Origin of the sequence: Parafilimonas sp., assembly GCF_047606085.1 — a bacterium.
In the GTDB taxonomy this organism is placed as follows: Bacteria; Bacteroidota; Bacteroidia; order Chitinophagales; family Chitinophagaceae; genus Parafilimonas.
Map to the genome: position 1 here is coordinate 1 of NZ_JASGEX010000192.1, position 42551 is coordinate 42551.

General features: G+C 40.8%; 45 protein-coding genes. 8 read left to right on the forward strand and 37 right to left on the reverse strand.

Annotation, left to right across the window (positions count from 1 at the left end; all coding sequences use genetic code 11):
* Positions 1 to 91: 91 nt before the first annotated feature.
* The 6 genes from QM629_RS17050 to dnaE form a co-directional block, all read right to left on the reverse strand.
* Entirely contained in the window at positions 92 to 1306 is a 1215-nt protein-coding gene (locus tag QM629_RS17050) for a type I restriction-modification system subunit M (protein ID WP_415161098.1), read from the reverse strand.
* Between the two features lie 119 nt (positions 1307 to 1425).
* Complete coding sequence (locus tag QM629_RS17055; RefSeq protein ID WP_415161099.1) at positions 1426 to 3159, reverse strand: hypothetical protein; 1734 nt, start codon at positions 3157 to 3159, stop codon at positions 1426 to 1428.
* A gap of 105 nt (positions 3160 to 3264) precedes the next feature.
* Entirely contained in the window at positions 3265 to 5148 is a 1884-nt protein-coding gene (locus QM629_RS17060) for a restriction endonuclease subunit S (RefSeq protein ID WP_415161100.1), read from the reverse strand.
* A gap of 201 nt (positions 5149 to 5349) precedes the next feature.
* Entirely contained in the window at positions 5350 to 6801 is a 1452-nt protein-coding gene (locus QM629_RS17065) for an ATP-binding protein (RefSeq protein ID WP_415161101.1), read from the reverse strand.
* A 160-nt stretch (positions 6802 to 6961) separates the two neighbouring features.
* On the reverse strand, positions 6962 to 9862 hold the full coding sequence (locus QM629_RS17070; RefSeq protein ID WP_415161102.1) for a DEAD/DEAH box helicase family protein: 2901 nt from the start codon (positions 9860 to 9862) through the stop codon (positions 6962 to 6964).
* Between the two features lie 91 nt (positions 9863 to 9953).
* On the reverse strand, positions 9954 to 13631 hold the full coding sequence (gene dnaE, locus QM629_RS17075; RefSeq protein ID WP_415161103.1) for a DNA polymerase III subunit alpha: 3678 nt from the start codon (positions 13629 to 13631) through the stop codon (positions 9954 to 9956).
* 194 nt (positions 13632 to 13825) lie between these two features.
* Here dnaE and QM629_RS17080 point away from each other — a divergent pair, with 194 nt between their 5' ends.
* Positions 13826 to 14497 carry a C40 family peptidase gene (locus QM629_RS17080; protein WP_415161104.1) on the forward strand — a complete coding sequence of 224 codons (672 nt, stop codon included), beginning with the start codon at positions 13826 to 13828 and terminating at the stop codon, positions 14495 to 14497.
* On the opposite strand, the gene QM629_RS17085 is transcribed toward QM629_RS17080, so the two are convergent.
* From QM629_RS17085 to rpsJ, 24 genes are all read right to left on the reverse strand, one after another.
* The gene (locus tag QM629_RS17085) at positions 14494 to 14778 is read right to left on the reverse strand and encodes a hypothetical protein (protein ID WP_415161105.1); all 285 of its coding nucleotides are present in this window, start codon (positions 14776 to 14778) and stop codon (positions 14494 to 14496) included. The two genes, QM629_RS17080 and QM629_RS17085, sit on opposite strands and share 4 nt — an antisense overlap.
* A gap of 287 nt (positions 14779 to 15065) precedes the next feature.
* The gene (locus tag QM629_RS17090) at positions 15066 to 15377 is read right to left on the reverse strand and encodes a DUF1360 domain-containing protein (RefSeq protein WP_415161106.1); all 312 of its coding nucleotides are present in this window, start codon (positions 15375 to 15377) and stop codon (positions 15066 to 15068) included.
* 418 nt (positions 15378 to 15795) lie between these two features.
* Complete coding sequence (gene secY / locus QM629_RS17095; protein WP_415161107.1) at positions 15796 to 17145, reverse strand: preprotein translocase subunit SecY; 1350 nt, start codon at positions 17143 to 17145, stop codon at positions 15796 to 15798.
* A 61-nt stretch (positions 17146 to 17206) separates the two neighbouring features.
* Entirely contained in the window at positions 17207 to 17656 is a 450-nt protein-coding gene (gene rplO / locus QM629_RS17100; protein WP_415161108.1) for a 50S ribosomal protein L15, read from the reverse strand.
* A 155-nt stretch (positions 17657 to 17811) separates the two neighbouring features.
* The gene (gene rpmD, locus QM629_RS17105) at positions 17812 to 17994 is read right to left on the reverse strand and encodes a 50S ribosomal protein L30 (protein ID WP_415161109.1); all 183 of its coding nucleotides are present in this window, start codon (positions 17992 to 17994) and stop codon (positions 17812 to 17814) included.
* Between the two features lie 76 nt (positions 17995 to 18070).
* Complete coding sequence (rpsE, locus tag QM629_RS17110) at positions 18071 to 18592, reverse strand: 30S ribosomal protein S5 (RefSeq protein ID WP_415161110.1); 522 nt, start codon at positions 18590 to 18592, stop codon at positions 18071 to 18073.
* A 93-nt stretch (positions 18593 to 18685) separates the two neighbouring features.
* Positions 18686 to 19039 (reverse strand): 50S ribosomal protein L18, encoded by a 354-nt coding sequence (gene rplR, locus QM629_RS17115; RefSeq protein WP_415161111.1) that lies wholly within the window; start codon positions 19037 to 19039, stop codon positions 18686 to 18688.
* A 72-nt stretch (positions 19040 to 19111) separates the two neighbouring features.
* A complete protein-coding gene (gene rplF / locus QM629_RS17120; protein WP_415161112.1) occupies positions 19112 to 19666 on the reverse strand; it encodes a 50S ribosomal protein L6 in 555 nt (184 codons plus the stop codon).
* Between the two features lie 96 nt (positions 19667 to 19762).
* Entirely contained in the window at positions 19763 to 20161 is a 399-nt protein-coding gene (gene rpsH, locus QM629_RS17125; RefSeq protein WP_415161113.1) for a 30S ribosomal protein S8, read from the reverse strand.
* Positions 20162 to 20267: 106 nt separating this feature from the next.
* On the reverse strand, positions 20268 to 20537 hold the full coding sequence (gene rpsN / locus QM629_RS17130; protein ID WP_415161114.1) for a 30S ribosomal protein S14: 270 nt from the start codon (positions 20535 to 20537) through the stop codon (positions 20268 to 20270).
* Positions 20538 to 20551: 14 nt separating this feature from the next.
* Positions 20552 to 21118: a 50S ribosomal protein L5 gene (gene rplE, locus QM629_RS17135; protein WP_415161115.1), complete on the reverse strand. Its 567-nt coding sequence runs from the start codon at positions 21116 to 21118 to the stop codon at positions 20552 to 20554.
* Positions 21118 to 21477, reverse strand: a complete 360-nt coding sequence (gene rplX / locus QM629_RS17140) for a 50S ribosomal protein L24 (RefSeq protein ID WP_415161116.1) — start codon at positions 21475 to 21477, stop codon at positions 21118 to 21120. The genes rplE and rplX overlap by 1 nt, the downstream gene beginning before the upstream one ends.
* 102 nt (positions 21478 to 21579) lie before the next feature.
* Positions 21580 to 21948 carry a 50S ribosomal protein L14 gene (rplN, locus tag QM629_RS17145; protein ID WP_090653725.1) on the reverse strand — a complete coding sequence of 123 codons (369 nt, stop codon included), beginning with the start codon at positions 21946 to 21948 and terminating at the stop codon, positions 21580 to 21582.
* Positions 21949 to 22031: 83 nt separating this feature from the next.
* Complete coding sequence (gene rpsQ, locus QM629_RS17150; protein WP_415161117.1) at positions 22032 to 22307, reverse strand: 30S ribosomal protein S17; 276 nt, start codon at positions 22305 to 22307, stop codon at positions 22032 to 22034.
* A 5-nt stretch (positions 22308 to 22312) separates the two neighbouring features.
* Complete coding sequence (gene rpmC, locus QM629_RS17155; protein WP_415161118.1) at positions 22313 to 22522, reverse strand: 50S ribosomal protein L29; 210 nt, start codon at positions 22520 to 22522, stop codon at positions 22313 to 22315.
* An 88-nt stretch (positions 22523 to 22610) separates the two neighbouring features.
* The gene (rplP, locus tag QM629_RS17160; protein ID WP_415161119.1) at positions 22611 to 23024 is read right to left on the reverse strand and encodes a 50S ribosomal protein L16; all 414 of its coding nucleotides are present in this window, start codon (positions 23022 to 23024) and stop codon (positions 22611 to 22613) included.
* 120 nt (positions 23025 to 23144) lie between these two features.
* A complete protein-coding gene (gene rpsC, locus QM629_RS17165) occupies positions 23145 to 23942 on the reverse strand; it encodes a 30S ribosomal protein S3 (protein ID WP_415161120.1) in 798 nt (265 codons plus the stop codon).
* Between the two features lie 21 nt (positions 23943 to 23963).
* Positions 23964 to 24308, reverse strand: a complete 345-nt coding sequence (gene rplV, locus QM629_RS17170; protein WP_415161121.1) for a 50S ribosomal protein L22 — start codon at positions 24306 to 24308, stop codon at positions 23964 to 23966.
* 83 nt (positions 24309 to 24391) lie between these two features.
* Positions 24392 to 24658: a 30S ribosomal protein S19 gene (gene rpsS / locus QM629_RS17175; RefSeq protein WP_090653737.1), complete on the reverse strand. Its 267-nt coding sequence runs from the start codon at positions 24656 to 24658 to the stop codon at positions 24392 to 24394.
* A 68-nt stretch (positions 24659 to 24726) separates the two neighbouring features.
* The gene (gene rplB / locus QM629_RS17180) at positions 24727 to 25566 is read right to left on the reverse strand and encodes a 50S ribosomal protein L2 (protein WP_415161122.1); all 840 of its coding nucleotides are present in this window, start codon (positions 25564 to 25566) and stop codon (positions 24727 to 24729) included.
* Positions 25567 to 25722: 156 nt separating this feature from the next.
* The gene (gene rplW, locus QM629_RS17185; protein ID WP_415161123.1) at positions 25723 to 26022 is read right to left on the reverse strand and encodes a 50S ribosomal protein L23; all 300 of its coding nucleotides are present in this window, start codon (positions 26020 to 26022) and stop codon (positions 25723 to 25725) included.
* Between the two features lie 26 nt (positions 26023 to 26048).
* A complete protein-coding gene (gene rplD / locus QM629_RS17190; RefSeq protein ID WP_415161124.1) occupies positions 26049 to 26693 on the reverse strand; it encodes a 50S ribosomal protein L4 in 645 nt (214 codons plus the stop codon).
* Between the two features lie 14 nt (positions 26694 to 26707).
* Positions 26708 to 27325, reverse strand: a complete 618-nt coding sequence (gene rplC / locus QM629_RS17195; RefSeq protein WP_415161125.1) for a 50S ribosomal protein L3 — start codon at positions 27323 to 27325, stop codon at positions 26708 to 26710.
* Positions 27326 to 27658: 333 nt separating this feature from the next.
* A complete protein-coding gene (rpsJ, locus tag QM629_RS17200) occupies positions 27659 to 27964 on the reverse strand; it encodes a 30S ribosomal protein S10 (RefSeq protein ID WP_090655123.1) in 306 nt (101 codons plus the stop codon).
* A gap of 250 nt (positions 27965 to 28214) precedes the next feature.
* On the opposite strand from rpsJ, the gene QM629_RS17205 reads away from it, so the two are divergent.
* Genes QM629_RS17205 through QM629_RS17220 form a run of 4 tightly spaced genes read left to right on the forward strand, consistent with a single transcriptional unit; the run spans position 28215 to position 31487 of the window.
* Positions 28215 to 28811, forward strand: a complete 597-nt coding sequence (locus QM629_RS17205) for a Crp/Fnr family transcriptional regulator (protein ID WP_415161126.1) — start codon at positions 28215 to 28217, stop codon at positions 28809 to 28811.
* A 57-nt stretch (positions 28812 to 28868) separates the two neighbouring features.
* The gene (locus QM629_RS17210; protein WP_415161127.1) at positions 28869 to 29831 is read left to right on the forward strand and encodes a zinc-binding dehydrogenase; all 963 of its coding nucleotides are present in this window, start codon (positions 28869 to 28871) and stop codon (positions 29829 to 29831) included.
* Between the two features lie 40 nt (positions 29832 to 29871).
* On the forward strand, positions 29872 to 30729 hold the full coding sequence (locus tag QM629_RS17215) for a helix-turn-helix domain-containing protein (protein ID WP_415161128.1): 858 nt from the start codon (positions 29872 to 29874) through the stop codon (positions 30727 to 30729).
* Positions 30730 to 30788: 59 nt separating this feature from the next.
* Entirely contained in the window at positions 30789 to 31487 is a 699-nt protein-coding gene (locus QM629_RS17220) for an SIP domain-containing protein (RefSeq protein ID WP_415161129.1), read from the forward strand.
* A gap of 27 nt (positions 31488 to 31514) precedes the next feature.
* On the opposite strand, the gene QM629_RS17225 is transcribed toward QM629_RS17220, so the two are convergent.
* The 7 genes from QM629_RS17225 to QM629_RS17255 all read right to left on the reverse strand — a co-directional run bounded on the left by QM629_RS17225 (position 31515) and on the right by QM629_RS17255 (position 37608).
* A complete protein-coding gene (locus QM629_RS17225) occupies positions 31515 to 32252 on the reverse strand; it encodes a DUF6089 family protein (protein WP_415161130.1) in 738 nt (245 codons plus the stop codon).
* Between the two features lie 87 nt (positions 32253 to 32339).
* Positions 32340 to 33464, reverse strand: a complete 1125-nt coding sequence (locus QM629_RS17230; protein WP_415161131.1) for a BT_3928 family protein — start codon at positions 33462 to 33464, stop codon at positions 32340 to 32342.
* Between the two features lie 19 nt (positions 33465 to 33483).
* Positions 33484 to 34035 carry a DUF1599 domain-containing protein gene (locus QM629_RS17235; RefSeq protein WP_415161132.1) on the reverse strand — a complete coding sequence of 184 codons (552 nt, stop codon included), beginning with the start codon at positions 34033 to 34035 and terminating at the stop codon, positions 33484 to 33486.
* 31 nt (positions 34036 to 34066) lie between these two features.
* Entirely contained in the window at positions 34067 to 34573 is a 507-nt protein-coding gene (locus QM629_RS17240) for a DinB family protein (protein ID WP_415161133.1), read from the reverse strand.
* Positions 34574 to 34673: 100 nt separating this feature from the next.
* Positions 34674 to 35975 (reverse strand): radical SAM protein, encoded by a 1302-nt coding sequence (locus tag QM629_RS17245; RefSeq protein WP_415161134.1) that lies wholly within the window; start codon positions 35973 to 35975, stop codon positions 34674 to 34676.
* 21 nt (positions 35976 to 35996) lie between these two features.
* The gene (locus tag QM629_RS17250) at positions 35997 to 36563 is read right to left on the reverse strand and encodes a hypothetical protein (RefSeq protein ID WP_415161135.1); all 567 of its coding nucleotides are present in this window, start codon (positions 36561 to 36563) and stop codon (positions 35997 to 35999) included.
* The gene (locus QM629_RS17255; protein ID WP_415161136.1) at positions 36550 to 37608 is read right to left on the reverse strand and encodes an agmatinase family protein; all 1059 of its coding nucleotides are present in this window, start codon (positions 37606 to 37608) and stop codon (positions 36550 to 36552) included. The genes QM629_RS17250 and QM629_RS17255 overlap by 14 nt, the downstream gene beginning before the upstream one ends.
* 202 nt (positions 37609 to 37810) lie before the next feature.
* Here QM629_RS17255 and QM629_RS17260 point away from each other — a divergent pair, with 202 nt between their 5' ends.
* The 3 genes from QM629_RS17260 to QM629_RS17270 all read left to right on the forward strand — a co-directional run bounded on the left by QM629_RS17260 (position 37811) and on the right by QM629_RS17270 (position 42328).
* A complete protein-coding gene (locus QM629_RS17260) occupies positions 37811 to 41488 on the forward strand; it encodes a TraB/GumN family protein (RefSeq protein WP_415161137.1) in 3678 nt (1225 codons plus the stop codon).
* Positions 41489 to 41527: 39 nt separating this feature from the next.
* Positions 41528 to 41965, forward strand: a complete 438-nt coding sequence (locus tag QM629_RS17265; protein WP_415161138.1) for a type I restriction enzyme HsdR N-terminal domain-containing protein — start codon at positions 41528 to 41530, stop codon at positions 41963 to 41965.
* A gap of 192 nt (positions 41966 to 42157) precedes the next feature.
* The gene (locus tag QM629_RS17270) at positions 42158 to 42328 is read left to right on the forward strand and encodes a hypothetical protein (RefSeq protein WP_415161139.1); all 171 of its coding nucleotides are present in this window, start codon (positions 42158 to 42160) and stop codon (positions 42326 to 42328) included.
* Positions 42329 to 42551 lie beyond the last annotated feature (223 nt).

Here is a 42551-nt window from a genome sequence, read left to right on the forward strand (position 1 = left end):
GATCAACAAGGAGGAAACGGTAAGGCATTTAAGGTTTTAATTCTTTCAACACTTCACAACCTGAACATAACAGACCGCCGCTGTACAGCGTTTACCCTGCTGCCGTTCTCCTCGGATTTTTTTTAAGTGTATGATGGATGTTGGTCCTGTAATCATATACCCACACTTCCTTTGTCCATGAGTCTTTGCTGCCGGGCTTACCATCAAAGAACAACACGTTTGCTTTTACACCGTTGGCATAAAATATTCCAGTGGGTAAACGTAGTATGGTATGCAGGTCTGTTGTTTCCAACAGCTTTTTACGCACCGTTTCTCCGGCGCCGCCTTCAAACAACACATTATCCGGCAAAACAACGGCGGCATGACCTGTTGTTTTCAACATGCTTTTTATATGCTGTACAAAATTGAGTTGCTTGTTACTGGTGGTTACCCAAAAATCCTGTCGGTTATAGGTGAGGTCTTCTTTTTCCTGTTCGCCTGCTTCATTGGTAAAGGTCATGCTGCTTTTTTTACCAAAGGGCGGATTGGCTAATACATAATCATACCTTGTTTCGCTGGCTGCAATCAATGAATCGTTAGGCGAAATCATTACCTGCTCACTGTCCATATCGCCAATATTGTGCAGGAACATATTCATGAGCGCCAGCCTGCGGGTATTGGCAACAATTTCATTGCCTGAAAATGTATGGAACTTTAAAAATTGTTTTTGCTCCCTATCCAAATCGCAGTTTTCTGTTATCCAGTCATAAGCTGCTAAAAAGAAACCACCTGTGCCGCAAGCCGGGTCTGCAATGGTTTTCATGGGCTGTGGGCGCAAACATTCTACCATGCATTTTATCAATGCCCTTGGTGTAAAGTACTGGCCGGCGCCGCTTTTTGTATCTTCGGCATTTTTCTCCAGTAAGCCTTCATAAATATCGCCTTTGTCTTTTACACCCATCAGTACCCACTGTTCTGCATTGATCAGTGCAATGAGTTTATACAGCTTGGCCGGGTCTGTTATTTTATTCTGGCTCTTAGTGAATATTTGCCCGAGCATGCCTTTTTCTTTTCCCAGTTCCCGCAGCAGGTTATTGTAATGCACTTCAAGTTCGTCACCGCTTTTATTGGTAAGCGTTTGCCAGTTATATGCCGAAGGAATAGGCATGACACGGTTATGCGGCGGCCTGCTGTATTCATCTGCTATTTTTAAAAACAGCAAATAGGTTAGCTGCTCTAAATAATCTCCATAACCTACGCCGTCTTCACGAAGTGTGTTGCAAAATGCCCATACTTTGGAAACGATGGAAGAAGTGTTGTTTCTCATTTGAGGTAACTATATTTAGTTAATTGTGATTATGATCATTGTTTGTAAGCTTTTTAATGCAATTTTCTTTTATGTAAATCATTATTCAAATTATCACACAGACACTTATGCTATTTTAATCAATTTTTGCTAATTCTTCCATTTGAGGAGAATTCTAAAATTTTATTATAACGAAGCAAAACAGAATGGTTCTTATTAAAATAAGATTCAATTATCTCCGTCGAAGGCAAACTCATTCTTGTATATTCATCTTTCATTTCTTCGTATGATTTAAAGGTCGATTTAACTAATCTGCAATTTTTGTAATATTCTTCTATCAAATCTGAAAATTTCATATTACCTGACCTTAAAATTTCTGCCGATCGAATCAATGTATCAATATTTAAAACAACAAGTGGCTTTACATTTTTGATATACAAATTTTTTTGCTCTAGTAAATTTAATTCTGACTGAAACCATAGATTAAATAATTGGTTTAATCCCGGACAATCATAAACTATGTCATGTACAACTAATATCGGATAAATTATTACGTGATTGGGATTATACGCTTTATCAAAAACATTGATTTGCCCTAATACTTTTTCTATATTTTTAATGATTTGATTAATGCCTACGCCTTTACCATTTTCAATTAAAAATTTTTTTTTCAATTCAATTTCCAACTTTTCAAAAAGAGGATTTTCCTTAATTGATGCATTTATAAAAATGTCTTTATTCTCTATTAAGAATATCTGTTTCCCATTTCTTATATAATAGTCAGGAGCTCCTTTAAGTTCATAAGAGTTTTGAATATCTTCCCCGGAATATTGTATATATCTATTTTTTAAGCAATACTTAATTACTTTATAAAAGAGAAATTTTTCAGAAAAATTTGTAGTATAAAAGCTTCTAAATTCTTTAATACGATTTTTTTCATCTATTTCCTCATTAATTTTAGAAAATTCAAAATATAAGCTTTTATAAAGTCTATCAGTAAAGAAAAGCGGATGGGTTATCCGATAAGTGTCTTCGTCAATTTTTACTAATGGCTTACCTCTTACTACTCTAAAATCCACATCATCTTCTTTAGCATATTGTTGAACAGATAAATTTCCAAAAATTTTTTTATGTGTTTCATACTCACTATTTTTTTCAATATTTATCTCAATAAATCCTTTCTTTTCTTTAGTTACGATTTGCTGTATAAATGGAAACACCCTCTGGTAATATTCTGTAGTTGACACAATTCCATATTTCTTTAAGAAATAATCTTTATGCGTTTGCATTAAAGGTTCATTTTCTAAATAATCGAATAAAAACATAGCTTTTACCGATTGACAAAAAAATTCTCTCGAATAATTATAGTTAATTAGATCTGAAGCAGAAAATCCCATGGTTAATAGCAATAAGCTTAACTTAATTGCAGGGTAGGTTTCATTTATATAATTTTCACTTCTAAGGTGTAAAGAGGTGAAAGATTCATTTAATAATAAGTATATTTTAAATAAGTCAATTTCTAATTGCTTTTTAGACTTTTCTAATTTGGTTTCATTTTTTTCAAAACCATGTTGTAGAAGTTTGAGGCTAGAAATGGCACATAAGATACCAACTTTTTTTGCTTCATTACTGTAATGTCTATAAATTCTTTTGCTTAAATCTTTAAGAAATCCCTCATTTTCTTCACTAAACCATAACTGTGAAATAGCTTGCAAAGAATTTTCTGAATGATCAATTAACTCATAAGCCAAAAAAGAAGAAGCAGCTTTTAAAATAAGAGATTTTGGAATACCAATTGTAAGCTCCTCAATTTTATCATTTAAATCTGGATAAATTGCCGAGTATTCAGCTAAAAGTGTAACATCAACGCTCATATTAATTTCCCCTTTAAACGCTTTCTTTAAAAACTTTGTCTTAATGCTTCTGCCTGTTGCAGGCTTTGATTTATGCTTCCTTTCATTTTAGCGGCTACGTTGTTATTAGTCTATAGTTTTGCCAAATCCTTTTGGCACAAATCTTACTTCTTTCATCCACTTATAAGTTTTAAATACTTCTTCTTTCTGAAATTCATCTTTCTTCTTCGCCGACCAATTAAAAAAGTCTTCAACTAACATATCAATTTTAACCGGCTGCTTTTTAATTAACCTGTTATTCCAAACGGCATATAAAGTTGCAATTAACTCTGCCTGATGTGTGGATTTATCTTTGAGTTGCTTTAAAACAAACGTTATCTGGCTTCCTTTATCTCTGAAATAAGCCGGATAGTTTGAAATTAAAGAACCAATATTTTCACCAGGAATAAATTTGGTAATACTTCCTCTTTGCTCTTCTTGCGCCCAGTCTTTTTCCTGCATTTCCTTTCGAAACGCAGTTGTAAATTCTTTATCATAAGGCCCGGCCATTTCCTGAATAAAACTTGTTTCATAAGGAACTTCAGCAAAATTTTCTACGAGATAAAATATTTTCTGAAACTTGGTTAATCCAAAATATTTATCATCATGCAGTAAATGGATAATCTTACCTGCTAATACTTTGCGTTCAAATGGAATAACTTTCGCAGTTTCTTTAATTATTTCAATTGTATCTGTTGCAACCAGTTTTCCCTCAAACGCTTTCTTTAAAATACTTTGCCTTAATGCCTCTGCCTGTTGCAGTCTTTGATTTATGCTTTCTTCCATTTTATCGGCTACGCTAAGACGGCTTTCAATTTCCTGAACAATGGTGTTTTGTTCTTCGATTGGTGGAAGCGGTACCGGATAAGTTTTCAATTTTGTTCCATTAATATTTGATTGGTTAACACCAAAACTTCTTACAGTATTTCCATATTGTTTTGCTGCCTTTGTATTAAGATAGTAATTTAAATAATCAGCATTGATAAGGTTTTCAATTCTATTTATTCGTATTAAATAACCGGCGAAAATTGCAGGATATTCTCCCTTATAAATAGCTGTTTTTCCAACTAATTCAGCACTGTTCGTTCTATTAAATAAAACATCATTCTTCTTTAGTAAATATTTTTTTATTTCATCTTCATTATCGGTATAAACTAAATCTTCCCAATCAAATCTTCCATTTTGAATATTGCCCATTCTTAATACAGGCATTTTACCTTGTTCCTTAGACTTTGCCGCGGAACCATATTCAACATTTGTTGAAATATTACCTATTGTGCTCCATTGCCATCCTTCCGGCAATTCACCTTCATTTACATTTTCATTTGTTAGCTTTCCTTCAAATGCCCATTTTAATACAGACTGCCGGTAAGTTTTTAATTGCTGTTGTGTGGTTTTTAATTGTTCTATGCCTTTGTCTAATTCACTAAAAAGTTCTTCTATTTTAGAAACAATGGCTTGTTGTGTGGGCTTGGGAGGAAGCGGAATTGTTACTTTATCAACAAATCCGGAACTTATTCCGCCTTGTGCAGCACCTCTAAAATCTTCCAGGATTTCTTTATTCCCTTTTGATGACCAAATTTTATAAAAAACATATTGAGGTAAGACATCTTCGGTTACTCTAATAATAAAAACGTGTTCATTGATTACTGCAAAATCAAAAGGGAAAGTTTTATTTACAAAAGAAGCTTTTCCTGTGGTTGCTCCATCTTTTACAACAATAATATCATCTTTTTGAATGATTCCTTTTTTCATTTGCATTGCAAATTCATTTGGGACATATTTTATTTTAGAAAACCTGAATCCACCATTAACATCAAGATGTTCAGCACCAATGCTTGGAACACCAGAATCTATTCCTTGAACCCCACCTTTTGGTCGCTTACCACTTTGCAATTCTTTGCAAACACTTCTTAACGTTTCCCACTTCCAACCTTTTGGTAACTGATTTATATTTTGCTCTTCAATCATTATCTATAAATTTGAACAACACCGTAACAATACCAGTACAACACCGGTACAATGGCGTTAGAACAGGGTATTCACTTTAGTAAATCTTTCTTATTCACACTGTATTCACAATTTCATCAAATAGCCATCAAATAAAAACTTGCTGATTATCAATGCTTAAAATTGATTTTTATCACCATTTATCAAATACCCATCAAATAGTTATGCCCAAACAGGGATGTACCGGTTAAGTTTGGGCGACCTGTTTTCCGGGTCTTCAAACTTTATTAAATCAGCATCTTGTGTTTCTTTTATTATACGACTTGCTATTGCTGCATTTTGTTCTTCGATTTTAAACCGCTCTCTTAATGTTTGATTGGTCATTTTCTCATTAGAAACATACTTTAGCACGCAGTGCTGATAGCACGCTCTTATTCTGTCTTTTTTATGCATCTCGTTAAGGCTTTGCGGTGAAAACAGAATTACTGTTGTATGCTTTTCTGACACTCTGAAATCAGGAGCGGGTAACTGATAAACTTCAGCATAAAAAATAACCTTATCAACACCGCTGCCTTTTTCTTCGCAGATACGTAAGCGCCGCATTAATGAAGCAAGTGTTTCATTACGGCTTTGATATTCATCTATAAAACGAAGCGGATTAATAAGCGGGTTACCAGGGTTTGACACTTCAATTCTATCATCGAAAATTTCAACAATTGGTGCAGTACCTGTAACAGAAAAATCCTGGTGGATTAATGCGTTGGCAACTATTTCGCGTATTGCAATTTCCGGATAAACTTTTACTGTTTGCCTTAATGCCTGCGTTATTACTTCGCTAACGGGAAGCTGGTCGTCAATATATTTAATCAAGCCTTCAAACCCTACAGCATAGCCTTTAACACCGAGAATATCTTTTTTTGTTTTCACTTTATTTTTTCCTTCATATACAACCACACGCATTGTTTTTCTCGCTATGTCTGGAAAATCAGACAACTTCTTAGCAAAAAGCAAAGCGCCAAGATTAGTAATCATCCAGCCTTCATCATTTGATTGGATTAAACCTTCGGATATAAATCTTTCGATAACACCTGTTCTGTTGGTTGGATAAGGAAATTGTATTAACTCAAAATAGCTTTGGGTATCAAGTAAATTAATAATATCTTGCTCTGAAAGATTCTCTTTTGCAATGTTTTTTTCAAAAACCGGTTGACCGAATTTTTTCCAGATTTTTCTTTCCTTTTCAGAAAACTCTCTAAGTTTTCTTGTAATGCTTCCAACCCGGATATATGCCTCATGTATAAAGTCAACAGGCTGCATAGTTGCAGCGTCAACCTGGAAAATTGTTACGGGCAGATCTTCGTGAGTAAATTCAAATATTTTAAAATCAACACGGGGATTTAACCTTTGTGCAATCCAATTTTCAACGTCTTCATTTCCTTTTTTCTTTTTCGATGGAATAAAATCAGTACCGACAACTTTATGCGTTGCATCTTCAACTCCAAATACCAAAAATCCACAGCTTTGATTGTGCAGACATGCACTGTTTGATAATGCAGATAATACTTCTCCAACTTCTTCAAAAGAATGAAAGTTATGCTTGAATTCAAGCCACTCGGTTTCTTTTGGAAGCCTTATTAGTTTATCTAACAAATTATGTAAATCAACCTCTTTCATTTATCTAAATATAATTCTTCATTGCTCAATAATGTTATGCAGTACAAGTGTGCGACGCAACGATGCTTAATAGCACCACTTCAGCTAAGCACATAAAACTCTTCTTTATTCTTTTCATCATCAGATTGCTTCACTTCGTTCGCAATGACGTGCAACATCGTTACGCCGCCAGCGCTTCATTTAACTCCTGCAATATGTTTTCATAATCTTCTTTAAACAACTGGTAGAACCTACCCAAACCACCCTGCTTATTAAACGGGTCGAGCTCAAAATCTTCTTTCTCCACATGAAAGCTGCCGGCAACATAATCTTTTATCATACGCAACCATTGCATCTGCTCTTCGGTAAAGCGGTTATGCTGCCCCGCATTCTTTTTTAATATCCATTGCTGGAAATTTTTGTCAACCGTTTTATTATAGGGCGTTAAGGCAGCATCAATACCTGTTACCCTGCGTATCAGGCTTACAAGCGCTGTCAATTCATTTTTAGCGTTGCCGCCGGTTTCGCCTGTTGCTGCATAAGCGCTCCAAACCTGTAAAGGCGCCAGCATGGGTTGTTCTGTTTTTATTTTTTTACATAAGTCTTTTATCATTTTATAAGTAATCTCCCTGCGACGGTAAGGCTGGGCGTAGAAAATTTGCAGTGCTGTTATTTCATCTTTATGCGCTTCTATCCATGCCGTAAAATTGCTGATGGTAAGCACTGCGGCAGCCTGCTGATCTTTAACCCAGCCTATATTGGCTATCTCATCTATATTAATGCCGTCAATAACCTGGTCGTATTTTTTACGCACGTCAATAATGTAGTTACGTAAGTCGGGATTGTTGAAAACGGCAACTGCATTATCTATTAATTGTGAATGGTGAGTGGTGAATTGTGAGTTGATTGCTTCGGGTGATGCTTCCGGGTTTTCACCTTCAACCTTTTGCCTTATACTTTCCACCGTGTCCGGGTCATACGCATTCAGCAGCGCCGCCACTACGTGATGGATGGTTTGGCCATTTGCCTGCTCCGCAAAGTTCGCTCTTTCTTTATCATTGATTTGTTTATCGAGCCGTATTAAGCGGTTGGCTAAAGTGGTGAGTATATCTTCCTGTGTATTGCCCATGGCAACATTTTGCAGCAGGTCTTTTAAACTCATGCCTGGTTTCTTTTCCAAAGGACGACTATCTGTTTTCTGGGATTGCTCCACGCCAATGGCATCAATAATTACAAAATGATCTTTAGTGAATTTGGCGGATGGCGTGCCGGTGGCCCGGAGTTGTTCCAGCGAACAGGTGCGGGTACCGCGGCCTTTCATCTGCTCATAATAGCTGCGGCTTTTTACATCGCGCATAAACACCAGCACTTCCAGCGGGCGAATATCAGTGCCGGTGGCAATCATATCAACCGTTACGGCAATACGTGGATAATAATCATTGCGGAACTGACTGAGGATTGCTTTCGGATCTTCCTTGCTTTGATAGGTTATCTTCTTACAAAACTTATTGCCTTCGCCAAATTCTTCCCGCACAATTTCTATAATGTCTTCTGCATGAGAATCTGTTTTAGCGAAGATCAAAGTTTTAGGGACTTCAAAAGCGACCTCACCCCCCGCCCTCTCCGAAGGAGAGGGAGCCAGCCCCTGCACATTTGTAGCAGCGCTCTTTGATGGGCCTTCTTGCCCTTCTCCTTTGGAGAAGGGTTGGGATGAGGTCGAACCCTGGAGTGAGGGCGAGGTCCTGTCCGGGAACATCTTCGGCAAATTCTCTTTAATCGCTCTTACAATTGTTCTGATAGTATTGAGATTTACTATATCCCTGTCCAGTTGCCTGCCGCTGTATTCAATATCTTCATCAACGGCTTCCCAAAACTTTCTCCTGGTTAAGCGTTCCCGTTTGTCAACCATTTCACCCATGGGAATAGCGCCGCCTTGTTTAGTGATTTTTGTTTCGATGGTGAATACGTTGTAAGGCACAAGTACGCCATCAATCACCGCTTTTTCATAACCATAATCACTAACAATGTTTTTATTGAAGTAACCGAAAGTCCTGTTATCAGGCGTTGCGGTTAAACCAATTTGAAATACATCAAAATAATCCAGCACCTGTTTCCATAAATTATAAATGCTGCGGTGGCATTCATCAATCACGATGAAATCAAAAAATTCAACAGGTATGCGTTCATTATAAGTTACCGGCGCAGGCTCTTTTGTTTTGTATTCGTTGGGGTTTGTTTCTTCAGCGCTTTCATCTAATTCTGTTCCTTTTAAAATAGAATACATTCTTTGTATGGTGGAAATATACACCTGGTTGTCTTCAGGTATATAGCTGCTCTTTAATCTTGTTACGCCATACAATTCAGTGAACTTGCGGTTATCATCGTTCGGAACATACGCCATAAATTCCTGTTCCGCCTGTTCGCCTAAATTCTTTGTGTCAACCAAAAACAAAATACGTTTGGCTTTTGCAAATTTTAATAAGCGATAGATGAAGGTAATGGCAGTATAGGTTTTTCCTGAACCGGTTGCCATTTGTATTAAAGCCTTTGGCTTTGCCTGTTTAAAAGATCGTTCAAGATTATTGATGGCTGTAATCTGGCAATCTCTTAAACCTTCTTCCGGTAATGCGGGAAGATCATGCAACCTTGTGCGCAGAGACTTTTCTTGTTTCAGCCATTCAGCAAATGTTTCCGGGCGATGAAAAGTAAACACTGGTCTTGAACGTGGTTTTTTATCACGGTAATCTGTAAACCTTGTTACATCGCCGGTGCTTTCATAACCAAAGAATAAAGGATGGTTGTTCAGGTATTTAAGTTTGGCCGTAGCATAACCTTCGGTCTGATCTTCGTGCATGGTTAAATGCACGCCTTCTTCGGCACGTTTGGCTTCAATAACACCGACGGGCTTTTTATTAACAAACAACACATAATCAGCAGGGCCTACATCTGTTTGATATTCTCTTACTGCAACACCAATACCTGCACTTAAATTGATTTTACTTTTAGATTGTATAATCCAGCCACAGGCAAGCAGTTGTCTGTCTATTTCGTCACGGGCAAGTTGTTCAGGATTCTGGTTCAACAAGGCTCAAGTTAGTTAACGTGGCTAAAGCTACAAACAGGGTATTGAAATACAAAATTTGACCTGAAACTTACCAATTTTTCATAATCAATCAGTTAAACAATCCCACGCTTACCTCCACATCAGGGTTATCTAAAAGAAAGCCGGCCATCTCTTCATTCATCGTAAAACCTTTATCAGTTGTATTTAATACCACTTCCAGGTTTTCCTGCGGTTCTTTTATTTTGAATTTTAAAGAAGATTTTCCGGGGTTTGATTTCACGTTCGTTTCAATAAAATTGACAAAATCATTGGTAAGCGAAGCCGGTTCAACACATATTTCAAGGTTGCGCGTAAGGTTCATTTTTGCTGTTTCCAATAAGTTCATGGCAACCACTTTAAACTCATAATCTTCACCGTTATACCGCGGTTTAAAATAACCGTAGATCAGCAGGTTATTGCCTTTCTCCAGGTAATTTTTAAACTTCACATAATCATCGCTCCATAACATGAGTTCTGATTTACCGCTAAAGTCTTCAATGATCATTGAACCAAAATTTTTCCCATTGCGTGAAATGCGGTGCTGCGCATCGGTAACCAAACCTGCAATACGCATATTTTTTTCGCGGTTGGCGGCAGCTAAAGTATTAGACTCTTTTATTTCATTAAAATCGCTAAGCTTAGCGATGCCATAATATTTCAATTCAAATTTAAAATGATCCAGCGGATGCCCGCTCATAAACATACCGGTAACCTCTTTTTCTTTATCCAGTTTTTCTGTTAACGACCATTCGGGGCAATTGGGCAAAATGGGCGTGGCGATGGCCGGCATAACAGAGTCGCCAAACAATGTGTTGGCCTGCGTTTGTTTATTGGCCTGGAAAACGTTGCCGAATTTTATAATGCGCTCAATACCGGTAACCGTATCGTTCGGCATGGTATAAAAGTATTGGGCACGATGTATTTCCGGGAAGCAATCAAAAGCCCCTGCATACGCTAAACTTTCAAGCGATTTTTTATTAACGGTGCGCTGGTTAACACGCTTGATGAGATCGAATATATCTTTAAAAGCGCCGTTCTTATTGCGTTCTTCGATAATGCTTTCAATGGCTGCTTCGCCTACGCCTTTCAATCCGCCAAGGCCAAAACGTATCTCGCCTTTTTTATTTACGGCAAAACCTTTTAATGATTCATTGATGTCGGGGCCAAGCACTTTTAAACCCATGCGCTTGCACTCTTCCATAAAGAAGGTGATCTTTTCAATGGCGCCTGCATGGTTCAATACCGCCGCCATATATTCGCTTGGATAATGCGCTTTTAAATAACCGGTTTGATACGCCACAAAACCATAGCAGGTGGAGTGCGATTTGTTGAAAGCATATTGCGCAAACGCTTCCCAGTCTGTCCAAACTTTTTCAAGAATAGCTTTATCATGGCCTTTAGCAACAGCGCCATCCATGAACTTACCTTTCATTTTATCCAGCGTTTTGCGGTCTTTCTTTCCCATCGCTTTACGCAATACATCCGCATCGCCTTTGGTAAAACCTGCAATCTTTTGAGAAAGCAACATCACCTGTTCCTGGTAAACGGTAATACCATACGTTTCTTCCAGGTATTCCTGCATATCGGGAATATCATACGTAACATCTTCGCGGCCATGCTTGCGGTTTACATACTGTGGAATATAAGCCATCGGGCCCGGACGATACAATGCATTCATGGCAATCAAATCCTCAAACTTATCGGGCTTTAATTCACGCAGGTATTTCTGCATGCCGGGACTTTCAAACTGGAACGTGCCGTTTGTTTCCCCGCGCTGATACAATAGGAAAGTTTGTTCATCATCCAGCGGTATGTTATCCAAATCAATGTCCACGCCGTGATTTTGTTTGATAAGCTCCAATGCAGTTTTTAAAATGGACAAGGTTTTCAAACCCAGAAAGTCCATCTTGATAACGCCCGATTCTTCAATTACACTGCCTTCAATTTGTGTAACCCAGAGGTCAGAATCTTTTGCGGTGGCAACCGGAATAAGTTCAGTAAGATCTTTTGGTGCGATGATGATACCTGCCGCATGAATGCCTGTATTACGAACGCTGCCTTCCAAACGTTCCGCTTCCCGCAATACCTGGCCGCGAATATCATCGCCTCTATAAATTTCACGAAGGCGTTTAATGTTTTCTAATTCTTCCCCGCCATAACCTTCCTTATCTTCAATTGACTTCTCCCCTTCTTTCGCTTCTTTTGATGTTAAAGGTGCAGTTAACACGCGGCCTAAATCTGTACCCGGACGATCAGGCACCATCTTCGCCAAAGCATTGCTTTCAGCCAGCGGCAAATCCATTACACGCGCCACATCTTTAATGCTCATCTTCGCAGCCATCGTGCCATAGGTAATGATCTGCGCCACCTGGTTTTTGCCATATTTTTTCACCACATAATCTATTACTTTCTGCCTGCCGTCATCATCAAAATCCGTATCAATATCCGGCATTGATTTTCTATCCGGGTTTAAGAATCTTTCAAACAGCAGATTATACTTTATAGGATCAATATTGGTAATGCCGATGCAATACGCCACCACGCTGCCTGCCGCGGAACCACGGCCGGGGCCAACGAATACACCCATGTCACGGCCTGCTTTAATGAAGTCGCTCACAATTAAAAAGTAACCGGCAAAACCCATTGCTTTAATCGTGAATAATTCAAAGTCGAGGCGTTCACGAATCTCCTCTGTTATCTCACTGTAGCGCGTTCTTGCACCTTCATACGTTAAGTGGTGCAAAAAGTTCCATTGATTCAAATTACTGTCATCACTTGTTATAAATTCTTTTGGAACAGGAAACGCAGGCAGCAAAATATCTTTCTTCAAATTCAATACTTCCACCTTATCAACAATGGCTTGTGTATTGTCTAAAGACTGCGGAACATCTTTAAACAAATCAGCCATTTCATCCTGCGTCTTGAAATAAAACTGGTTGTTGGGAAATTTAAAGCGGCGGTTTTTTACCTGCAATTCATCATTCACAAAATCGTCGAAACCCGGTGTGCTCTGCTTTTCGCCGGTATTGATGCAAAGCAAAATATCATGCGCATTAAAATCATCTTTATCTGTGTAATGACTATCGTTGGTTGCGATAACAGGCACATTGTATTTCTTTGAAAATTTCAGCAGCGTATTATTGATAACTTCCTGCTCTTTTATGTTATGGCGCTGCAGTTCTATGTAATAATCATCGCCAAACAAATCGAGCCACCATTTGAATTCTTTTTCTGCTGCCGCTTCACCATCATGCAAAATTGTTTGCGGCACATAAGCGCCAATACAGCATGTTGTAGCAATCAAACCTTCGTGATATTTCCCGATCAGTTCTTTATCAACACGCGGGTACTTACTGTACATGCCTTCAATAAAACCAAGTGATGTAAGCTTTACCAGGTTCGCATAACCTTGTTTATTTTTCGCTAATAAAACCTGGTGATAACGTTCATCTTTTTGCTCTTTGGAAAATGTTTTGCGATGCCGGTCGGCCACCACATAAAACTCGCAGCCAACAATAGGTTTTACAACCGGCTCAACAATATCTTTTCCATCTTCCGTTTTGCCAACAACCTTTGTATTGTTCCATGCCTGCTTTACAAATTCAAACACGCCAAACATATTGCCGTGATCTGTTATAGCAAGCGCAGGCATGCCAAGCTTGCCGGCCTTTGTATATAAATCACTTATGGAAGCGGCGCCATCAAGCAAAGAATATTGTGTATGAACATGAAGATGTGAAAACTGCATGGTTATCTCTGATTTTTGATTTTCGGTTAACGGTTGACCGTTAACTGTTAACCGATGGAACCAACAAATTTCCCAAATATGCTGTAAAGATGCCTGTGACGTTATCCACATTTTGCAAATTGTTAATGAAATGCATACAAGTTATGCACGTTGATGGCGTTATTAGAAACGGATTTTTATATTGCATTCAGCCGATGAATATAAGATTAACACAAATTATCAGCCTGCTGTTAATTTTAAGTAGTTGTAAAAGCCTGCAGCGCACCGCTTCGCGCAGTAACGCCAATGCATCTCATACTGCATCTAAGAAATCAGGCTCCAGGTTTCTGAACGATGTAAGCATTAGGCCCGGTGAAAAAAATTCAAATTACAACTATACATCTTCGGCGCAAAGCAGCTCCAAATCGGTAAACAGCAACAGTTCTTCCTTTAATCTGGAAAAAGCCGACTGGCTGCAGATCAAGTATGCAATAATGACCGACATGCCTGTTGAGCAGCTCAATAACCTTACCTTGCTAAAACAAATGGACCACTGGATGGGCACACGCTATTGCCTTGGCGGCAATGATGAAGATTGCATAGATTGTTCTGCCTTTACCCAAACATTGCTGCGCAGTGTATATGGCGTTGATGTGCCGCGCACAGCCAAAGAGCAATTTACGTTTGCCACCCGTATCAATGATACAGATTTGCATGAAGGCGATCTTGTCTTCTTTAAAACCGGCCGTTCCATTACGCATGTGGGCATGTATGTAGGCAACTATAAATTCATTCATGCGGCCACAAGCACAGGTGTTGCCATCACCGATTTGAATGACGCTTACTGGGGTAAAAAATATGCGGGGGCGGGAAGGGTGATTCACTAAAAACATATTGGCTTAACCCTTCTCAATACAGGAATTGCAGCCATTGCGCCCGCATCATTTAGCGCCACATGCTGAACATCGCCAGGGAAATTAAAACGATAGTTTTTTCTCGTAACATTTCCTATAACAGAAAGCGCCGTATTGCCGGTATATTGAAATATAACCGTTTTTACAGATTGCATGTTTTGCAAAGTATCTGGCTGTGCGGCGGCAGTTGCCTTATCAGGATTAGCGATCCTTTGCTGCAAAAAAGCATTTCTTTTTTTGCCACAGTTGCACATAGGTTAGATATTTATTTATAAAAACTACACTAATAACGTGAGTTCGGGATAAGCTTAGATTGTTATTTCGACCTCATCCCAACCCTTTTATTTCGTGCATATATATATATTTTAATTGCCTCAATGAATGCTTTGCATTTCCAAAGGAGAAGGGCAGGAAAAAAACATGATTTTTTGCATGTTTTATGAGTTTTAGGGCGTCGGAAGTCCTCTCCTTTGGAGAGGATTAGGTGAGGTCTATCTGCAAGCTTTAAACATATCGCTTATCCCGAACTCACGTTGATAGTTCAATCTTCAAAATGAGTGGGCCCGTTGCCTGAGTCATTTTTTGTTGTGGCCTGTTCCAGCCAAGCTGCTGCCCCGGAGAGCGCCAGCCACGCCAAAATCTTTTCAATCCAGTTCGTGCCAAGCCATAAGCCAAAAGGCAAGGCTATCCAAATACTCAGGCAGTAAAAACAATCCATCAGCTTTCCAAAAACACTATTGCCTGCTTTCTTTCTTATTAAAAAAATTATATCAAAAGGGCCTTCTTCTTTATTCAGTAAATGTGTTATTCGCCATACGGCAAAAACTGATAAGATAAGGTAAAGAATATTCATCCGGATATTTTTCAGCAGGTTTAAACACTAAGCTAAACAACTATTTATTTTCCAGCAACTTTTATGAGGGCGACCGGTTATAACTTTTTTCCATTCCTGTATGAGCGCTTTGCCCATGCCAGCCAGTGCATGGCATTAAATGTGCGCTTCAGCAGAAAAATATCGCCAGTAAAATGTCTGTACACAATTTAAGCTTAGCGTTCGTTAAAGAAAGCCAAATATCAAATCGGGCCTTAAACGCACCTGGCAGGCCCTGGTCAATGCAGGCACATATCTTTTTAAACCAGGCAGAACCTTGAAGCCGTTGCACCGTAAAAAACAGCTTTTTCAATAAAGGGGAATTAAACACAATGTGATGTAAGGCAAACAAAAAGCCCCTGAATCAGGGGCTTTTTTATAGCTGCAATGTTATTGTGTTTTAGAAATTGCTTGCCGGCGATACAGTTTGCCTGCCCTGTACGCGGCCGCCTTTCATTAAGCCATCGTACTGGCGCATTAAAAGATGTGTTTCTATTTGCTGCAGGGTATCGAGAATTACCCCCACCATAATTAACAATGATGTTCCGCCGAAGAAAGTGCTGAACCCCTGGGTTACGCCAAGCCTTTGGGCAAAGCCAGGAAGAATACCTACAATAGCGAGAAATACAGCCCCGGGCAAAGTTATTTTATCCATGATCGCACCAATAAAATCGGCTGTAGGCTGTCCGGGTTTAATGCCGGGAATAAAGCCGTTGTTACGCTTCAGGTCTTCGCTCATTTGTTTTGGATTGAAGATAAGCGCGGTATAAAGAAAGGTGAAGGCAATAACCATTACCCCGTAAATAACCATGTACCAGGCATTGCTGTGGTCTGAAAATATCTTGGTTATGCCCTGGGCTGAATCAAGATTGGTAAAGGAAACCAATGTGGGAAGGAACATAATCGCCTGTGCAAAGATAATAGGCATTACACCGGCACTGTTCACCTTAATTGGCAAAAACTGCCTTGCGCCGCCAAACTGCCTGTTGCCAACAATTTGCTTGGCATAGTTGATAGGGATTTTACGAACGCCTTGTATTAATATAATCAGGCCCATGATAATGGCAACCAATACGGCTATTTCAATCAAAAATACCAGTAAGCCACCGCCGCCTTTTACTTCTTTGTTCTGGAACTCCTGCGCCAGCGAAACCGGCAAACGGCCAAGAATGCCGATCATAATAATGATGGAGGTGCCATTGCCCAAACCCTTATCTTGTATTTTTTCGCCCAGCCACATTACAAACAGGGTGCCTGCAGTAAGTATGATGATGGTGGAAGGAAAGAAATAACTCTGAAAGCCCGGCAGTATAGCAGGTGCGTAAGAAGGTGTTTTTAAATACTGATAATATGCGCTTGCCTGTAAGGCTGTTACAATAACAGTTAGGTAGCGCGTCCATTGATTGATTTTTTTGCGGCCGCTTTCCCCTTCCTTCTGAAGCTTTTGCATCTGGGGCACCAGTATAGTCATCAATTGCATAAAGATAGAAGCGGATATATAAGGCATTACGCCCAATGCAAAAATGGATGCGTGGGAAAATGCGCCCCCTGCAAATGTATCAAACAGGCCAAGCAATCCGTTATTGCTGGCGCCCGCCGCCGCCGCTTCCAGCTTATTGGGATCAAGACCCGGTAACACGACATGCGTTCCAACCCTGTACACAAGAATCAATGCCAGTGTGGTAATAATCTTATTACGCAGCTCCTCAATGCTCCAGATATTCTTTAGTGTTTCAATAAATTTTTTCACCGGGAAAAATTATAAGATAAATGAATGCCCTAAACAGGTATTGGGACAAATATCGGGAAAATTATTTCAAAATCTCAACACTTCCGCCGGCGGCTTCAATGGCAGCTTTGGCGCTTTCGCTTACGGCGTTTACTTTAAAATTCAATTTAGCAGTTAATTCGCCATTGCCAAGAATTTTTACTTTATCCGTTTTCTTGATAAGGCCCGCAGCATACAGGTTTTCAATGCTGAATTCAGAGATTTCGTAAGTATCGGCAAGCACATCTATCTGGCCAAGATTAAACACTTTATATTCAATACGGTTGTTGTTTTTGAAACCGCGTTTCGGCAAGCGGCGCTGGATAGGCATCTGGCCACCTTCGTGTGCCATTTTACTTTTGTAGCCGGCACGGCTCTGGCCGCCTTTATTACCTTTTGTTGAAGTGCCGCCTTTACCGCTGGCTTCACCGCGGCCTAATCTTTTCTGTTTGTGAACGGAGCCTTCTGCAGGCTTTAAATTGTGTAGTTGCATGATTTTTTGTTTTAACTCAACGCCCCGGTGTTATGTCTGACTTCTGATTTTGGGATGTCTGATTTATTAGTTCAATCAGCATTTACAAATTTAAAAATCTTTACAACCAAAGGCTCGCTAACGAATAAATATAAAAAGCGGGCAATCGTTGATGCCTACGCTAATTTTTCCACTTTTACCAAATGATCTACTTTGCGGATCATTCCTAAAATCTGGTCTGTAGCTTCAACTTCTTTAAAAGAGTTGAGCTTATTTAAACCAAGTGCTTTCAGCGTGAGCTTTTGACGTTCAGGCCTGTCAATTGCACTTTTTACCAATGTTACTTTAATCTTTTTCATTTCCCTGTCTCCCTAAAAAGAAGATTTTAGTTATTTAGAGATTGTGTATTACTCTCCACCGCGGCGGAGATGGGGACTATCCCTGGAATACTTTGCTTAATTTAATATTACGCTCTTTGGAAACCTGTATCGGCTCTCTTAGCAATGCAAGCGCCCTTATAGTTGCCTTTACCACGTTATGCGGATTGGCAGAACCAAGGCTTTTGGCCAGCACGTCTGTAATACCGGCGCTTTCCAGCACGGCGCGCATGCTGCCACCGGCAATTACACCGGTACCGTGTGCGGCAGGTTTTATCAATACTTTTGCAGCGCCCTCTTTTGCAAGCTGGTCGTGCGGAATGGTGCCGTGCATTACAGGAACTTTCACCAGGTTCTTTTTAGCATCTTCAATGCCTTTTGTAATTGCTTCCTGCACTTCTTTAGCTTTACCCAGACCCTGGCCAACCACACCATTTTCATTACCTACAACCACCAAAGCAGAAAAGCTGAATGTGCGGCCGCCCTTTGTTGTTTTTACAACGCGGTTTACAGCAACAACTTTTTCTTTCAGTTCTACCTCGCCGCTGGGCTTTACTTTATTTACGCTAATTTTTGCCATGTACTATTTACTATTTACGAATTACGATTTACGAATCTTAAAATCGTAAATCCCCGCCTGACTGACACCAATCAGGCAGGTAAAATTTGAAATTTAAAATTGAAGACCGCCTTCCCTTGCACCATCTGCCAATGCTTTTACCCGGCCATGGTACAAATAACCACTTCTGTCGAACACAACTGTATTAAGCCCTAACCCGGTTGCTTTACGGGCAATGGCAGCGCCTACCAGTTTTGATTTCTCCAGCTTGGTAACCTTCTGCGCTTTCAGGTCTTTGTCCTGAGATGAAGCAGAAACCAGTGTTTTGCCGCTTACATCATCAATTAACTGCGCATATATTTCTGAGTTGCTCCTGAAGACAGATAACCTCGGCTTCTCATTAGTGCCGCTTATTTTGTGGCGGATGCGATAGCGTATATTTTGCCTTCTTAAAACTTTAGTATCCATTTTATTTTTATTTAGTCCCGATACTGCCGGGATTATTTACTGCTTTTTATTCTCCTTTAGGGAATAGGGGTTTTATTTACCAGCTGCTTTACCTGCTTTGCGGCGGATAACTTCATTGGCATATTTCACACCTTTTCCTTTGTAAGGCTCAGGCTTGCGCAGGCTGCGGATTTTTGCCGCTACAGCGCCCAACAACTGCTTATCAGTTCCTTCAATGTATATTTTAGGGTTCTGGCCTTTTAAAGTTTCGGTAGAAACTTTTAATTCTTTAGGCACTTCGAAAATAATGTTGTGAGAATAACCCAAAGAAAGGTCAAGTGTGTTGCCCTGGTTAGCAGCTTTATAACCCACACCAACCAGTTCCAGTTCTTTTTTGAAACCTTCAGTAACGCCCTTTACCATATTGGCTATCAATGCACGGTATAACCCATGCATGGCACGGTGGCGAATCTGGTCTGTAGGACGGGTTAAATTCAACTCGCCATCAGCCGTTTCCACTTTAATATCCCTGTCAACAGCTTCTTTTAATTCTCCTTTCGGGCCTTTTACGGTAATTACATTGTCTTTTCCAACGGTGATGGTAACACCACTGGGAACTGTAACCGGAGCTTTACCTATACGTGACATATTATTAATTTGAAAATTATCAATTTGAAAATGTGCTAATTTTTACCTGCCGCTTTGAAAACCATTTTCAAATTTTCAAATTGGCACATTAGCTTATTACGAAATAGAGCATAATACTTCACCACCAACATTCTGGGCTTTTGCCTGTTTGTCGGTCATTACGCCTTTTGAAGTGCTTACAATAGCCACGCCGAGGCCATTGATAACCCTTTTAAAATCTGCAGGCTTTGAATACTGGCGCAAACCAGGGCGGCTGATTCTTTCCAGGCTGCGTATGGCCGGCTGCTTTGTTGCAGGATCGTACTTCAACGCTATTTTAATAAAGCCTTGCTTGTTATCATCTTCAAATTTGTACTTAAGAATATAACCTTGCTCGTACAAAATTTCAGTGATACGCTTTTTCAAGTTAGATGCAGGAATTTCCACAACACGATGGCCTGCCATCTGTGCGTTACGAACTCTCGTAAGATAATCTGCTATAGGATCTGTTACCATATTTGTTCCTCCTACACTACGCCGGAGCGTAATAATTGGATCGGTTTAATTGTTAACTATTAATATTGTTTAGAGCCTTTACGCTCCGCCGCTGCGGAGATGGGGGCTACCAGCTTGCTTTTTTAACACCCGGAATTTTACCAGCCAAAGCCATATCCCTGAAAATATTCCTGGAGATACCGAAATAACCGATATAACCTTTAGGACGGCCCGTTAACTGGCAACGGTTTTTTAAGCGAACCGGTGAAGCGTTTTTAGGCAATTTATCAAGCCCTGCAAAATCGCCGGCTTCTTTTAAAGCAGCACGTTTAGCAGCGTATTGCGCTACCATGCGCTCTCTTTTTCTTTGCCTTGCTTCTACTGATTTTTTTGCCATAATTATCTGTGTTCTTAATTATTTGTTTTTTTGAAAGGCATGCCCAGCTCCTTCAGCAGCTCGTATGCTTCTTCATTGTTTTTTCCTGAAGTAACAAAAGTGATGTCCATACCGGTGATTTTGTTCACTTTATCAATATCAATTTCAGGGAAGATGATCTGCTCGGTAATGCCTAAAGTGTAGTTGCCGCGGCCATCGAATGATTTGTCATTGATGCCTTTAAAATCGCGTACTCGGGGCAAAGCCACAGAAATCAACCTGTCTAAAAACTCGTACATCTTTTCGCCGCGCAAAGTAACACGGGCGCCAATCGGCATGCCTTTACGCAGTTTAAAGTTTGAAATATCTTTTTTGCTATAGGTAGCTACGGCTTTCTGGCCCGTAATATTGCTAAGCTCGTCAACAGCCACTTCAACCAGCTTTTTATCAGCCACAGCGCCGTTAACACCGCGGTTAATAGCAATCTTCTTCAGCTTAGGCGTTTGCATAATGCTTTTGTAACCAAACTTTTTACCCAAAGCAGGAACAACTTCTTCCTTATATTTTTTCGCCAGTCTCGGCGTATATTTTTCTGTTGCCATTATTTAATTACCTCCCCTGATTTTTTTGAAGTGCGAACCAGTTTGCCTTCTTCGCGGCTGCGTTTTACTTTTGTTGGCGCTCCGGCTTTGGCATCCCACAACATAACATTGCTGATATGAATGGGCGCCTCTTTTTTTACAAGGCCGCCTTTTGTATTTTGTGCCGAAGGTTTTGTGTGACGTGTAACGATGCCTACGCCTTCTACCACCACACGTGCATCTTCAGGAAGTACTTTTAAAACCTTGCGCGGTTTGTAGATGGTTTTGCCATCTTCTTTTTGTGGCTTGCTGTTACCGGAGATAACAATAACCATGTCTCCCTTCTTAATGTTGAACTTCGGTTTAAATCTGTTACTCATTACTAAGCTTTTAGCTATTAGCGGTTAGCTTTTAGCTAACCATTTTAATTTATTGTTTTTAAGCAAGGCTAACAGCTAAAAGCCATCAGCCAACAGCTTTTCTTATAATACTTCCGGCGCCAGTGAAATAATCTTCATGTAGCCTTTATCTCTCAGTTCCCTGGCAACGGGCCCGAAGATACGGGTACCCCTGGGCTCATCTGATGCATTCAGCAATACAACTGCATTGTCATCAAAACGTATATAAGAACCGTCTTTCCTTCTTAACTTATTGGTGGTGCGAACGATGACAGCTTTGCTTACTGTACCTTTCTTTACGCCACCGGCTGGTATTGCGTCTTTAACGGTAACAACTATTTTATCGCCGATTTTTGCATAATCCTGGCCGCTGTTACCCAATACGCGGATGCACAATACTTCTTTGGCACCGCTGTTATCTGCTACGTTTAGACGACTTTCCTGCTGAATCATTTTTTTAAGCTTTGAGCTGTCAGCTATGAGCTGTCAGCATTTATAAATTTTTTAAGTTCCAGCTCATGGCTGATGGCTTTCTACTACTTTGCTTTTTCAACTACTTCCACCAAACGCCAGCGCTTTGTTTTGCTCAACGGGCGGGTTTCCATTATTTTCACTATATCGCCAACGGTGCACTCATTCTTTTCGTCGTGCGCATGAAAGCTGGTTGTTTTTTTTACGAACTTGCCGTAGATAGGGTGTTTTACTCTTCTTTCCACAGTAACGGTAATGGTTTTATCCATTTTATTGCTGCGAACCACGCCGGTTCTTGTTTTGCGTAAATTTCTTTCCGCTGTGTTTGTTACTTCTGCCATTATAATTAAGCTTGTAATGTTCTGTTTTTTAATTCCGTTTTTAAACGGGCAATATCCCTGCGTAAGCCGCGAATGCTTAAAGGATTTTCAAGCGGAGAAATGGCATGTGCAAATGCCAGCTTTTTTAAGCGCAGCTTATCTTCTGTAATACGAGCCTTAAGATCATTCTCGTTAAGGTCCTTCAAACTTTTATTAAAATCAATTCTGTCTGCCATTTTTCTAAATTTGAAAATTTATAATTTGAAAATCTGAAAATGTTTTACTCCATTAGCACATTAGCATCTTTTCAAATTATCACATTTATTATAAATCTCTTCTTTGTACAAATTGTGTTTTAATTGGTAATTTCTGCGCAGCCAGGTGCATGGCTTCCTGTGCTGTTTCAAGGCTTACACCATCGCACTCAAATAAAATGCGGCCTGGCTCTACCACGGCAGCCCAAAACTCAGGGTTACCTTTACCTTTACCCATCCTCACTTCAAGCGGCTTGCGGGTAATTGGCTTATCAGGAAATATGCGAATCCAAACATTACCTTCACGCTTCATAGCCCTTGTCATAGCCTGGCGTGCCGCTTCTATTTGCCGGTTGTTCAACCAGATTGGTTCAAGGGATTTTAATGCATAAGAACCGAAAGCTATGGAAGTGCCTCTTTTAGCTACTTTGCGGATTCTTCCCTTTTGCGCCTTTCTGTGTTTTGTTCTTTTTGGCTGTAACATTTTTTTCAGCTTTGAGCTATCAGCTTTCAGCTTTGAGCTATCAGCATTTAGCTATTTAAAATCAATAATTATTTTTAAGGCTTTGGCTCATGGCTCATAGCTCATGGCTCATAGCTTTCTTTATCTTCTGTTATCCCTTCTGTCGCCACCACGGTTATCACGGCCGCCGCGATGACCGCCGCCGCGGTCGCCCCTGTCCCGCTCACCTCTGTGATCGCCTCCTCTTCTTTCCCTGTGCTCACCGCCTTCATTCCTTCCGCCTGTAAAGTTCGGGTTCAGCTCACGTTTACCTAACACTTCACCTTTGCAAATCCATACTTTAATACCAATCTTTCCGTAAACGGTAAGCGCAAATACGCTTGCATAATCTATATCCATACGGAAAGTATGCAATGGCGTACGGCCTTGCTTTATTTCTTCCGTACGGGCAATTTCTGCACCGCCCAAACGGCCGGATACTTTTACTTTAATACCTTCAGCGCCCATGCGGAGCGATGAAGCGATTGCCATTTTAATAGCCCTCTTATAATTGATACGATTTTCAATCTGGCGTGCAATATTATCGGCTACGATAGCTGCATCCAGTTCGGGGCGACGGATTTCCAGGATGTTGATCTGAACATCTTCATTGCTGGTAAGTTTTTTCAATTCTTCTTTAATCCTATCAACCTCGTTTCCGCCTTTACCAATAATGATACCCGGTTTTGAAGTATGAATGGTTACAATAAGCTTACCCAATGTACGCTCAATAACGATCTTGGAGATACCACCTTTATTGATACGTGCATTAAGATAGTTTCTTATTTTATTATCCTCGATGAGTTTGGTAGCGAAGTCTTTCTTTGCGCCATACCAGTTGCTTTCCCATCCGCGGATAATACCTAACCGGTTACCTATTGGATTTGCTTTTTGACCCATATTAAGGTTTATTCTGTTTAATTAATTTTTTGAATCAACAATGATTGTTACATGATTGCTGCGTTTGCGAACCCTGTAACCACGGCCTTGTGGCGCCGGGCGCATGCGTTTTAAAACCCTGCCACCGTCAACAAATACCGTTTTCACGATAAGATTGGCATCTGCGGCACTTGAATCAGCATTGGCCTGTTCCCAGTTGCTGATGGCGCTTCTTAAAAGCTTGGCTAAAGGCGTTGCATTATGCTGCGGATGATGCTCTAAAATACCAAGCGCTTGTTCAACCTGCATGCCACGGATAACATCAGCCAGCAAACGCATTTTGCGCGGACCTGTGGGATAATTTTTAAGTTTAGCTACTGCTTCCATTATTTATTGTTTGAATGTTGAAGGTTTAATGTTTAATGTTTTGAGGAACTTCAAACTTTAAACTTCAAACTTTAAACTATTTATTATTTACTGCCTGAATGCCCTCTGAAATTCCTGGTTGGGGCGAACTCGCCTAATTTATGGCCAACCATAAACTCTGTTACATAAACCGGGATGAATTTATTGCCATTGTGCACTGCGAAGGTGTGACCAACAAAATCAGGTGTAATAGTGGAGCGGCGGCTCCATGTTTTAATCACTGATTTTTTGTTTTTACCTTCGTTGATGTTCAGCACTTTTTTATCCAGTTTTACGTCAACGTAAGGACCTTTTTTAATCGAACGACCCATTTTGTATTTCTGATTTTACGATTTCTGATTTCTGATTTCCTTAAACCCTAATCCTTCTGCCTTCAACCTTACTTCGCCAGCTTTTTACCATTCTTCCTCTGCAGGATAAGCTTATTGCTTGCCTTGCCTCTCTTACGGGTAATTTCACCTTTGGCATATTTACCAGTCCTGCTTCTCGGATGGCCACCGGAAGCTTTACCTTCACCACCACCCATCGGGTGATCTACAGGGTTCATGGCAACACCACGGTTGCGTGGGCGAATACCTCTCCAACGGTTTCTGCCGGCTTTACCCATTGTTTGCAGGTTATGGTCGCTGTTGGAAACAACGCCAACTGTTGCATAACAATTAATGAGTATCCTGCGCAGTTCGCCTGAAGGCATTTTCAACACAGCATATTTTTCTTCTTTGGCGTTAAGCTGTGCGGAAGAGCCTGCGCTTCTTGCCAGTTTACCACCCTGGTTAGGCTGCATTTCAATATTGTGAACATTTGTACCAAGCGGCATATTTTTCATTTGTAATGCATTGCCGATTTCAGGCGCTGCGGCGTCACCTGAAATGATGCTTGCGCCAACCTGCAAACCTTGTGGGGCAAGTATGTATCTTTTTTCACCATCCGTATATTCAACCAAAGCGATGAACGCTGAACGGTTGGGGTCATATTCGATGGTTTTAACTGTTGCCGCTATATCTTTTTTATTGCGTTTGAAATCTATAACGCGGTATTTCTTTTTATGACCACCGCCCATATAACGCATTGACCTTCTGCCCTGTGCATTACGGCCTGCTGTTTTTGCCACTGGCTCCAGCAAACTCTTTTCAGGTTCGTTGGTAGTTATTTCAGCATACGCATTGCCAATTCTCCAACGCATGCCTGCTGTAACCGGTTTATATTTTTTTAGTGCCATACCCCTATCCCCTAAAGGGGGATTAACTTTTTTGCCCTAAATCCCTAAAGGGACTTTAAGCGGTTTACTAATTAATATTTCAATTTTTGCGGCAACTGAATGCCTTTACTCTTTTTGCGCTTCCTTCCTCCACAACTCCCCTTCAGGGGATGGGGGCTAAATATTTGCGTACAAATCAATTGTATCACCTTCTGCTACGGTAACCAGCGCTTTTTTATAAGCGGGTTTTACACCCTTTACAAAACCAGCTTTTGTAAACTTGGTTTTGTTTTTACCCGGAACAACCAGGGTATTTACATCCACTACAGATACGCCGTAAAAATCTTCAACGGCCTTTTTAATTTCAAGCTTGTTGGCCTTACGGCTTACTTTAAAAGCATAGCGTTTCAGCTTTTCCTGCTGGCCGTTTGCTTTTTCTGTAAGGATGGGTTTTATTAAAACTTCTGCTAACTGCATTTTTCTTTTATTGAAATGTTATTCAATTATGCTTTTTCTTCTGCCACCTCTGTTTCGTCAACAAATATTTTTGCGGCTGCTTCTGTTAATACCAGCGCATCTGCATTTAAAATATCATACGTATTCAAATCTGTTAATGCACAGCTTAATACCGTATCAATATTGCGAAGGCTTAAATAAAGGTTGTCGTTCAGTTCGTCTGTTACAAACAAGGTTTTCTTGCCGTCGAGGTTCCAGCTTTTCAAAGCGTCAGCCACCTGCTTTGTTTTAGGCGCATCCAGCTTTACATCTTCAACAACCAATAAACCATTATTTTTTGTTTTGTAAGATAAAGCGCTCACCTTAGCCAGGTCTTTCACTTTCTTGTTCAGCTTAAAATCGTAGCTATGCGGCTTAGGGCCAAAGATGGTACCGCCACCCTTATATAAAGGGTTACGGATGTTACCTTTTCTTGAACCGCCGGTACCTTTCTGGCGGTGAAGCTTGCGGCTGGCACCATGTACTTCTGCACGGGTTTTTACCTTATGCGTACCCTGGCGCTGAGCAGCCTGGTATTGTTTAACAGCCAGGTAAATCACATGATCGTTTGGCTCAATGCCAAATACATCATCAGGTAATTCAAGTGTTCTGCCTGTTTTTTCTCCTTTTATATTTAAAACGTCAACTTGCATTTCTTTTGATTGAATTATTTCTGAATTAGTACAATAGAGCCGTTATGACCCGGTACAGAACCACTGACAAGAATATAATTCTTTTCAGGAAACAGTTTTACCACTTTCAAACCTTTCAGCTTTACGCGGTCGCCGCCCATTCTGCCGGCCATGCGCACACCTTTAAATACACGTGAAGCATCAGAAGAGTTACCGATAGAACCGGGAGCCCTCTGGCGGTCGTGCTGGCCGTGAGACTGCTGTCCAACACCACCAAAACCGTGGCGTTTTACAACACCCTGGAAACCCTTACCTTTTGTTGTACCCACAACATCAACTTTTTCACCTTCAGTAAAAATGTCGATAGTAACAGTTTCGCCTAAAGCTTTTTCAATATTGTAATCGCGGAATTCTTTTACGAATTTTTTAGGAGCAGTGCTTGCTTTTGCAAAGTGGTTGGTCTCGGCCTTGATGGAGTGTTTTTCATTTTTATCGCCAAATGCCAACTGGAGAGAAGCGTACCCATCGGTTTCTTTTGTTTTAACCTGGGTTACCACGCAGGGGCCAGCTTCAATAATGGTACAGGCTGTTTGCCTGCCATCCGGGGTGAAGATGCTGGTCATCCCGATTTTTTTACCAATAATTCCTTTCATTGTTTGCGGTTTTAGCCCCGCATTGGTTATGAGGACTGCCGATGTATCGGCATCGATCCTCTGTTTAGCTACCGACCTTTTCTTTTGTTTCCCGATTTTACATCGGGAGAGAAGTACCGGAAGTAAGCAAACCTCGAAGGGCTTGTTTATATGTTGTCTGAACCTGGATTTTGGAGATTTTCCTGATTTTCAGGATTAAGCCAAACTCCTTTCAGATATTTCATTTTTTTCAGAGCTCTTTTTTCAAACTTTCGATTGATTGAGAGATGATATTATTTATAAGAACTTTTTATCCGATAATCCCTGAATCCTAAAAATTCAGGCTCAGACATTTTACGCCTTGATCTCAACTTCTACGCCTGAAGGAAGATCGAGCTTGCTGAGCGCATCTACCGTTCTTGATGAAGAAGTATAGATGTCCAATAAACGCTTGTGCGTAGCGAGCTGGAATTGCTCCCGGCTTTTCTTGTTTACGTGGGGAGAACGGAGTACAGTGAAAATCCTCGTGTGTGTGGGAAGAGGAATCGGGCCTGTTACTACGGCGCCTGTGCCACGTACTGTTTTCACGATCTTCTCGGCTGATTTATCAACCAGGTTATGATCGTAAGATTTCAATTTTATTCTTATTCTCTGAGACATAATCAAAACCAATTTTTTCAAATTGGGAGCGCAAAGGTAGGTATCTCACAGATATGTCACAAGCTTTTAGGGAAGTTTTTTTGATAATTTTTGTTAAGGATATTGCGAAACTGAAGGATTGCTCATTCTGAAAAACAAAAATCGGTCATTAGCGCTTCTGCAAGCCATTCTGCCACTTTAGCTCTCTGCGAATTTCCCCGGAAGCGCCGTATCAAATAATTAAGTTTGTCAAACCAATATTATAAAAACCATGTTAGACTATTTGGAAGCAAGGCTTCCCCATCTTAAAAACAAACTGCAGCAATTTGCAGCATTATATGAAAGAATTGAAGTGCCCGCAAGAACTATCCTGCTAAGGGAAGGAGAAATCTCCAGGCGGTTTTTCTTTGTGGAAAAAGGTTGCCTGCGTGCCTGGATTAACAATAACGGCAAAGATTTAACCTTCCAGTTCTTTTTTGAAGGTCAGGGCGTTTCATCGGCTGAAAGCTTTCGCAGGAATATCCCGAGCATTTTTACCATCGAGGCCATCGAGCCTTCCGTTATACATATAATGCATAAAAAGGATTATGAAAGCATTATGCAGGAATTAAATACAGATGCTGCTTTTTTAAAAGAAATGACCGAAATAATTTTTGAGCGGCAATTATATTATGTGCGTGAATTTTTATCCTTTATTCGCGATACACCGCGGCAACGCTACCTGAATTTATTACAGCAAAAGCCGCAGGTAGTTCAGCGTGTGCCTCAACATTATATAGCCTCTTACCTGGGTGTTACATCAGTGCATTTAAGCCGCATCCGAAATAAACTGCTTAAGGAAAATAAAAAAAGCAGCAGCAGTTCTTAACAAATGTTATCGCTTAACGGCTAATGCTGCATCAACTTTGATTTAAAACAAAGAATTATGAAAGCGGCAGTAATTAATGGTTTTGGCGAAATACCGCAATATGCAGATTTTCCGGATCCGGTTACGGGCGGCAATGAAAAACTGGTACAGGTAAACGCAGCTGTGCTGGAAAATTTTGATAAAGGCACTTCGGCCGATACGCATTATTCAAGCAAAACTTTGTTCCCAAAATTCCCGGCAATAGTTGGCAATGACGGCGTTGGTATTACAGAAAACGGAGATATGGTGGCGTTTGGCGCTGTTAAACCTCCTTATGGCGCTTTTGCGGAAAAGGCGGCGGCAGGTTATGCTTTTCTCATACCGGAAGGCATTGATGCAGCAGACGCGGCAGCCATCCTTCCATCTGCACTCACCTCATTATTGCCGTTAAAATATGCTGCCAGATTACAACCGGGCGAAACCGTATTTGTAAATGGCGCTACAGGTGTTTCGGGAAGAATTGCCGTGCAAATAGCCAAAATTTTAGGTGCAGGAAAAATTGTTGTCTCCGGCAGAAATCAAGCTTCACTTACACTTTTAAAAACGCTCGGCGCAGATGAAACGATCAGCTTAATGCAGGATGATGAAAAACTTTCTGAAAACATTACTGCCGCAGGCGGCGATAACGGCTATGATGTGGTGATTGATTTTTTATGGGGCCATCCTGCAGAAATGCTCATCAATACATTTATTCCGAAGGAAGCAGGATTTGCCAAACGCCGGATACGCTATATACAGACAGGCGAAAAAGCCGGCCCGCATATATCCATACCGGGCTCAGCCTTCCGCACCTCGGGTTTGGAAATGATGGGCGTTGGAAAAATTTCAAACGAAGCGCTTATGGAAGAAATTAATGTCATCTGGCAACTGATAAAAGAAAAAAAATTATACATGGATATTGAAAAAGTTGCTCTGAAAAATATCAGTGAAGCATGGCAACGTACAGAGCTTGCAGGCAAACGTTTGGTAATAGTTCCGTAAAACGGAAATTGACAAAAGTTTATGGGCTTAAATTTACCAAGTGAAACGTTCAAAAGAACCTATTCCAAATTTTCATCTCCCCGAAACAGCGCGGTCAGGCATTCTTATAAACAGTTCCGGCGAAATAAATAAAGCCGGCCACGATATTCATTTGCCGCACAGGGATGAACATTACCTCCTCATTATGATGTTTGATGGCTGCTTTAAAGCATTGGTTGATTTTAAACAATTTGAAGTTGCCGGAAGCGCTGTAGCCTTAATATTACCAGGGCAGGTGCACCAGGTACTGGAAATAAATAAAGGAAAAACCGTAACCATTTCTTTTGACCCGCTGCTGGTTGCATCTGAACTTATCCCTGTCCTGCAATCTTATTTTTATAAACAAACTGTTTTACCTGAAGATGATATATTGTTCCGGGAATTAAGTGCTTTGCTGCAGATACTGATCGCAAAAAAAGATCATCATACCAAACCCATTCACGCATTTGTCATGCACGTTACACTGCAGAATATGCTGGCGCTCATCGCCTGTAAAATACAATCTGTTAACAATGCAGGCACAATTGAAAAGCGCCCTGCGCTCATCGTGCAGCAGTTTAAAACATTATTGCAGCAATCATTCAGGCAATTGAAAAAACCTTCTGATTATGCAAAAGCGCTGCATATTTCTGTTAAGCATCTGAACGATACAGTTAAAGCTTCAACCGGTTTTTCTGTATCCTTTCATATTCAGCAGGAAATAATGCTGGAAGCGCGAAGATTGTTATACCACTCGCCCCTTTCTGTAAAAGAAACTGCTTACACGCTCGGCTACGAAGATGTAGTGTATTTCACGAGATTATTTAAAAAAACAACAGGGTTAACACCGCTCTCCTTTCGCAGGCAATTCAGCCATTAGTACTATAAAGCCCGTTAATTGTGCTGTTTTGGTTGCAGCGCATGAAGTTGCTTTGCAATATGATTACAACAGCTCAGAAACAAAAAATATCATTTGTTGAAAATATATTTATAAAGAAAGGCAGGGTGCTGGATGTGCGTGCCTGGAAACCGGCAACGATATTTGAAGTGGACCTGCATTTGCCGCAACCGGATATGCAGCAATGGAATAAAACACAAAAGATAAGCTGCCGGGTTGGCGCTTTCAGTTTCCGCGATTATTCACCATGCTGGTGGGATGCAGAAACAAAAACCTGCACCTTATTTATTGATGCGTTGCATGACGGCGAAGGCAGCCGGTGGGTAAAAACACTGCAAAGAGAAGATGATTTTTATTACCTGCACATTGAAAGCGCAAAGCACAGTCCTGAAACCGGCAAACATCTCGTTATGCTGGGGGATGAAACAGCCATTGGCCATTTTAATGCCTTGCAGCAACTGGCAAATGATGCCACATCCATAAGCGGCGCCATTGTATTTAAGCAGGATGAGCACCTACAGCAGTTTAAAGCCTATTGCAAAAAACTTTCGCTCGATGCATTGCCTTATGCAACAAACAACTATGCTGCGCTAAAAGCATGGACTGAAAAATTGAACGTACATAATGATTGCACTTTTTATATAGCAGGCAATGCCCGGCTTGTTGTGCAATTAAGAAATGCTTTAAAAGAAAAAGGATTTGCGGCAAACCAGATAAAGGCCCAGGGATTTTGGCATTAATCAGCAGAAGCCCACCAGGCAATCCCGTCATTTAACCGTTGGGCAATTCAGTTTATTCTTTCCAAAATTATAGGTAAGACCGATTGAAAGCGTGTAATAGCCATCTTTTCTGCCCGGGCCGGCGGAATAACTAAACCCATCTAAATAATCAGTAAAAAGAAACCTGTAAGATCCTTCTGCCGATAAAGATAAATTATGCCCAATAGGATATTTTATGCCCAATCCCAGCGGGATGAACGGGGCAGATGATGGCAATGCATGTACTGTATCAATAGCCAGCCCCTGCAACACGGCTGAACCGGAATGGAAATCATCCACGTTCATATTGCTCCAGTTACGTTTTATATTCAAAAAACTTACACCAATGCCGGTAAAAATATATGGCGAGAGCTTAATGCCGCTCGTTTTGGCATTATCGCCGAATATATTAAAGATCACCATACCTGATATTTCTTTTACGGATGAGCTAAAATCAAAATTGCGTTTAAGCCTGTATGCTTTTGAAGGGTACATGGATTCATCGCTGCGCAGGCCACCGATGCCAACCGTTCCCCGCACGGAGAAATAATTATTTAAAAGGCGGTTGTAATACATGCTAAAGGCAGGTTTGGGTGTTTTATATGATCCCAAAGCCGGCGCCAGGTCGCCTTCATACACCATTACACCGCCACTTATGCCTATTTCATTTTTTCCATGCAGCACCTGTGCTTTCAGCGATGTGGCCGACATATAAAAAAACAATAGGGATGAGAATACCCGCTTCATACTTAGCAATTTTATACACTGCTAAACGAAACAAATTCCGGGATTCTTATCTGGCTGTGATTTTTTTGATGTTATTAACAGGGCCCGCTATTGCTTACTATCATCATCATGCAATCTTTCCGGTAAATCTGCATAGCTGAATTTATCTATTACATCTGCGCCATGCATTACAAAATAAGTGGGGTTTACGCGGGCTGCTGTTTTAATAACGGTTCCATCGCATAATAAAAAATCTGCCGGAAGGCCTCCGGTTACCTTTTCAGCGCCCTGCTTATCGGCTGTAATAATATAAAAATGTATTTGCTGCCGCTGGAGTTGCTGCATATACTTTTTAAAGTCATCATTCATCCATGCATCAAATGTGCTGAAGTCTTTGGCAAACAGCATCACGTATTTGCTGCCGGATTGTAAAATATCTTTTGTTGTATCCGTTCCTCCTAAAGTAAACAAAGCGAAATCTGCAATAGGCGGCGTGGCATTCCCCTTTCTTATCACCTTATCAACGCGGTTAATGAACTCGTAAGTTGAATCAAGATCGGCCGGCAAGGTCTCCGCCGTATATTCTTTCACTTCGCCGTTCTTTTTATACCTGAATACCATTACAATACTATCGGGCACCGCATTTGGCGGCGGCTGCATTTGCTGTACTAAATTATTGCCTTTCTTATAAGGCAGGCAATCCACCACCGGCAAATGCTTCATTACATAAGCCTGCAACTCGCTTATAACAGCAATACAGAATATTAATAAGCAAACCGCAACAACAGGTTTTACCGATGACAGTATTTTTTTCCTGTTAACGAATAATACAAGTATCAGTAACAATAGAATAAGGTCTTTTGTGAAGGATTGTGCAGGCGTTAACGGCAGGCAATCGCCAAAGCAGCCGCAGGTTTTTATTTTGCCTGAAAACAAAGCATAGCCGGTAAGAAAACTGAAGAAGATGATGAGCAATAATAACAGCCAGCTAAACAGGCGCATGTGCCATCCAATGATAACGGCAACACCGGCCAGCACTTCAAACACGTTCATGATGAGCGAAAAGCTGAGCGTGTAATCATTAAAAAAATACATGTTCCAGACTTCGAAAAACTCCTGCATTTTATAACTTAACCCCAAAGGATCATTTGCCTTTACCAGCCCGCTGAAAATAAACAGCAGGCCAACAAACCAGCGTATTACCAACAATATATTTTTTTTGTATGCAGCCATCACCTTAAACTTTAAACATTCAACTTTTGTGTTTCCCTTCATCAATCATTATCAAAGCAAAAACAGCGTAATTAATTATATCAACATAGTTCGCGTCAATGCCTTCACTTATCAATGTTTTACCATCATTATTCAATATTTGCCGCACCCGCAGTAATTTCATCAATATCAAATCAACATAGCTTTCCTGGCTCATTTCGCGCCAGGCTTCGCTGTAATCATGGTTCTTATTCAGCAAAGTATGCCTTGCGGTATGCACAGCTTCATCGTACAAATCACTTGCCTGTTTTACGGAAAGCTCTTCCACAACAGGATCATTCAGCTTTAATTGAATTAAGCCAATAACCGCATAATTAATTATGCCAGCGAATTCGCTTTGCACATCATCTTCCACTTTACGCGCAGCCAGGCCTTGTATATTTCTTATGCGCAGGGCTTTAATAAATATCTGGTCAACCACCGAAATGATGCGCAGCACGCGCCAGGCTGTACCATAGTCTTTTGTTTTTTTCAGGAAGATTTCTTTGCAACGCTCTATTACTTTATCAAACTGGCTTTCTGTATTTGTCATTATGGTATAGTGAAGTTGATTTTAAAAAATATTAGCCAAACACTGCGGCTTCATCTGCCGAAGGGCCGTACATGCCGGGCACCGGCACATTAAGCAGGCGCAGGTAAACGCTTAACTGGCCGCGATGATGATACAGATGGTTCATTGCCATGGTTCTCACTGCTACTTTTTTGGGCATTTGAAACATGATCTGTTCACCGCGCCAAAAAACCCAGATGCTGTTGAGGTTTTCATCCGTTACATTTTCCAACGCGGTTATTGCAGCATTCAGCCTTTCATCAAACAATTGTAAAATTTCTTCTGTGCCTGCAGGCGGTTCGCGGTTCAATGTTGCTGTGGCAAAATTAAATTCATCAGCATTTAAAATCCGTTCAAACCACATTGGCAATTCCGCGATATGTTTTGCAAGCTTTCCAAGCGTGGAAGATTTTTCATGCGGCCGCCAGTATAACTTATCAGCAGGAACACGCGCCAGCATCTTTTTTGTATTGGCAGCTTCATGTTTTAATTCTCCAAGCAAGGCTGTATTCATTGCCATATAATACTGTTATTTCACGGGCAGCTAAAGTAGAAAATAAAAAGGCAGGAATGCACTAATGTTTGTATAAGATTTATTTGTGCGATAAGGATGGCGCCCGTTATGCAAAATGGGCAAAGTCTTTTTCATAGTTGCCCTTAATTCTTTCTATGGGAGGATTGTAATAACCGAATTTCAAATGCGGGAATTCTTCTTTTAATAATTCCATCAATTGTTTTATGCCAAGCATTTCGCCCGTTTCTGTTATACCAATCTTGCCCAGGTACCAGTCCGGGTCAATATTGAAATTGCGCCATTGTATCATACACAAATCCGTATCAACAATCAGCTTCCGCAAAGCTTCATATTCTTCAACCGTATCCGTCATGCCGGGAAAAACAAAATAGTTAATGCTTGTCCAGCCATTATAGCTGCGCATAATTTTTAAAGATTCAATCAGGTCTTCAAACACATAATTATTCGGCCTGTAATACACCGTGTAAATATGGCTTTGCGCACTGTTCATGCTCACACGAATACTGTTCAGGCCGGCTTCGCATAAAGCCCGTACGGCATTGGGCCTGGAGCCATTTGTATTCATGTTGATGCTGCCGCGATCCGTATGCTTTCTTATTTCAAGAATAGATTCGCGTATTGTTTCCCACATCAGCAGCGGCTCGCCTTCGCAGCCCTGCCCGAAGCTAACCAAAGGGTAAGGCGCCTTTAATAAATGCGGAACGGTGAACTCTGCAATCTCCTCCGCAGTTGGCTTAAATGCAAGCCTGTCCTGCGTGGAAACAATGGTTTCTTCTTCAGGCTGAAAAGAAATGCAGCCGATGCAATTGGCATTGCATGCAGGCGATGAAGGAACCGGGCATTCCCATCTTCCCAGCGATAAATTCCGCGCCGCCGGGCAATGATAGGTTAAACAACAATTCTGCATTAAATGTTTCACCAAACGGTTATGCGGGTAATGTTCCAGCAGCCAGGCTGCGCCGCTTTGAATTTTTGTATCATTATAACCGGCACATTCCTGGCGGATATCTTCCTCGATCCTTACAGCAGGCACATAAAACTTATTGTTTAACCAACCGGCTGCTGTATAACAAAACAAGGGCAGCGTGGGTGCGCCGGGCAGGGTTTCATACGCGGCAATAAACAAACCCGTATGCGCCGGCGGAATGAATGCGGCTACGGCCCATCCTTTTTCGCACAGGCGCATATTGCCGGTATGCACGTCAATGCCAATGCCGCGACGACCGGGCAATTCATATAAACTGCCGCCATCGGGCAGTTCGATCCAGTCTTCTCTTTCTATGGGAAAAGCGTCCCAGCCGGCACGGCCAACCGCATACAGGCTGGTATCTTCAAATATATTGCCTTTACCGTCTGAATATAATATGTATGGAGACTGATGAAGCATGGTAATTTTGATAGGCGCAGGCTACAAGCTGCGGGCTATTTGCTGTTTGCAAAATTCATTAAATTCCCTTTCCATTTCGGCCGGGACATTGCTTTCTGTTTCTTTCTGAATGATCCTGTTATTATTGAAATCGAGCGTAAGCATGTTATCTTTCAGCATAGCATTTTTTACCTGCTGCCACGAATAATTTTTAAAAGGAAAAGTATTGAACGTGATGGCTTCTTTGCTAAAACCTATTTCCTGCGGAAACTTAATCTGCCGCTCAAGCAGGGCGGCCACAATAAACAATACAGCTATCCAGGGCAGGTGAAGCGGATACATCAGCCACAAAAAAGCGGCTGCATACAAGGCCCATTTAAACGTAATTACATTTTCTGACTGATTGAAAACCGAAAGCATAAAGTTGATTACAATAACCGCCATCAGCACAATATTAATCCAGTTGTAACTAAAGAACGGGGTATGCAGCAACGCGAATACTTCCGCCGCAATTGCAAGCACGCACATCAATACCGTTATTACATTATACACTTTGTAATTGGGATGCCTGAGCGTGATCACAAAATCGTATTCCCTATTCCGGCTCATCGGTGCAATTGCTTTTCACAAATAAATTACAGATCTTCCACAACAGGCGGGACGCCACAACCGCATCGTAATTGGTTTCGCCCACGCCCACTTCAACCAGGTCAAAACCTATCAGTTTTTTTCCGCTTTCAATTATCTTCCGCAGCAGGTATAAAACCTCATCGCTTTGAAATCCGCCGGGAACGGGCGTGCCTGTATTGGGGCAAAGTTTGGGATCGAGCCCGTCAATATCAAAACTGAAATACACATTATCCGGCAGGTATTGTATCATTTCATCGGCAATAATCTTCCAGTTCTCACCGCCAAAAAAACGTTCCTTCACCTGCTGGTCAAAATACGTTACCACTTTATAATTGCTGTTGCAGATGTAATTCCATTCCGCCTCGCAATAGTCCCGCACGCCGGCCTGTACCAGCCTTTCAATGGCGGGCACTTCATTTAAGGCGTTATACATAATACTGGCATGCGAGTAGTTGAACTTCTCATAAGCCTTGCGCAGGTCGCAATGTGCATCAATCTGCAATACACCAAAGCTTTCATATTTCTCGGCCAGCGCTTTAAAATAGCCCAGCGATACGCTGTGATCGCCGCCAAGCAGCCCTACAAGTTTACCCCGGTTTAGCAAATCTTTCGTTTGCTCATATACCCAGTTATTCAGCATTTCACTGCCTTCATTTATTTCCTTCAGGCTTTTTAACATAAACTTATTATTATTTATGTCCTGGCCATGCGCAATAAAATCAATATAGAGCTCCGCTTCCTTGCGCAGGTAATCGCTCTTCATCAGGATTTTTTTATCGGGCTCACGCATATAAAAGCCTTTTTTCCACCCGCGCCGCATATTAGGATCGAAGAGATCAATCTGCGTGCTGGTTTTAAAGATATGCTCTATAGCCCTTGCTGTGCCTGCATTACAGCTTACCGTTACCTCCCAGGGCACGGGTAATATCACTACCCGGGCATCTTCTTCAGAAAAAGGCAAACCGAATATATTGTTATTGCGGTTAGCCACTTCGTTTACGTCAAACTTTGAAAGATCAATCATAATGCTTGCTGAAAAGTTGTGCAAGATAATTGCTATTTTTAAAACAGCGGCTAATGCTTTTTAACAAAAAGCCATGGCAGTTAATTAGCTCACGGGGTTGCAGGGCTCAAGGGTTAAGCAGGTTGATGAACCGCAGGCATAATTATTCAACAACAATCTCATTTCAAAACTTTAATTTGCATGCTTGAAATTTTTGCCTGAAATGTTGAGAAACCGCATGCTGATCGCTCTGCTGATCCTGTTCTTTAACAGCGCTTTCGCCCAAACTTTAAACACCGTAAAATATCCTTCCCTTTTTTGGGAAATAACCGGTAATGGCTTAAAAAAGCCTTCTTACCTGTTTGGTACCATGCATGTAAGCAATAAGATCGCCTTTCACCTGAGCGATTCTTTTTATAACGCTATTCAAAGCACCGATATGGTGGCGCTGGAATTAAACCCGGAATGCTGGCAAAAAGATATGGTAAGGATGAATGCGGCGCAGGAAGAGATTGAGCATTTTTATAAAGACAATACCACACAATACATCACAGAATCATCGTTTGAGATAAATGATTATTACGATAAATTAAAACCTGCGCTTACCGCAGACCCTCAGCAAATAAACAGCCTGCTTTACCGTACATTTTCCGTGCAGCAGGATTACGAGGAAAACACTTACCTCGATCTGTATATCTATCAAACCGGGAGAAAATACGGCAAGCTGGCCGGCGGCGTTGAAGACTATTATCAAACACAGAAAATATTGTTTGAGGCGTATGCCGCTATGGCAAAGGAAAAAATGAAACGGTCATCTTCCAACAATCGAAATGCCGCGCCGGATATGGATAAAAAAATACAGGAGGCCTATCGCCGGGGCAACCTGGACCTGCTGGATTCGCTTGAACATATTTCTTTTAATTCAACTGCTTACATTAATAAATTTTTATACGAGCGCAATAAAATACAGGCCAATTCAATAGATACGTTAATTAAAAAACACAGCCTGTTCGCCGGTGTGGGCGCTGCCCATCTGCCCGGCGCTAATGGCGTTATAGAGCTGCTGCGGGCAAAAGGTTACAGGCTGCGGCCGGTTTACATGCAGGACAGGGATGCAACCGCCAAGGATACCGTTGAAAAAATGAAAGTGCCGGTAAACTTTAAATTCTTTACAACCGATGACGGGTTTATTTCGGTAAAGACGCCCGGGCCTTTGTATAAAATGCCTCAAACGTACAAAACCATAAACGATAACTGGCAATATGCCGATATGGATAACGGGGCTTACTATATGCTTACCCGTGTGCACACACATGCAGGCCTGCTTAACCAGAATGCGGCCGCTGTTTTGCAAAAGACAGACAGCCTGCTGTACGAAAATATCCCGGGCCGCATCATCAGCAAAAAAGCAATAAAACGAAACGGTATAAACGGTTTTGATATTATTAACAGAACAAGAAGGGGCGACCTGCAGCGCTACAATATCTTCGTAACCCCATTTGAAATACTTGTTTTTAAAATGAGCGGCAACGACGATTATGTAAACAGCACGGAAGCGGAAACTTTTTTCAGTTCGATAAGTTTTAACCGTACCCAGGCTTCACAACCTGTTTTTACCTCGCCATCAGCAGGCTTTCACATAAAATTTCCGCAGTTTCCCTACATAAGCAATAATGCTTACGATGCAGACAACATAAGCAAATGGCAGTTTGAAGCTTTTGACAGCGCAACGGGCAATGCCTACACAGTTTACAAAAAAACAGTAACCAATATAAGCTTTATGGAAGAAGACAGCTTTGACCTCAGCCTGGTAGAGCGGAGCATTAAATCTTCTGATATAATTGACAAAGAACTGTCAAGAAATTTTGCGCATGTTGATGGCTATCATGCATTAAAAATGCAGTTTGCCTGCAGGAACGGCAATTACATAAACGCGGAAGCCGTTTTAAAAGGCCCGGATTATTATTTGCTTATCCAAACAAGCCGCAGGAAAAATAACGTGGATACGGTTTTTTTTAATTCGTTTGGCTTTAATAATTATCAATACAATACTGCAACAGCTTATACAGATACCCTGCTTGATTTTACCGTGCAAACCCCGGTAAAACCGGTACTGGATTCCTCACTCGTAAGCCTTATGTACAGCGTACTAAATGATGCCAGCCTTTTAGCCAGGATACAGGGCGAAAGTTATTGGCCAAGGAGCAGGTATGCTATGTTTAAAGATGATTCAACGGGTGAATCTGTTTTGGTAAGCATGTATGAATATCCAAAGTATTACCACGTAAAAGATTCCGCAACCTATTGGAAAAAACAATTAATGCCCGGTAATGACGAAGATGCTTGCTTATATAAAAAAACGGCTTTTGCGCCCTGCGATTCCTGCCAGGGTTATCAGCTATACTGGCGCGATACAAATACAGTGAGGCAGATCATTAACTATAAAATTTTAAGCAATAACAGGCTGTACAATTTATATGCGATCGTGGATAGTTCAGGAGCAGAAAGCAGTTTTATCAAAAATTTCTTTTCCACGTTTACAGCAATCAATAAAAACCAAACGTCAATTTATACCGATAAAACAAATACATTTTTTGAAGACCTGTACAGCCGGGATTCGCTTACCAAAGCACGCGCAAGGAATGCTATAGGCAATGTGTATTATAGCGCTGACAATATTGACAAAGTGGTGCATTTCATTAATACGCTTAGCTATGGCGAAGAAGATTATTTTGAAATGAAACAAAAATTTATTGCTGAATTGGGTTATATAAATGATTCCTGCTGTAAAGACAGGATCGTACAGGCGCTTGAAGATATTTATAAAAAAACAGCCGATACAGCCTACTTCCAGAACGAAGTGCTGAAAGCTTTGCAGCATATTAAAACAACATCCTCATACACTGCTTTAAAAAGCCTGTTGCTGCAGGACCCGCCATTATTTGATGATTATGATGACTACGGGGATTTCTTCGAAGATTTTGAAGACTCGTTGCAGCTCACCCGCACATTGTTTCCTGAAATACTGCAGCTAACAACCATTGAAGATTACAAGGCGCCGGTTATTGCCTTGTTATCAGAACTGCTCGACAGCGGCTATATACAGGCTAAAGATTATAAGGATTACTTTAGTAAAATATATTTTGATGCAAAGATTGAAATGAAGAAACAGCAGAATACGGAAGAAAAAATGCTGGAGCAGCAGTCGCAGCAAAGCGCCGATGATGATACGCCGGCAAAAAACATATACGCTGATAATGATTATGAACCCACTGACATACATGCGTATGCTACACTGCTATTGCCTTTTTATGATACAGTGGCTGCATTGCCCAAATTCTTCAACCGCTTATTGCAATCGAGGGATACATCTGTTCAATTGGAAACGGCCGTACTGCTGATAAAAAATAATAAACCGGTGCCTGACAGCATACTGCTTAATATTGCAGCAAAGGATAATTACCGCAGCAATTTATTTCAAGCCCTGGAAGAAGCTGGCCGGGCCGGTATGTTTCCTTCACCATATAAACGGCAGGATTTAATGGCCCGTTCGGTATTATGCGGCGATTCGGAAAAAACAAAATTCTTCGATATTCAGCCTGAAGGCAAAACGCCCGTGAACCTTACAGGCAAAAAGGGTTATGTATATTTCTTTAAATACAAACTGCAGGAAGATGATGACTGGGAAATTGGTTTAAGCGGCCCGCAACCGGAAAATGTGAATGAGGCAGGCACAGATAATGCATTAACATCTTTAACCAATGAAAAACTGATTGCCGCCAAACCGGCTGCAGAACAGTTTAACAATCAGTTATCAAGATTATTATTATTACAACATAAAAGCGCCAGGCATTTTTATGAAAACAGCAGGAACATGTATGGCAGCTTTGACAATTATTAAAACAGCTTCATAACATTCTCATAAGTTGCCGCTGACTTTATGTTAACCATACATTTTCCTGAACATAATTTCCGTATAAAAAAAGAAAAGAACAGGCATTCCATTTTTGATGAAGTGCGCCGCCGCTGGGTGGCCCTAACACCCGAAGAATGGGTGCGGCAAAACTTTCTTCAATATTTAATGCAGGTAAAAAAATACCCGGCTTCGCTCATATCTGTAGAGAAAATTATAAAGGTGGGCGAGCTTGCCAAACGCTACGACATTGTTGTGTATAACAAAAACAATCCCTGGCTTATTGTTGAGTGCAAGGAAAGCAACACAGTTATAGATGCAAAAGTGATTGAACAGGTAATGCGTTACAATATGGCGCTTGCCATCAGTTATTTTGTTATAACAAACGGCAATAAAAGTTTTTGTTATGCCATTACCGGCCATTCTTTTTATGAGCTTTCAGATTTGCCGGGGTTATATTTTTAGCCAGTTGCAAAGAGGATAATGTTAATTGCGAGCTGCCTATGCATTCTTTTAAAAACAGGCAATATTCTCTGCATGCGGCTACTACTCTATGCTCAGCAGTATTTGTAGTACACCCAAGTAAAGTTTGGCTCGGGAAAATAATTATCTTCATCCTCCTTAGGTAATCTATTTGCTATCATCATCAACTACTAAATGCCCATTCGACAGCGTGATCTTATGAACGGCGATGCTTCCATACACGACAATTTTATCCGCAGCATTTTATCCAATAAAAATATTGCGGCAGCCTACTTTAAAAACTATCTGCCGGCTTTCATCAGCAGGCAGTTAAACTTTGCTATTGTCATGTTAAGCAAAATATGACGTTTAATTTTGTGATGAATACTGCATATTTAGAGTAATATTTACCACTCATCATTGACAAATCAAGCTTAACTTAACACTAGCTTATACTCCTCTCTGGATAAAAATGTGCAATCATTGATTTGCCAAAGTACAAATCTATTCTTATTGCCAGCCTTACATTAAGTAAGGCAAGCATAAAACATAACCACTGGCACGTCATGCCCCCAACGCGTCGGGGGCA

Bases quoted from the DNA above. Each gene is read 5' to 3' on its own strand.
- QM629_RS17050 (WP_415161098.1), bottom strand. From the start codon at position 1,306: ATGAGAAACAACACTTCTTCCATCGTTTCCAAAGTATGGGCATTTTGC.
- QM629_RS17055 (WP_415161099.1), bottom strand. From the start codon at position 3,159: ATGAGCGTTGATGTTACACTTTTAGCTGAATACTCGGCAATTTATCCA.
- QM629_RS17060 (WP_415161100.1), bottom strand. From the start codon at position 5,148: ATGATTGAAGAGCAAAATATAAATCAGTTACCAAAAGGTTGGAAGTGG.
- QM629_RS17065 (WP_415161101.1), bottom strand. From the start codon at position 6,801: ATGAAAGAGGTTGATTTACATAATTTGTTAGATAAACTAATAAGGCTT.
- dnaE (WP_415161103.1), bottom strand. From the start codon at position 13,631: ATGCAGTTTTCACATCTTCATGTTCATACACAATATTCTTTGCTTGAT.
- QM629_RS17080 (WP_415161104.1), top strand. From the start codon at position 13,826: ATGAATATAAGATTAACACAAATTATCAGCCTGCTGTTAATTTTAAGT.
- QM629_RS17085 (WP_415161105.1), bottom strand. From the start codon at position 14,778: ATGTGCAACTGTGGCAAAAAAAGAAATGCTTTTTTGCAGCAAAGGATC.
- QM629_RS17090 (WP_415161106.1), bottom strand. From the start codon at position 15,377: ATGAATATTCTTTACCTTATCTTATCAGTTTTTGCCGTATGGCGAATA.
- rplO (WP_415161108.1), bottom strand. From the start codon at position 17,656: ATGCAACTACACAATTTAAAGCCTGCAGAAGGCTCCGTTCACAAACAG.
- rpmD (WP_415161109.1), bottom strand. From the start codon at position 17,994: ATGAAAAAGATTAAAGTAACATTGGTAAAAAGTGCAATTGACAGGCCT.
- rpsE (WP_415161110.1), bottom strand. From the start codon at position 18,592: ATGGCAAAAATTAGCGTAAATAAAGTAAAGCCCAGCGGCGAGGTAGAA.
- rplR (WP_415161111.1), bottom strand. From the start codon at position 19,039: ATGGATACTAAAGTTTTAAGAAGGCAAAATATACGCTATCGCATCCGC.
- rplF (WP_415161112.1), bottom strand. From the start codon at position 19,666: ATGTCACGTATAGGTAAAGCTCCGGTTACAGTTCCCAGTGGTGTTACC.
- rpsH (WP_415161113.1), bottom strand. From the start codon at position 20,161: ATGGTAACAGATCCTATAGCAGATTATCTTACGAGAGTTCGTAACGCA.
- rpsN (WP_415161114.1), bottom strand. From the start codon at position 20,537: ATGGCAAAAAAATCAGTAGAAGCAAGGCAAAGAAAAAGAGAGCGCATG.
- rplE (WP_415161115.1), bottom strand. From the start codon at position 21,118: ATGGCAACAGAAAAATATACGCCGAGACTGGCGAAAAAATATAAGGAA.
- rplX (WP_415161116.1), bottom strand. From the start codon at position 21,477: ATGAGTAACAGATTTAAACCGAAGTTCAACATTAAGAAGGGAGACATG.
- rplN (WP_090653725.1), bottom strand. From the start codon at position 21,948: ATGATTCAGCAGGAAAGTCGTCTAAACGTAGCAGATAACAGCGGTGCC.
- rpsQ (WP_415161117.1), bottom strand. From the start codon at position 22,307: ATGGCAGAAGTAACAAACACAGCGGAAAGAAATTTACGCAAAACAAGA.
- rpmC (WP_415161118.1), bottom strand. From the start codon at position 22,522: ATGGCAGACAGAATTGATTTTAATAAAAGTTTGAAGGACCTTAACGAG.
- rplP (WP_415161119.1), bottom strand. From the start codon at position 23,024: ATGTTACAGCCAAAAAGAACAAAACACAGAAAGGCGCAAAAGGGAAGA.
- rpsC (WP_415161120.1), bottom strand. From the start codon at position 23,942: ATGGGTCAAAAAGCAAATCCAATAGGTAACCGGTTAGGTATTATCCGC.
- rplV (WP_415161121.1), bottom strand. From the start codon at position 24,308: ATGGAAGCAGTAGCTAAACTTAAAAATTATCCCACAGGTCCGCGCAAA.
- rpsS (WP_090653737.1), bottom strand. From the start codon at position 24,658: ATGGGTCGTTCGATTAAAAAAGGTCCTTACGTTGACGTAAAACTGGAT.
- rplB (WP_415161122.1), bottom strand. From the start codon at position 25,566: ATGGCACTAAAAAAATATAAACCGGTTACAGCAGGCATGCGTTGGAGA.
- rplW (WP_415161123.1), bottom strand. From the start codon at position 26,022: ATGCAGTTAGCAGAAGTTTTAATAAAACCCATCCTTACAGAAAAAGCA.
- rplD (WP_415161124.1), bottom strand. From the start codon at position 26,693: ATGCAAGTTGACGTTTTAAATATAAAAGGAGAAAAAACAGGCAGAACA.
- rplC (WP_415161125.1), bottom strand. From the start codon at position 27,325: ATGAAAGGAATTATTGGTAAAAAAATCGGGATGACCAGCATCTTCACC.
- rpsJ (WP_090655123.1), bottom strand. From the start codon at position 27,964: ATGTCTCAGAGAATAAGAATAAAATTGAAATCTTACGATCATAACCTG.
- QM629_RS17205 (WP_415161126.1), top strand. From the start codon at position 28,215: ATGTTAGACTATTTGGAAGCAAGGCTTCCCCATCTTAAAAACAAACTG.
- QM629_RS17210 (WP_415161127.1), top strand. From the start codon at position 28,869: ATGAAAGCGGCAGTAATTAATGGTTTTGGCGAAATACCGCAATATGCA.
- QM629_RS17220 (WP_415161129.1), top strand. From the start codon at position 30,789: ATGATTACAACAGCTCAGAAACAAAAAATATCATTTGTTGAAAATATA.
- QM629_RS17225 (WP_415161130.1), bottom strand. From the start codon at position 32,252: ATGAAGCGGGTATTCTCATCCCTATTGTTTTTTTATATGTCGGCCACA.
- QM629_RS17230 (WP_415161131.1), bottom strand. From the start codon at position 33,464: ATGGCTGCATACAAAAAAAATATATTGTTGGTAATACGCTGGTTTGTT.
- QM629_RS17235 (WP_415161132.1), bottom strand. From the start codon at position 34,035: ATGACAAATACAGAAAGCCAGTTTGATAAAGTAATAGAGCGTTGCAAA.
- QM629_RS17240 (WP_415161133.1), bottom strand. From the start codon at position 34,573: ATGGCAATGAATACAGCCTTGCTTGGAGAATTAAAACATGAAGCTGCC.
- QM629_RS17245 (WP_415161134.1), bottom strand. From the start codon at position 35,975: ATGCTTCATCAGTCTCCATACATATTATATTCAGACGGTAAAGGCAAT.
- QM629_RS17250 (WP_415161135.1), bottom strand. From the start codon at position 36,563: ATGAGCCGGAATAGGGAATACGATTTTGTGATCACGCTCAGGCATCCC.
- QM629_RS17255 (WP_415161136.1), bottom strand. From the start codon at position 37,608: ATGATTGATCTTTCAAAGTTTGACGTAAACGAAGTGGCTAACCGCAAT.
- QM629_RS17260 (WP_415161137.1), top strand. From the start codon at position 37,811: ATGTTGAGAAACCGCATGCTGATCGCTCTGCTGATCCTGTTCTTTAAC.
- QM629_RS17265 (WP_415161138.1), top strand. From the start codon at position 41,528: ATGTTAACCATACATTTTCCTGAACATAATTTCCGTATAAAAAAAGAA.
- QM629_RS17270 (WP_415161139.1), top strand. From the start codon at position 42,158: ATGCCCATTCGACAGCGTGATCTTATGAACGGCGATGCTTCCATACAC.